The following is a 52026-nucleotide window of genomic DNA, read 5'->3' on the forward strand; positions in this document are numbered from 1 at the left end:
GCACCCCGCTACGACGTCGGCAAAACCGTCAAACGCCCCGAGACCCTCAAGGCCATCGGCAAGCCCGGAAGATCTTGGTAGATAAAGAACAAGCTAGGGGGGCGGGGCCGACGCCCCGCCCCTCCGCCTCACGCCCCCTTGGGCGCCGCCTGCTGCACGACCTCGAACGACCACAGGGTCGACCCGGCGGCCGCCGGCTTCGGACGCTCGCCGCCCTCCTGGCCGCCCCCCTGGTGGGCGGCCTTCATCGGGCCCTCCATCCACGTCTGGAACGACTCCTCGTCCCGCCAGCGCGTGTACACGAGGTAGGTGTCGGTGCCCTCGACCGGCCGCAGCAGCTCGAACCACTCGAACCCGTCGGAGTTCTCCACGGTGTGCGCCCGCGAGGCGAACCGCTTCTCCAGCGTCTCGCGCTGCTCCGGCGGGACGGTCAACACGTTGATCTTGACGATACTGGGCACAGCACACCTTCCGTCGAACGGGGACCCGGACGAGTCCCTCCCCGGACCATGGGGCGCAGTGTCCTACATCCGGCTGTGAAAGGCCGCCTTCGCCCCGTTCCGGCGCGCTGCGCGGCGCGGCCTCAGCGGGCGGGCGCGACGAACTCCGGCTGGTCGAGCACCCGCAGCCAGCTCCCGTCGGCCTGACGCCTGACCACCTGCGCCCGCGCGCCGGCGCCGTCCTTGGGCGGGGTCGAGGTGAGGGCGACGTCCCCGCAGACCAGGGTCGGCAGCGGCGCCTCCGGCTCGAAGCGGGGCCGGTTCGCCAGCACCTTCTCCCACAGGGCGCGGATCGCCTCACGCCCCACCGTCCGCTCGCCCGGCGGATAGGCCAGTACCGCATCCTCCTCGTAGAGCGCGGCGACCCCGGCCGCGTCCCCGGCGTTGGACCGCTCGACGAACAGACGGGTGATGTCCTCCGGCCGCATGGCCTTCTCGTACTCCGGCACGTTTTCCTCCCTGAGGGCCGAGGTGAAGCTCCTGCGCCTTCCAGCCTGACCGCCCGGCGAGCAGAAATCCAACAGATGGATCTTCTGGGTTCTAGAATCCACAGTCATGGAGCTGAGGCAGCTGGAGTACTTCGTGGCGGTGGCCGACGAGCGGAGCTTCACCCGTGCGGCCGAGCGGGTGCACATCAGCCAGTCCGGGGTCAGCGCCCAGATCCGCCAGCTCGAACGCGAGCTGGGTGCCGAGCTGTTCGACCGCTCGGCCCGCACCGTCACCCTCACCGTCGCCGGGAAGGCCGCCCTGGAACACGCCCGGGCGGCGCTCGCCGCGGCCGGTGCGGTCGGCCAGGCCGTCGGCGAGGTGACCGACCTGATCCGGGGCCGGCTCACCGTCGGCATGGTCATCGGCTGCACGCTGCCACCGCTCTTCGACGCCCTGGCCGCCTTCCACCAGGCGCACCCCGGAGTGGAGCTGTCCCTGCTGGAGGACAGCTCGGAGCGGCTCACGGAAGGGGTGCGGAACGGCACCCTGGACGCGGCGCTGATCGGCGCCGCCGCCGGGACACCCGAAGGGCTGGACGCCCTCACGGTCGTCAGTGAACGGCTCGTCGCGGCGGTGCCGCCCGGGCACCCGCTGGCGCGGCGGCGCCGGGTCGTCCTGAGCGATCTGATGGACCACCCGATCGTGTGCATGCCTCCCGGCACCGGCCTGCGCGCGGTGTTCGACCAGGCGTGCGCGGCGCTGGGTCTGCGGCCCACGATCGCGCTGCAGGCCAGTGCCGCGGACGCCTTGGCCGACCTCGCCGCCCGGGGGCTCGGTGTCGCCGTCCTCAGCGCCTCGATGGCCGCGAGCCACGACGACGTCCTCACCGCCCGCACCCTCGCCGACGTCGAGACCCCGGCGCTGCTCGCCCTGATCTGGCGGCCCGCCCGGAGTCCGGCGGTGCGGGCCTTCCTCGCGCACGCCGGGCGGACGTTCAGCGCGTCCTGACCGTGGTCACCGGGCTCCGGCCCGGCCGGCGCCGGGGGTGGGAGCCTCGGCCCCTGTCGCCCGCCCGGCGAGCCCCGGGATCAGCACCGCCGCCACGGCCGCGTGCATCAGGGCGAGGGACGCGCGGGTGCCGCCGTCCATGCCGTCCCCGGTCAACGGCAGGAAGGACACGGCCAGGACGGCGGTGGCGGCCCCGGTCCAGACGGCACGGGCGCGCCGTACGCCGAACCGTTCCAGCGCGGCCAGCAGCGCCCAGCCGGCGAGCGAGGCGAGCAGCGCGGCGAACGCAACGGGCCCGGCACCGAGGTCGAGGGTCCGGTCCCCGTCGGTGATCCTCAGCCGATGGCCCAGCAGCGGGTCGCAGACCAGCCACACCAGGACGGGAGCGGCGACGGCCGCCCCGCACACCACGGCGCGGCTTCCCCGCGTCCTCACCGGCCCTCACCCGCGAGGGCCCCGTGCAGGAAGACCTCCACCAGCTCACCCGGCGTGAGATCCGGCTCGTCGTCCGTGCGCGGCTGGGTGAACAGCAGGCCGAAGAACAGGGCCGCGATCTGCTCCGGCGGCCGGCGCAGGGTGGCGCGGTCGGGCTCCAGGAGATCCGCGAGGGCCGCGCGGAGGCGGGACGTCGACTCCTGGCGGCCGGCGCCCCGCACGGTACCGGGGTGCTTGCCGCCGCGGTGTCCCAGCGAGCCCATCACGGCGCCCATCCTGGCCAGGTGCGCCTGCAGTGCCTCGGCCGCCTCGGCGAGCCGGTCGGCGAGCGGCTGGGCCATGTCGATCGCGTCGAGTTCGCGGATCGCGTGGTCGGGGGAGAGTGCCTCGGCGACGCAGGACTGGATCAGTTCCTCCTTGTCGGCGAAGACACGGAAGATCGTGCCCTCTCCGATGCCCGCCGCGCGGGCGATCTTCGCGGTCGTCACCGCGGAGCCGTACTCGGCGATCAGCGGGATCGCGGTCCGGACGATCATCTCGCGGCGCTGCTCCGGCGACATGGCGGGCGCGCGGCGACGGGTGGTCGGGCTCTCTTGGGGAGTCATGCGGACAGACTACGGAGTGAGTGCTCACTCCGTCAATGAGTGAGCACTCACTCCGGTCGGGTGGTGTCGGGGAGCAGGTCCCGTGCCCGGCCGGAGCCGGGGCCGGGCACGGGACCCGGATCAGGCGGTGTGCAGGGTCAGGCCGTAGCGGCCCAGGATCTCGTTGACCGGCTGGAACCAGGTCTCGCCGCCGCCGGAGCAGTTGCCCCAGCCGCCCGAGGTGACGCCCTGGGCCTGGTCGCCGCTGATGAAGGAGCCGCCGGAGTCGCCGGGTTCGGCGCAGACGCTGGTCTTCGTCATCTGGCGCACCGCGCCCTGGCTGTAGTTGACCGTCTCGTTCTTCGCCAGCACCGTGCCGCAGTGCCAGTGCGTCGTGGAGCCGGAGCGGCAGACGGAGGCGCCGACGGGTGCTTCGCCCGATCCCCGCACCAGCTGGTCCGGGACGGTGCCCCATCCGAGCACGACCGGCACGGTCCACCAGCCGCTGCCGACGCTGACCCAGGCGTAGTCGTTCTCCGGGAACGAGGAGCCCTGGAAGGTGCCGATGTAGCTGCCGTCCCAGCCCCGGACGCCGGCGCCCGGCTGTCCGCAGTGCCCCGCGGTGATGAAGCCGCCGTGCACCGAGAAGCCTATGGAGCAGCGGACGTTGCCCGTGTAGTACGGGTCGCCGCCGACGGTGCCGGCCGCGAAGGTGGCGGGCGCGGACGCGACCGTACGGACGGTGACCGGACCGGCCGCCCGGGCGCGGGACACGAAGCGGCGGACATCGTTGTCAGCGCGCTCGCCCCGGACGACGTTCACGACCACGGTGCCGGCCGCCGGGTCGACGTGCCAGCTGCTCACCCCGTGGGGGGCGCGCAGGCGGTCGACGCGGGCCTTGGCCGCGTCGAGTTCCCGTGCGGTGTGCTCGACGGTGCGGACGGCGGCGCCGGTCGCCTCGACGCGGCGCACGGTCGCGGGGGAGGCGTCCTCGGTGACGCCGACCGTGAGCCGTTCGCTGCGCGCGTCGAACCACGAGCCGCCGTAGGCGGATCCGGCCGCCTTGCGTGCCTTCGGCGCGACGGCCGTCGCCGTGCGCTCGGCCGCGGGCCGCGCCGCGGCCCGCTCCTTCGACAGGCCGAGGTCGCGCTGCATGGCCCGGAGCAGTCCGTCGGAGGCGGGCGCCGGGCGCGCCGTGGTGGGGGAGTCGTCCGCCGTGGCCTGTCCGGTGCCGGCCGCGGTCCAGCCGCCGAGCACCAGGAGCGCGGAGAGACAGGCATAGGTGAGTCTGCTGCGTCTCAAGGGAGTTGCCCTTCGTCGTTCCAGCAAGGTGGGGGTGGAACAACCGCAATCTGAGAGCGCTCTCATCGGGTCGGGCAGAGCATAGCCAGGGCGGCCTGTCAGGTCCATACCATGTGCAGAAAGCCGTTCCGGCGCGCAGACGGCACCGCGCGCACCCGGAGGTCCGGGGTGCGCGCGGTGCCGTCTGTCCGGTGGGTCAGCCGAGTTGGCCGGTCCTGGCCTCCCGCCACAGGTCGACGCCGCCGTCGGTGGCGTACTTGTCGATCTCGGCCAGCTCCTCGTCCGTGAAGTCGAGGTTCTCCAGCGCGGCCACGTTCTGCTCCAGCTGCTCGGTGCGCGAGGCGCCGATCACCAGCGAGGTCACCCTCGGGTCCCGCAGCGCCCAGGCGAGCGCCATCTGGGCGAGGGTCTGCCCGCGCCTGGCCGCGATGTCGTTGAGCGCGCGCAGCCGGCCCCGCATCTCGTCCGACAGCCAGCCCTGGTCGAACGACTTGCCCTGGGTGGCCCGCGACCCGGCGGGCACGCCCTCCAGATACCGCCCCGTCAGCAGCCCCTGGGCCAGCGCCGTGAACCCGATGACGCCGAAGCCCTCCTGCTCGGCGACGTCCAGCAGCCCCTCCTTCTCGATCCAGCGGTTGAGCATGCTGTACGACGGCTGGTGGATGAGGAGCGGCGTGCCCAGGTCCCGCAGGATGGCGGCCGCCTGCCGGGAGCGCTCGGCGTCGTAGGAGGAGATGCCGACGTACAGGGCCTTGCCCTGGCGGACGGCGGTGTCGAGCGCGCCCATCGTCTCCTCCAGCGGGGTGCTGGGGTCGAGCCGATGGGAGTAGAAGATGTCGACGTAGTCCAGCCCCATCCGCTTCAGGGACTGGTCGAGCGAGGCCAGCATGTACTTCCGGGAGCCGCCGCCCTGGCCGTAAGGGCCGGGCCACATGTCCCAGCCGGCCTTGGTGGAGATCACCAGCTCGTCCCGGTACGGCGCCAGGTCCTGCCGCATCAGCCGGCCGAAGTTGATCTCGGCGGAGCCGTACGGCGGGCCGTAGTTGTTGGCGAGGTCGTGGTGGGTGATGCCCAGGTCGAAGGCGCGCAGCGCGATCTCGCGCTGGGTCTCGAAGGGCTTGTCGTCGCCGAAGTTGTGCCAGTAGCCCAGCGACAGCACGGGCAGGTCGAGTCCTGAGCGCCCGGAGCGCCGGTACAGCATGGTTCCGTCGTAGCGCTCGGGGTCGGCGACGTGGTTCATCGAGTGGTCTCCGCAAGGTGCAGTCGGGGTCGTCCGGTCCTGGTGAGGGACCTGTTCACTGTGCTCCTGCCCGATTCTCGCGTCCAACGCATCCTTTTCATCGCATTCAGCGACGCTGTTTCTGAATGGCCGCTGCCGTCCGCGCTCATCGTCCGCGCGTGGTCGCCGCCGGGACGTCGGACCCCTCCACCCGGACCGCCGGCCGGCCGGGGCCCAGGGCGGACGCGGGCCGGGCGGGCCTGACCGTCCGGGACGCGCCGGGCGGCAGCCACAGGCGGTTGTCGCCGTACGGCGTGGGCAGTATCCGGTCCCCCTTCCCGTCCCCCTTCCCGTCCGGCTTCCCGTCCGGCGGGGACACGTGCTCCGTGGCCGCCAGGTCGTGCCCCGGTTGCGCAGCCTTGCCGTGAGCCCGTACCGCTCACGCTTGCGGTCCGTGCCGGTGGCCTCCACCGAGACCCGAGTCCTGCCGACCTCGTTCAGGGCGCGCCGATGGTCGGGCTCGCGGGAGCGCCCGTACGTCCCCGGGGACACCTTCGCGGCGGGGTTCCTGGCGGGACTCGTGCGGGGCCGGACCATGACGGCCGCCCTGCGTCCGGGGCGTCCGACCGCCGGGTCCGCGCTGCGGGTGACCGGAGACCACGGTCCCCTGCCGGACCGGGAGCGGATGGAGGCGCTGCTCGCTCTCCCGGAGGCGGAGGGCGCCGCACTGCCGGCGCCTCAGGTCTGAGCCGTCGCGCGGGCTCGCCGCGCATCATGGCATTCACCCGCCTATGCTCCATTTGTGTGACGACGATTTTCGAAGAGCTCGTGGCGAAGCAGCGTGCGGCGGAGCAGGCTCACAGCCGCGTGGAGGAACTGCGGGGCATGTACGGTCCACCGACGCAGGTCGGCGGTTGGAGCGCCCGCCAGACCGAGACGTACAACACCGCCCTGCGGGCCTGGCGGGACCTCGCCAGGGACCTGCAGACGGCGGTGGCCGAGTACGCCAGGGCCCAGGGCGCGTCACGGAGCGGCGTCGAGGAGGAGATCCGTAAAGCCGCTCACGCGGAGGCCGGCGGCTCCGGGGCCTAGAGTCGCCCCCGTCAGCCGTCCCGCTGCACCGCCGCGTCGAGCAGCGGCCCGAGTTCCGCGCTCACCGTGGTCAGCGGCCGGACGTCGTGCCGGGCCCGGGCCATGAGGATGGCCCCCTCCAGCGAGCTGATCATGAGCGTGGCGAGCGAGTCGGCTCGCCCGCGCGGGACCCCCATGTCCGTCAGCGCGTCCGCGACCGCTCCCGTCCACCCTTCGAACGCGGCGGTGACCGCCTCCCGCGTGGAGGCGGTGCTCTGGGCGCAGTCCACGGTGGCGGCGGCGACCGGGCAGCCGCCCTCGAAGCCGGCGGCTTCGTATTCCTGCGTCCACTGGCGCACCATCGCCGCGAACAGCGCGCCGGGCGTCGGCTCCGGGAGCGCGGCCAGGAAGCGCGAGACCCGGCGTGCGGCGTAACGCCCGGCCCAGCCCACCGCCTCGTTGACCAGTTGCTCCTTGCCACCCGGGAAGTAGTGCTGGAGCGAGCCGCGCGGCGCCCCGGCGTGGGCGGCGACCTCCCGCATGCCGGCGGCGGCGACCCCGCCGCGCCGTATGAGCTGGGCGGCGCTGAAGACCATCCGTTCGCGTGGCCCTCGTACGGGCGGCACCGTCATCGCCGACCTCCGTCCGTCCCGATCCGGTTCACGGCGCCCATCCTATGACCGGCGTCATACGGTCCCGTTACTATGACGGCTGTCATAGTGGCGGGGTGCGGGCTGGTCCCGGACGCGGCGGAACGGCGGTGCGGTATGGACGTCGGGTTCACCGGCATGGACATTGGATTCATCGGACTGGGGGTCATGGGGCGGCCCATGGCGCTCAACCTGGCCCGGGCGGGGACGCCCCTCGTCGTCTGGAACCGCACCCCCAACCGCTGCGCCCCCCTGCGGGAAGCGGGCGCGCACGTCGCCGAGGGCCCCGCCGAGGTCTTCGCGCGGGCCGGGACGGTGATCCTCATGCTGGCGGACGACACCGCCGTGGACGCCGTCCTCGGGCGCGGCACCCCCGACTTCGCGGCCCGCGTCGGGGAACACACCGTGGTCCACATGGGCACGACCTCGGCCGAGTACTCGGCCGGGCTGCGGGACGCCGTCCGGGCCGCGGGCGGACGCTATGTCGAGGCCCCCGTCTCCGGCTCCCGGATCCCCGCGGAACAGGGTCGGTTGGTGGCGATGCTGGCCGGTGAGAGCGACGCCGTGGCGGCTGTACGGCCCCTGCTCGCGCCGGTGTGCGGCGAGACCTTCGACTGCGGCGACGTCCCCGGCGCCCTGCTGGTGAAGTTCTCGGTCAACCTGTTTCTGATCACCCTGGTCACCGGTCTGACCGAGGCGTTCCACTTCGCCGGCCGGTACGGACTCGACCAGGGCCTGCTGCGCGACGTCCTGGACGCCGGCCCGATGGCCAGCGCCGTCTCCCGCGGCAAGGGCGCCCAACTGGTCGCTCGGGACTTCGGCGTCCAGGCGGCCGCCACCGACGTCCTGAAGAACAACCGCCTCATCGCCGAAGCCGCCCGCAAGGCCGAGGTGGCCACGCCTCTTCTCGACGTCTGCCACGCCCTGTTCGGCGAGACCGTCGCCCAAGGGCACGGCACCGAGGACATGGTGGCCGTCCTGCACGCCCTCGAAGCCCGCACCGGCCTCGCCCCGCACGAGAGCCCCGGCGCCTGACAGCCCCGCCCCGCCGGGCAATGAAGCTCCCGCCCATGAGCCAGGACGGCAGAGACCCCGCGCGACGCGTGGTCGACGGGCGCTTCGAGCTGGGGCCCGCCTCGGCGGGGGCGGAATGGGCACGGGGTGGCGCGCCGGGGACCTGGTACCGCACCGGCTGGTGGCCGTCAGGGAGGTGCGCCCGCCCGACCGGGACCTCGCCGAGTACGACCCCGAGGGCGCGTCGAGGCACGGCCTTCGGCACCCTGGCCGGCGTGGCCGTGTACGTCGCGGACGACCACGGCTTCGGCCACCTCGTGGCCGATCCCCACGGCAAGGTGACCGGCGTCCACCCGGCCCAGGACTGACCCGGACCCATCGGTGACGGAACACCGCGCTTCGGCTTGATAGGCAAGTACTTGCTTGCCTATGGTGGCGGGGTGGCCGACGACCTCTTCAAAGCTCTGGCCGACCCGACCCGCCGGATCATCCTCGACGAGCTGACGGAGCGGTCCGGACAGACACTGTTCGAGATCTGCGGCCGCCTCGCCATGAAACACGGACTCGGCATCACCCGGCAGGGCGTCTCCCAGCACCTCGCCGTGCTGGAGGCCGCGGGTCTCGTCGCGACCAGGCGGGAGGGGCGTTACAAGTTCCACGACCTCGACACGGCCCCGCTGCGGCAGATCACCGAGCGCTGGCCCCTGCCCGACACCTCCGCACCCGAGGAGAACACCTCATGAAGATCCGTCTGACCAGTGTCTTCGTCGACGACCAGGCCGCGGCCCAGCACTTCTACACCGAGATCCTCGGCTTCCGGACGAAGCACGACGTCCCCATGGGCGAGACGGACCGCTGGCTGACCGTCGTCTCGCCCGAGGAGCCCGACGGCACCGAACTCCTGCTGGAGCCCCTCGGCCACCCGGCCGCCCGCACCTACCGCGACGCCCTCGTGCAGGACGGCATCCCGCTCGCCCAGTTCGCCGTGGACGACGTCCGGGCCGAGTACGAGCGGCTGCGTGCCCTCGGCGTCCGCTTCACCCAGGAACCCCTGGAGATGGGGCCCGTCACCACCGCCGTCCTCGACGACACCTGCGGGAACCTCATCCAGATCGCGACACAGCCCCAGTGACCGCCCGGCCCCGGGCGCGGGTCAGGCACCCGGCTCCCGGCACACGGCGAGCCAGTCGACGAGGAGCCGGTTCGTCTCCTCGGGGCGTTCCTGCTGCACCCAGTGGCCGCAGCCGTCGAGCACATGGGAGGAGACGAGCCCCGGCAGCGTGACCGGGAACGCCTCGATGGCGTCGGCCAGCCATGTCGTGGAGGCGTCCAGGGACCCGCCCACGAACAGCGACGGCTGAGTCAGGGGCGCCCCGTCGTACGCGGCCAGGTCCTCCCAGTCGCGGTCCATGTTCCGGTACCGGTTGAGCGCGCCGGTGAAGCCCGTCCGCTCGAACTCCCCGGCGTACACGTCGAGGTCCGCCTCGCCGAGCCAGCCGGGCAGCCGGCCCTCGGGGAACCGGTCCCGCAACGTGCCGCCCGCGCCGACGAAGTGCGGATCGGGGGCACCGGGCCCGGCCATGGTGTCGGCCGACAGCGCCGCGTAGAAGCCGGCGAGCCAGCCCCGTACGGCGGGCTCGATCTCGGCCTCGGCGCGGCCCGGCTCCTGGAAGTACGAGACGTAGAACTCCTCGTCCCCGCCGACACGGGAGAAGACGTCACTGGGACGCGGACCGCCGCGCGGTGTGTACGGCACGGAGAGCAGCCCCACGGCCCGGAAGACGTCCGGCCGCAGCAGCGCGGAGCCGGCGGCGACGGCCGCGCCCCAGTCATGGCCGACGACCACGGCGGACTCCTCCCCGAGCACGCGCACCACCGAGCACGCGCACCACCGCGACGTTGTCGTCGACCAGGTCCAGCATCCGGTACGCCTCCGTCGCGGCCGGCTGGGCGGACCTGCCGTAGCCGCGGACGTCGAGCGCGACGGCCCGGTACCCCGCCGCCGCGAGGGCGGGCAGCTGGTGGCGCCAGGAGTACCAGGACTCCGGGAAGCCGTGCACGAGCAGCACGAGCGGGCCGGTGCCCTGCTCCACCAGGTGGATACGGCCGGCCGGGCCGAGGACCGTGCGATGGATGAGCCGTTCCGAGCCGCCCTGCCGTGCCATGCGCCCTCCTGCGAACGTCGCTTCTTCGCCCGTACGGCCCCCGTGCGGGCCGCCGGATCCCGCCCCTGCGGTCCTGCCGATCCTGCGGAGCACCCCGGCGGCGCGGCCAGCGCGTTTGCCGGTCCGGCAAACTCCCCCCGAGGGCGCACGGCGCCGGAGTTCGCGCTGTCGGACAGCGGGTGACGTGGGAAAATCTCCGCGTGAGCAGTCGGTTCGCCGAGAGGGAGCCCGTGGACCTGGACGCCGTGGCCGACGAGCTGTACGGACTGCGGCCCGAGCAGTTCACCGCCGCCCGCAACGAGCGTGTCGCGGCGGCGCGCTCGGCCGGGAACCGGGCGCTCGCCGACGAGATCGGCCGGCTGCGCCGCCCCAGCCTGTCCGCCTGGGCCAGCAACACCCTGGTCCGCGCCCGACGTGACGAGGTCGAACCCCTCGTCGGGCTCGGCGAGGCCCTGCGGCGGGCCCACCGCGACCTGGACGCGGCGCAGTTGCGCGCCCTCGTCCACCAGCAGCGCCTGCTGATCGGCGCGCTGGCACGGCAGGCCGCCCAACTCGCCGCCGACGCCGGGCACCCGCTCGGCCAGGACGCCCGGCGCGAGGTGCAGGACACCCTTCAGGCGGTCCTCGCCGACGCCGAGGCCGCCCGGCAGTGGGCCTCGGGCCGCCTCGCCAAGCCCTTGACCCCCACGGCAGGGTTCCCCGCCACCAGCGGAGAGGCGCCGCCCCGCCGCCCGGCGAAGCCGGACCGCGCGAAGCGGCCCGCCCCGGCCGAGGCCGGGAAGTCCGCGGCGGAGCAGCGCCGCCGCCGGGAGCTCGCCGAGGCGCGCGAGGCGGCCGAGGAGGCCGACCGGGAACGGGCGGCACGCGCCGCGCAGGCCGGCGAGGCCGCCCAGCGGGCGGAGGAGGCCAAGGAGAAGGCCGCCGAGCTGCGGGACCGGGTGGAGACCCTGTCGAAGGAGCTGAAGGGTGCCGAGGCGGATCTCGCCCGGGCGCGCTCGGACGACCGTACGGCCCGCGAGGAGACGCGGGCGGCCGAGCGCCGCGTCCGCGACGCCGACCGCGCGGCGCAGAAGGCGACCCGGCGGGTGGAGGAGCTGTCGGGCGACGGCTGACGCCCGCACAGGCCCCGCCACCCGTCGTCCGGCCTCGCTCACGAACCCGCCCACTGGCCCGGCTGCTTCGCGCCCGGCGACGCCGACGTCGACTCCTCCTGCTCCTCCTGCTCCTCCTGCTCCTGCGGCGTCACGGCCCGGCCGCCCGGATGGCGCAGGGCGCACAGGAAGGCGGCGTACGGCGACTGGTCGTGCGTCGACAGATCCGTCAACTCGCCCGTCCACAGCGCGAACCCGAGCACACCGTCCATCTTCAGGGCCGGCGCGGGCCCCTGCTTGTCGAGGAACCGGCCGCCCCGCTGCGAGGCGATGGCGAAACCGCGTCACGCGGTTCAGACGACGGCCAGCAGCTCCTCCAGCGGGGCCGGGACACGGTCGGTGTCGAGGGCCTCCACGAGCACCCGGCCGTAGTGGATCTTGCGCCCGCTCGTCGTCCCGAAGAAGCGCCGCAGACGCTGCTGCGCGGTACGGTCCCGCTGGGCCGGCTGCCGCAGGAAGGTCGTCAGGGGACGCAGGTCCCCTTCCGCGCGGACGAGTTCCTCCACGCGCCCGACCCCCAGCGCACGGATCAGCTCGTCCTCCAGGTCCGCCGCGCAGACGAAGAAGCCGGGCGGCGCCGCACCCGCCCGCTGCCAACCGCGGGCGTAGAAGGGGCTTTCGCGCTCGTCGCACAGCCCGGCCAGGCGGAGCCCCAGACCGGACGGCCCGAGCAGTTCGGCGAAGCGGCCGACGCTCATGGCGCCGCCCATCGGCAGGACGCAGACGCCCTCCGCCGCCAGATCCCGCCCTCGGCGCTCGGCCAGCGCGTTGACCGCCGCCGCGTCACTGGGCCCCTCCAGCAGCACCGCCACCCGTACGGGCAGCCGCGTGGCCAGCTCCCGCGCCGGCTCGCCGTCCCCGCCGGCCGCCCACGCGGTCACCGCCTCCCGGAACGCCCCCATGTCACCCATGCCAGGAGTCTGCGCCGCTACCCCGCGCCACGCCAGTGCTTTTCCCCGCCCTCGCACCCCGCTCTCACGCGGCGTTGACAGGTCCGTCTTCTAACCTCGTGCCTGAGGACGCCGAAAGAGGCGTCCGATCGCTGCGAGGAGGCGCGGGTGCGGGGACGGGGCACGCGGTTGTTCGTGGCCGCCATGATCATGGCCTGCGTGGTGCTCGTCGGCCCCAGCGCGCCCAGCGGGGCCGTCTTCGCCAGGACGCTGCCCGTGGACGCGGCCGAGGCCGTCGTCCCGAACCGGGTCATGACGTGGAACCTCTGCAATCCCTGCGGGGTGAGCGACGTCGACCGGGCGGCGGAGATCGCCACGTACGCGCCCCAGGTCATCGCCGTGCAGGAGGCGTGCGACCGGGACGTCGCACGGATCCGGGACTTCCTCGAGGGCTACTACGGCCTCAAGTACCACGTGGCGTACGGGACGGTGCTCGACAGCCTGAGCCGCTGCGGCGGAGTGCCGTGGAGCCCCGGCGGATTCGGGCAGGCGATCCTCTCCGCCGCGCCGATGACGGACGTGGTGCGGCGGGAGTATCCCGACGGCGGCTCGGAGGACCGCGGCTATCTGGCGGTCACCACCCTCGTGGACGGCCACGCGATCCGGGTCTTCAACACCCACCTCGCGCAACGGCGTCAGGAGTCCGTCCGGGCGGAACAGGTCCCCGTGCTCGCCCGCGAGGTCGCCCGCCAGGACCGCGCCATCGTGCTGGGCGACTTCAACGCCGTGCCGGAGGCCCCCGAACTCGGGGCGATGTGGAAGGTGGCCACCGACGTCGACCCCGAGTGCCGTCCCATACCCACCGGGCCGTGCGAGCCGACCACGGACTGGCAGAGCAAGTTCGACTACGTGTTCCTGCGCGGCGTCGACCCGGTCGAGCACGGGGTGCGGCCCACCGTGTACTCCGACCACCATCCGCTGCTCGCCGAGGTGGACGTGCCCTGACGTGGAAATCGTTCGCGTCCGGGCGGGGCGGGCCACTAGCCTCCGTCCGTCCCTGAAGTGGCGTGCCCACAGGGGGACATGGACCGCGGGGCGGCGTACCGGCGAAGGGGCGAGGTATGGAGATCGGCGGCATGAGGACGGACCGGCTCGGACTGCTGCTCGACCAGTTCGACCGCGCCCGGGAGATGGCGGAGGTCCGGCTGACCGGGCTCACCGACGAGGAGTACCTGTGGGAGCCGGTCCCCGGCTGCTGGTCGATCCGCCGCCGGGGCCAGGCGACGACCCCCAGGGCGTTCGGGCCGGGGGAGTGGCTGCTCGACCTGGGTGCCGCCGACATCCCGGCCAGCGAGTACGCCGAGGTCGCCCGGCAGGTCGCCGACGGCATGAGCGTCGAGAAGATCGCCGAGGACTGGAGCGTCTCCGTCGAGCGGGTCGAGGAGGTCCTGGCCCACACCGGCCCCGTGGAGCCCGACCGGACGCCGGTCACCACCATCGCCTGGCGGCTGGGCCATCTGCACTACGGCTTCGCCGGGCACTGGGAGTGGGCCTTCGGCGAACGGCGCCAGGACCCCAAGCGGATGGTCGACTTCACCCCGTCCGCAGCGACGGCGCTGGAGCGGTTCTGGGAGTCGGTCGACCGCTGGCGCCGTGACGTCGGCACGGTGACCCAGGAGCAGCTCGACACGATCGGCTTCTCCCAGTACCCGTACGGCTCCGACCCGGACGAGCCGTACGCGGCCGTGCTCTGGGGAGCCAACCTGGAGTTCATCCACCACATGGCGGAGATAGCCCTGCTCCGCGACCTGTGGCAGGCGGGAACCGCGTGAGCGGGCCGTCCCAGGAGGAGATGGCCAGGAACGCACCCGGTCTCGTGCCGGGCGGCTACGGCGGCCGCGGCCACCGGGCCCGCCCCTACGCGACCGGTTCCCGTTCGTCCGCCGCCACCAGCGACTGGTTGAGCGCCGTCCGGGACAGGGCGACGATCCCCGCCGCGATCAGTGCCACGCCGAGCAGCTGCGGTACGAGCCACCAGCCGGAGCGGACGGTCTCCTCGTACAGGGAGATGCCGAGCGCGAGGCTGACCGCCGCGTCGCCCAGGGTGAGGGCGGGCTGGGAGGCGACCAGAGGGCCGGCCTGCATCGCGTTCTCCAGCAGGAACAGCGCGCACACCCCGGTCACGGCGAAGGCGTACGTCTGCCAGGCGGTCAGGAACGCGACGATCCCCTCCTCGTCGAGGAGGTGCGTGGACGCCTTGAGCAGCGCCGCCGTCATCGCGTAGCTGATCGCGGTGGCGGCCCCCAGACAGGCCGCCCGGGCGGGCCCCCGCGGGCGTCTCAGGGCCATCGCCGTGAGGGCGCCGACCAGGCCCGCACACACGGCGAGCGCGGGGATCCACCGCTCCAGGGGCACCCGGGTGCGGCCGCCGGAGGGCGCGGCGGCGGCGAGCGCGACCGCCAGGCCCGCGACCACCACCGCCACGGCCACCCAGCCCGAGCCCGGCAGCCGCCGCTGCATCAGCAGGGACGCCACGATCAGCGTCAGCGGAAGCTCCAGCACGAACAGCGGCTGCACGATCGTCAACGGCCCGGTCGCCAGCGCGACCGCCTGGCAGACGGCGGCCCCGATCACGGCGAGCATGCCGAACAGCCAGACCGGCCGGCGCAGCAGATCGAGGATCAGCCCGGCCCGCAGCCCCTGCGAGCTGGGCACGGTGAGCGCCGCCTTGCGCTGGAGCACCGTGGCCACGGCGTTGCTCAGGGCGGCACAGACGGCGAAGACGACGGGGAGCACCGTGCCCAGCGTGGCCACCTCCCGAACCGGCCGGGCCGCCCGGCCCCTGACGGCAGGCGGACGGCCCACGGCGGACGGACGGCGTACGACGACCGGCGCGCGCGGACGGCGCGCCGGCTTTCTCCTCCCGCCATCCTCACCCGCCGCGCGGCAGGGGCGCGATCGGAGCGCGCGGCGCCGGGCACCGCGCGCGGCCGTCAGTGCCCGGCGGTCAACTCGCCGCCGAGGCGGTCGTGCGGAGGTGCTCCGGGGCCGTTCAGGCCGGTGATCACCACCGTCCTGCCGCGGCTCGCGTACCTCGTCGTGACGGCGTCCGGGCCACGACCGCGGTGACGTCGGCCGGACGGGCGACGCGCCGGGCGCAGACGACCGTGGCGGAGACGGACCCGGCGACGCCACCGAGGGCGAGGTTGTGCGACGCGACGACGGCTCCCGCGTCCTGGAGCAGCGGGTGCCGGTGAGGTCGCCGACCGGCTTGGCCGTCATCGGCGACTCCGTCAACCCGGGCGCCCCGCATGCGCGCACCCGGCACAGGCCGCACCCTGGTCCCATGGTCAGCGCACAGCCCATCGTCATCTACCCGGCCGCCGAGGACGGCGGCCGGCGCGTCCGTGTGAACGATCAGTTCGTGGGGATGGCCTACGGCCTGCTGGACATCGTCGAGTTCCTGCGCCTCGCGGGCCTGGACGACGTGGACGACGACTGGGTACGGCAGTCCGCGCTGATCGAGTGGCGGGGCGGCGGCCCCGAAGGGTGGCATCCCGCCCGCGACTGACCCGGGTGGCCCCGGCGGTGCGCACCGCCGCGGTGGGTGAGCTCACGGCCGACAGCAGATCCGTGTCGCAGCGCGGGTGAGAGTGGTCGGATGCCGGAGCGCAACCTCGAGTTCGGCAAGTACGGGGCCCAGGGCCTCAAAGGGCACGAGGCGGTGGCCCGCCGGCTCGACGCGCTCGCCGGATTCGTCGCCACGCCGATCACCCAGCGCCGCGGTCTGCTCGCCCGGCCGCACTACCTCACCCGCACCGAGCACGCCCGCCGGGCGCGCGCGGCCGGACCGACCGTCACCGACCGGACGCTGAAGGCGTGGCTGGCGGGCCGGCGCGGTCCGTCGCGCGGGAACCTGGAGAACATCGTGGCGGCGTACCGGTCCGTCCGCCGCCACAACGTCGCCCGCTGCCTGCTCGCCCGCCTGAACCGTGAGGGCCGCGGCACCCGCGTCGAGTTCCACCCGGTGAACCAGTCCCAGGTGGACCGGCCCCGGCAGCGGGTGGTGGAGTACCGGACGCTGAACGTCCGCCACCGGGACCGGATCGTCGAGGCGTGGGCGCGCGACGACGCCGCCGCCCTGGACGAGGCGTGGGTCAACGACGCGACCGTGGACCTCGGTTCCGAATGGGGCCAGTACGAGTACGTGACCGACATCGGCTTCGCCGCCTGACGTCCCGCCCGCCCGGAGCCCCGGAGGAGCGCGCCGCTCAGGCGGCCTCGTGCCGGTCAGCCGGGCACCTTGTCCTCGAAGGTCGTGCCCGCCGCCCGGTAGGCGCTGACCTTGGCGGTGACCTGTGCCGGGGTGAGGACCTGGTCCTTGACGTGCAGGACGTAGTCGACCTGCTCGTCGTAGGAGCGGGGCGTGGTGCTGGTCTGGCCGGCGAGGTCGATGAGCCACTGGTTGAAGTTGATCGACATGGGCCGCTCGGGCAGGTAGGCGGCGTCGTGGGTGCCGAACAGCTGCCCGTCGACGTAGTACTTGATGGAGCTGTCGTCGATGGTCAGCACCAGGTCGTGCCAGCCGGCGAAGCTCGTGCGCGCCTCGCTGTGCTGGTTGACGGCCTGCCAGGGGTCGGGGGCGTACGTCTCCCAGGACGTCGTGTACAGGATGTTGGCGGGCTCGCCCCAGCCGCCGTTGGGCAGATACTCGAAGTCGTACTCCGCGTAGTCGTCGGCCATGGGGGCCTTGAGGTCGTTGATGGTGAAGAACGTCTGCACCAGGCGGTCCCCGTCCGGCCCGGACACGGGAGTGTCGGAGAAACGGACGCGTGCCGCGTAGGTGCCGTTGCGGAACTTCGTCGCCTTGGTGAGGACTTCGGTCTGCTTGGTGCTCTCCGGTGTGCCCGCGGTCGAGGTCCGCAGGTTCATCACGGAGTTGCCGCCCGAGGCGGCGAACGTGACGTTCTCCGGCGCCCAGGTCGCGCCGGGCACGCCGGGGCCGCCCGCGTTGGAGCGCACGTTCCAGCCGTTCGCCGAGATCCGCGGGTCGCCGGACGTGCTGTAGTTGAAGTCGTCGAACAGGCTCTGCCCGCCCGCCGGGGGGTCGGTGGGCGGGTCGGTCGGGGGATCGGTCGGGTCGTCGCCGCCGGGAGAGGTGCCCCATACGGTGCTGCCCGACACCGAGGCGGTGACCTTCGTCCAGTCCGCGTACGAGGTCTGGGAGGCGCCGAAGGAGTAGTCGTCGCTCTGCCGCAGCGTCTGCCAGTCCGCCCGGTGGAAGCGCAGCTGCATGTCCCCGGTGTCGGCGCCCGGGGCGAGCGTGCCCGCCCCGGCGGTGAAGCCGATCTCCAGATAACGGTCGGCGGTGGCCGTCGGGTTGGCCGGTGTCCCGAACGTCCCGGTGATGTGGGCGCACCCCTTCACCGCCCAGGAACAGGCGAAGCGGTAGGCGGTTCCGGCCGCGTCGGCCTTGAAGTAGTAGCGCACCTTGACGGAGCTCAGCGGCAGGCCACCGCTGCCGGTGTTCCTGACCTTCAGCCAGGGCTCCGACTGGTCCGCCGTGGCGCCCGTGGCGCTGGTCCGGTACTGGACGGTCACGCCCGCGGCGGCGGCGCTCGCGGAGCCGGACAGGGCGGTGAGACCGGCGGTGCCGAGGGCGGTGGCCACGGCAGCGGCCAGGGCCACCCGCAGTCTGCTCGGAATGGTTCGGGACGTCATGCTGATTCCTTCCGGACGGGATGTGGGGTTCGTCGTGCTCGGGAAATCAGGGCCGTGCCGTGGGGGTGCGGCTTCAGGGGTGGCGGGGCACGCCGAGCGCGTCCAGGCGCGGGAGGTGCCGGTCGAGACGTGAGCGGAAGTCCCGCCAGGGGGTGGGTCCGCTCCAGGCGCGGTCCGCCAGGGCGCACAACCGGGGGTAGGTGAGGTACTCCAGGCGCGCGGGAGTCGTCGCGTACTCCGTCCACACCTGGGCCTGTGCGCCGAGGACATGGGCGGCGGCCTCCGGGGACGCCCCCTCGGGGACCGGGTCGTGGGCGTGGACGTCCCGGAGCGTGACGACGGCTCCGGGCTGGGCCGGCAGTTCCCGCGCGCCGCCGCGCTGGGGGTGGTCGAGATAGGTGCGGCGGTGGTCGGCGTTGATCACGTCGAGACCGCGCCGCGCGGCGGCGAGGGCGTGCGCGGGGTCGCGCCAGGCCATCACCGTGAAGTGGTCCGGCAGTTCGGCGCCGGTCTCGGCCCAGGTGACCGGGCGGCGCCCGTTGCGGATCAGGAACGCGCCGACGCGGGCGAGGAACCAGCCGTGCAGCGCCTCGGGCCCTTCCAGGCCCGCCTCGCGCACGCGGGCGGCGGCCTCGGGGCTCTCCGTCCACTCGGTGACGGGCACCTCGTCGCCGCCGATGTGGATGCTGGGGGAGGGGAAGACGTCCATGACCTCGTCCAGCACGGTGTGGCAGAAGTCGAACACCTCGTCGTGCACGCCGAGGACGGTGTCGCAGACCCCCCACCTGGTCCACACGTCCAGGGTCCGGCCGGGCCGGTTGCCCAGGTGCGGGTAGGCGGCGAGGGCGGCGCGGGCGTGGCCCGGCATCTCGATCTCGGGCACCACGGTGACGCCACGGGCCGCCGCGAACGCCACGAGGCCCGTGAGTTCGGCCCGGGTGTAGGCGCCGCCGTGCGGCACGTCGTCGTAGGTGTCGCCCTCGACGCCGACCGGGGAGCGGGAACGGTGGCCGCCGATCTCGGTGAGCTTGGGGTACGCGGGCACCGGCATCCGCCAGCCCTGGTCGTCGGTGAGATGCAGATGGAAGACGTTGATCTTGTGCAGGGCGAGCAGGTCGACGGAGCGGCGGAGGTACTCCACCGGCTGGAAGTGCCGGGCCACGTCGAGCATCGCGCCGCGCCAGCGGTGGCAAGGCACGTCGGTGATCTCGGCGCACGGCAGCGACCACCGCACCCCGGCCCGAGGTGCCCCCGACAGGACCTCGCTGGGCAGGAGTTGACGAATCGTCTGGATGCCACGCAGCAGTCCGGTGGGCCGTGCCGCGCGCAGCAGCACCGAGCGGGGCCCCACCGTCAGCCCGTAGCCCTCGTCGCCGAGCCCGGTGAGCGCGGGGTCGAGCGTCAGCACGACGGCCCCGTCCCCGGCGGGAGGCAGCGGGAGTCCTGTGGCGGGGGCGAGCAGTTCGCGCAGCATGCGGGCGGCGGGTTCGGCGCCGTCGCCGGCGCGTACGCCGGTACCGGCGTCCAGGGTGAAGCGGCCGGCGCGGGCGTGGGCCCGGGTGGGGCGGGGGATCAGCGGCAGCGCCGGAGGCGTGGGTGCGGGCACGGATGTCTCCCGTCTCGGTGGACCTGTGCCGAGCGACTTGACCAGTTGGGCCACTGGTTAGGTGACCTCTCACTGGTCGATGAAGGTGGCATAGACCAATTGAGGCGTCAACCCTCCCCGCGCACCCCTTTGTTGACGGGACCGAATCTCGTACGGCCCTGCTTCGGCGGTGACTTGATGGCTACACTACGTCTGACCAGTGGGTGAACTGGTCAGGTGTGCGGGGCGAGCGCGGGTGGGGGCGGCGGCATGAAGGCGGGTGATCCGGGGGCGGTGCTCAAGCGGGAGCGCGTCCGCGACCACATCCTCGGGCTCATGGAGTCGCTGCGTCCGGGCGACGCCGTCCCCTCGGAGCGGACGCTGTGCGCCGCGCTCCAGGTGTCCCGGCCGACCCTGCGCGCCGCCGTGGACGAACTCGTCGCCGCCGGTCTGCTGGTGCGTGAGCACGGGCGCGGCATGTTCGTGGCACCGGAGAAGATCACCCAGGAGCTGGTGCCCGACCGGCGCACCATGGCCGTCCCCCGCGCCTCCGGTGTCTGGACCAGCCGCCTGCTGGAGTTCACCACGATCGCCGCCGGCGCCCGCGTCGGCCGCAAGCTGCGGTTGTCACCCGCCGCCGAGGTCGTCTACGTGGCTCGGCTGCGCCTGGTCGACGGCGCCCCCATGGCCATCGAGCACCTGCACATCCCGGCCGGCCTGGTGCCCGCGCTCACCGAGCGCGAACTGGAGGCGGGCGACCTGTACGAGCATCTGCAGGACCGCCACGGGGTCCGGGTGAGCGAGGCCGTGCAGACCATGGAGCCGACCGTGGTCAGCCAGGCGGAGGCGAAGATCCTCGGCGTCCCCCACCTGTCTCCCGCGCTCCTCTTCGAGCGCCTCACCTACGACACGGACGGCCGGGCCGTCGAGTACGTCCACTCCCTCTACCGGGGCGACCGCTACCGCATCGTCACCCGGCTCACCCTGGGCGTGCCCGCACCCGACGAGCACGCGGCCCCCACGGGACCCATTCCCGGCATCCCGCCCGGCGCCTTCCCGCCGCGCGAGGCCGTCGTCGTCACCGCGCGGGGGGACGTGTACGACGAACGGTGAGGCCGGACCCCGCACGGGCGACAGGACCCCCTCACCCGCACTCTGGACGCGCCCGTCAAGGCCGTCTGGCAGGCCTGGACCATCGCCGACCAGTACGGGCGGTGGGCGGGCGCCGAGCCCGGCTCGGTCGAGATGGACGTCCGGCCGGGCGGGGCGTGGAAGGCCACGATGGTCACCCCCGACGGCAACACGTTCCCCCTCACCGGCTCCTACCTCGACGTCGTCGCCGACCGGCGGCTGGTCGTCGGCATGGACGTGCCCGGACGACCCGACCCGGCCGTGATGACGGTCGAGTTCGAGGCCCGGGACGGCGACCGCACCGACATCGTCGTCCGCCAGACCAGCCCCACCGCCGAGGAGCGCGACATGTCCGAACAGGGCAGCACGATGCTCCTCGACAGCCTCGGTGCCTTCCTGGCCGACGCGGCGAGGAGCTGACAGAACCGCGTGCGCGTGTGAGCCCTGGACGCGCCCCCCTTTCCGGAGATTGTCTTACCGGCGGGGCGGGTGGCCGGAAGCAGCCGTCCGCGGTCCCGATCCGGATCTCGAGAGAGGCAGGGTGGTCACGGTGCTGTTGCGTCTGCCCACGTCTGTGGCCGAAGCGCGGGAGTGTCTGGCGGAGGGGGCGGTGCCGATCGGCGGGGCCACGCTGCTGTGGGCGACCTGGCAACGGGACGGGTTCCCCGAGACGGCCATGTCGCTGCGGCAGGTGCCCGAGGCCAACGTCCTCGAGCGCGACGCCGTCGGAGGCGCCGTGATCCTCGCGAGGATGGACGACCGCGTCCCGGACGTCCTGCGGCTGGCCGCCGTCGGCGTGGGCACCGGGGCGGTCCGCCGCAGCGCGACCGTCGGCGGCAACGTCGTCGGCAGCACCCTGCGCTGTCTGCTCCCCGCGGCCCTCGTCCTGGACGCCCGCGCGACGGTGCTGGAGAGCGACGGGGTCCGTGAGACGGACCTGTCCGAGCTGGTGGCCAAGCGCCCGCTGCTGCTCAGCCTCAGCTGGCGCCCCCCGCTCGCCAGCACGTTCCGGAAACTGGACGGCGCGCCGGGCGGGCGGCCGCCGCTGGTCGTGGCCTCGGCGGTGCACACGGGGGACGACGGCCCGGCCGGCGTGCGGGTGGCCGTCCGCGACGGCTACGAGGTGGTCGGCGCGGAGGCCACCGCGTCGGACGACCCCGGGCAGACCCTGGACGAGCTGCGGGCCACCGCCCTGGACGACCTCCCGGCCCCCGCCTGGGACGTGATCCGCTCGCAGGTCACCGCCCTGACGGCCGGACCGCGTCCCTGAGGTCGGGCCCCCTCAGGGCGCGTCCGCGAACGGCGTGAAGTGGGCAGGGGCGTGGTCGATGGGCAGCCCGGGCCGCCAGGCGGTGAGGATCTGGGCGCTGCACTCGAACAGGCCGGGCGGCAGCGCGTCCAGGGGCCACCAGCGCCAGTCGCCGACGGACTCGTCGGGCTGGTCGGCCGGCGTCCCCCGCCACGCGGTGACGACGGCGCCGACGGTCATCCGGACGACGCCCCCGACCTGGTCCACGAGCGTGCCGAGCAGCCGTACGTCGGCCGGGTCGGCGAGCAGCCCGGTCTCCTCGGCGAGTTCCCTGACGACGGTCTCCCGCAGCGACTCGCCCGGCTCCACGGTGCCGCCGGGCAGCTCCCGGGTGCCGCGCCGGTGCCGGCCCAGGAGCAGCCCCCGCGGACCCACCAGCACGGCTCCGACGCCGATGGCGGCGTGCGGCACGGGCGGGCGCGCGGTCCGGGGCCGGGAGGTGACGCGTGCCGGACGGCGGACCTGGAAGAGCCGGTAGGAGGCGTGGTTGTCCTCCTCCGGAGCGTCCAGTGCCGTGACGGACTCCACCTCCAGCCCGTACGTCCGCAGCAGCTCCGTCCACACCTCGGTGGTCAGCACCCACATCCGGACGGTCAGCTCCCCGCCGCCGGCCAGGCGCAGGATCTCCGGCCGCGCGGTCACCTCGGTGCCGGGGCCGTGCCCGGCGGAATTGGTGTGCAGGACGGTGAAGCAGAGCCGGCCGCCGGGCTTGAGGACGCCGGCCAGCTCGGGCAGCAGCCGGTGCGGGTCGATGTACGGGAAGGCGTGGACGGCGTAGACGGCGTCGTAGGGGTCGGCCGTCCGCAGATGTTCCACGGCGTCGGCGCACACCAGGGTGAGCCCGGGCAGGTCGCCGTGGCGTGCCCGGGCGCGCTCGATCTGTGAGGACGAGGAGTCCACGGCGTCCACGCGCGCGCCCCGGTCGCGCACGAGGTGGGCGGCGTGGCGGGCCGGTCCGCAGCCGAGGTCCAGCACCCGCAGGCCCCGCAGGTCGCCGAGCGGCGCGTCACCGGGCCCGGACCCGGCGGGCCCCCAGTCGATCCGCTCGGCCCCGGGCAGGGGAGTGGCGCGCTGCAGATGGTGGCGGCCGTACGCCGTCCACGCCTCGGTGTTCGTCTCTTCGGGCGTCACCGTCCCATGTCTCCCCGCGCCGCCGCCGTCCAGTCGTCCGGCCGCTCACCGGCGCGAGGTCCGGGCCGTGGCTCGGGCACGGACCCGCGTCGGATGCGCGCGGAGCGGACTGAGAGACTGGCGGGCATGGACACGGTCCGCAGGAACAACGTCACCGTCACCGGCACCCCTCGTGGGCGCACGGTGGTGCTGGCCCACGGGTTCGGCTGCGACCAGAACATGTGGCGGCTGACCGTGCCCGCGCTCGCCGACGACCACCGGGTGGTGCTCTTCGACTACGTGGGGTCGGGACGCTCGGACGCTTCGGCGTTCTCCGCCGACCGCTACGCGTCCCTGAACGGCTACGCCCAGGACGTGGTGGAGGTCTGTGAGGCGCTGGACCTGCGCGACGCGGTGTTCGTCGGGCACTCCGTCAGCGCGATGGTCGGCGTCCTCGCCGCCGACCGCGCCCCGGAGCGCATCGGTGCCCTGGTGATGGTCGCGCCCTCCCCGCGCTACATCGACGACGACGGCTACCGCGGCGGCTTCAGCGAGGACGACATCGACGAGCTGCTGGGCTCCCTGGAGTCCAACTACCTCGGCTGGTCTGCGGCGATGGCCCCCGTGATCATGGGCAACGCCGACCGTCCCGAGCTCGGCGAGGAACTGCGCAACAGCTTCTGCGCCACCGACCCCGACATGGCCCGTGTCTTCGCCCGCACCACGTTCCTCTCCGACTCGCGCGACGACCTGAAGCGGCTGCGGGTGCCCACCCTCGTACTGGAGTGCACCCAGGACATGATCGCTCCCCGAGAGGTCGGCGCGTTCGTGCACCGGTCGGTCCCCGGCTCCACGCTGGTGACCCTGGACGCCACCGGGCACTGCCCCCATCTGTCGGCCCCGGACGCCACCAACGAGGCGATCGCCGCGTTCCTGGCCGGACTGCGCTGATGGCCCGGGCCGGGCAGCACTCGGACCCGCACGACGCCGACGACGACAAGGCGGCCCACGTCGCCTTCGCCGCCCTGCTGGAGGACAGCGCCGAGGACTTGTACGAGTTCGCGCCGTGCGGCTACCTGTCCACGCTCATGGACGGGACGATCGCCAAGATCAACGCCACGCTGCTGGACTGGCTCGGGCTGTCCCGGCAGGACGTGGTCGGGCGACTGCGCCTCACCGACCTGCTGACCGTCGGCGGCAAGCTCTACCACGAGACGCACTTCGCGCCGCTGCTGCGCATGCAGGGAGAGATCAGCGGCATCGCACTGGAGATCAAGCAGGCCTGCGGCGGCCGTATGCCGGTCCTGGTGTCCTCCGTCGTCAAGCGCGGCACCACCGGTGAGCCCCTGCTGATCCGCACCACCGTCTTCGACGCCGGGGACCGTCGCGCCTACGAGGAGGAGCTGCTGCGCCGGCAGCGGGCCGCCGAGGAGGCGCGCCGGCAGGCGGAGGCCGACCGGGCCAGGCTGCAGGACGCCATCGCCGTGCTCCAGCAGTCCCTGCTCCCGGACACGCTGCCGGAACTGCCCGGAGCGCAGACCGCAGCGCACTACCACACCGCCTCCCCGGACCGGCTGGGCGGCGACTTCTACGACGTCTTCCCCCTGGACGGCAAGCGGTTCGGGTTCTTCCTCGGCGACGTGTGCGGCAAGGGCCCCCAGGCCGCCGCCCTCACCTCGCTGACCCGGTACACCCTGCGTGCCGCCGCCCTGCACGACCCGGACCCCGTCTCGGCACTGACGACTCTCAACCAGGTGCTGCACGAGCGCTACGCCGCGGGCGGCGACCCGCGCTACTGCACCGCCGTCTTCGGGACGCTCGACTCCGACCCGGCCACCGGGCGCCTCACCGTCCACCTCGCCTCGGGCGGTCACCCGCCCGCGCTGGTGCTGCGCGCCGACGGCTCCGCGGCCTACCTGCCGACCCCCGGCGGGCTGCTCGTCGGAGTCCTGCCCACCGCGCCCTTCACGGCCGCCGCCACCACCCTCGACGCCGGCGACACGCTGCTGCTCTACACTGACGGGCTCACCGAGGCCCGTACCGGCAAGGACCGCACCAGCCTCTACGGCGGCGAAGCCCTTCTGGACTTCGCCGCCACCCAGGCCGGCCGGCCCCCGCACGCCGTCATCGAGGCCCTCGGCGACCTGTTGTCCGGGTTCGGCGACGGCCTGGACGACGACACCGCCCTTCTCGCGATCGGCGTCCCGACGACCCGACGACCCGATGAGCAGAACACGATGAGCAGAACACGATGAACGCACTGAAGATCAGCATTCGAGACGCCGTGAACGGGCCGGTCCTGGAGATCGCCGGGGACCTGGACTACGTCAGCGCCGGTGAGCTCCGCGAGCTGCTCCCCACGATCACCGTCCGCCCGGGCCAGCGCCTCGTCGTCGACCTGGGCGCCCTGGAGTTCTGCGACTCCAGCGGCATCACCGCCCTGATCGCCGCGCACCACCACGCGCAGTCCTCCGGAGGGGAGCTGGTGCTGACCGCGGTACCGGCCAACACGCTGCGCATCCTGAGCATCGTCGGGCTGGACCAGATCCTCACCATCCACCCCGACAGCGAGACCGCCATCGGCACCTGACCGGGCCCCGCGAACCGGCCATCTGCAGAAGTCAGGCGACCCTCACACCGGCTAGCGTGGCGCGTGCCGTCATCACGCGAACCGCACACCGGGAGCCGGGTTTGCCGTACACCTCCGAAAGCGCCGACAGCCGTCCGGACCGCATCGGCCCCGAGGGATGGGCGGAACTCGGCTCCCGTGAAGAGCTGCGCGAACTGCTCGGCGAGCCCTGGCCCGTGGTCATCGACAAGGTCCACGACCGGCTCACCGAGGAGGACCGGGACATCGTCGCCCGCTCGCCCTTCTGCCTCCTCGCGACCGCCGACGCCGACGGCGACTGCGATGTGTCGCCGCGGGGCGAGGAACCCGGCTTCACCCACGTCCTCGACCCGGGGAGGATCGCCCTGCCCGACCGGCCGGGCAACCGGCGCGCCGACAGCTTCCACAACATCCTCGCCAACCCGCACGCCGGACTGCTCTACCTCGTCCCGGGCAGCGGACAGGTGCTGCGCGTCAACGGGCGCGCCCGCATCCTCACCGACGCGCCCTTCTTCGACGCCATGACCCGGCAGGGGCGCCGGCCGCGGCTCGCCCTCGTGCTCGACATAGACGAGATCTACCTCCACTGTGCGCAGTCGCTGAACCGGTCCGGGCTGTGGAAGCCGGAGTCGTGGACGCGCCACTGATCCAGGAAGGCCGCGTTCCGGACGTCCGAGGCGGTATGACCGGTCATCAAAGATGACCAGAAACCGGCGCGTGTCCCTTCGCCGAACCGGTTCAGACCAGTGGCGGTCGCACCGACCCGCCCCACCGGCGGAACGGCCCACCCGCTCCGCGCCGACCTGCGGCGGAGAGATCGCCGGGCCCCCGGCGGGCATCCGGGGGAACGGCCGAGCACACGGCCCGCCCGGATCAGCGGCGCCAGGCGGACCTGCGTTTTTCCGTCAGCTTCCGCGGCAAGAGCACGAAAGCTCCACAGATACCTCACTATGTGACGCGACGGATGCGTCGACGACCGGTCTCTGAGGGGGAAGCCGGCGTCGCGCGCGGGGGTGCGTCCGCTCTGCGGAGCCATGCTCACCCCTGCACGGGGAGGGGACAGCACCGCATGAAGCGGACCTTGAGCACCACCGTGCTGACGACGGGCGCACTGATAGCCGCCCTCGGCGTACCGGCCGCCCAGGCGGCCGAGCCGGCGCCCCGCATCGACCTGCGGGTGCTCGTCGTCAGCGACGGAGGCCCGGCCACCGACGCCATCGCAGCCGAACTGGCGACCGCCGGAACGCCGTACACGGAGATCGACCTGACCCGGTCCGACCGCCCCGTGATCGACGCCGGCTACCTCGCGGACACCGTGGACGGCCGCCCCCGTGCCAGGTTCCAGGCGGTCGTCCTGCCCAACGACAACCCGTTCCCGGCCGGCTCGGCGGAGATGGCCGCCCTCGCGGCGTACGAGCAGGAGTACGCCGTCCCGCAGGTCGACGCCTACACCTACGCCCGGCCCGAGGTCGGACTGCGGTACCCCGTGAACGGCGGCTACTCAGGCAGCGTCGACGGCGTGCGGGCCGAGGTCACGGACGCCGGGCGGTCCGGGCCGTTCGGCTACCTCGACGGACCGGTGCCCTTCGAGGACAACGCGCCCGACGTCGGCGAGAGCTACGCCTTCCTCTCCAGCCCCGCCGAGGGCGCCGACTTCACGCCGTACGTCCAGGCGCCCATCCCCGGCACCACCCGGCAGGGCTCGCTGGTGGGGGAGTACCGGCACGACGGGCGACGCGAACTCGTCGTCACCTTCGTCTACAACCGCCACCAACAGCAGTTCCGGCTGCTCGCCCGCGGCATCGTCGCCTGGATGACCGGCGGCGTGCACCTCGGCGCCTCCCGCAACTACTTCGCCGTCCACGTCGACGACGTCCTCGCGGGCGACGACCGCTGGAACTCCCGCCTCAACTGCACGCCCGGCGACGTCGACTGCACCGACCCGGACGCCACACCCGACCCGATCAGGATGACCCCCGCCGACGTCGACCACGCCGTCACCTGGCAGCGGGAACGCGACTTCACGCTCGACCTCGCCTACAACGCGGCCGGCAGCGCCGACCACCGCGAGGACCACGCCGGCGCCGACCCGCTCGCCGACCGCCTCCTGGAGCGGCGCGACGCCTTCCGCTGGATCAACCACACCTACACGCACGCCTTCCTCGGCTGCGAGCAGGACACCGCGGTGGTGCCCTGGCGCTGCGCCACGAACGCCGACGGCAGCACCAGGTGGGTCGGCCGCGACGCCATCGCCGACGAGATCGCCCACAACCGCGCCTGGGGACGGTCCGCGGGACTCCCGCTGGACGACGACGAGTTGGTGACCGGCGAGCACTCCGGGCTCAAGGTGCTGCCGCAGCAGCCCGACGACAACCCCAACCTGGCGCTCGCCCTCGCCGACACCGGCGTCACCTGGCTCGCCTCGGACCACTCCCGCGAACCGGGCCGGCGCCGCGTCGGCCCCGCCACCACGGTCCCGCGCCACCCGATGAACGTCTTCTACAACGCGGGCCGCGCCGCCGAGCAGGTCGACGAGTACAACTGGATCTACACCAGCCGCGCCCAGGGCGGCAGCGGCATCTGCGAGGACGACCCGGCCACCACCTGCCTGCCCGCACCGCTCGACCCCGACACCGGCTACACCGAGCACATCGTGCCCCTGGAACGGCAGATCGCCCTCGGCCACGTCCTCGCCAACGACCCCACGCCGCACTTCATCCACCAGTCCAACCTGGCCGAGGAGCGCATCGCCTACCCGGTCCTCGACGGCGTCCTCGACGGCTACGAGGCGCTGTTCGCGGCGGACACCCCGCTGGTCGACCTGCGGATGAAGGCCATCGGCGAGGAACAGGGCCGCCGGGCCGCCTGGCGGACCGCCGTGGACGACGGACAGGTCACCGCCTACCGGATCGGCGACACCGTCACCATCGACGGCCCCGCCGGCGTCGACATCCCCGCCACCCTGCCCGAGGGCACCACCCGGTCCGGCACCCCCTTCGGCCAGGCGTACGCCGGACACCGCTCCGGCTGGACGGCCCCGGCCGCCGGACCACTCACCCTCACCCTGCCCGCCTCCACGGCACCCGCCACGCCCGGCGGCCCGGACGGCTCCGCACCCGCCACCGCCCCGGCCCCCGACGCCCGCGTCCCCGCGGGCGTGGCCGAGCACGTCCCGCCCACGGGGAGCTGACCGGCACCCGCAGACACGTCCCGGGCGCCCGCGCCGGGACCGGCACCCCCTCACCCCACCTCGGCCGTGGAGCCCAGCCATGCACGTTCACCACGCCGCGCGGCGGGCCGCCGCCGCGCGCGTCACCCTGCTCACCGAAGGCACCTACCCGCACAGCCACGGCGGCGTCAGCGTCTGGTGCGACCAGCTCGTCACCGGCATGCCCGACATCGAGTTCGACGTCATCGCCGTCACCGGCACCGGACGGGAACCCCTCGTCTGGGACCTGCCCGGCCATGTCCGCGACGTCCTGTCCGTGCCCATGTGGGGCGCCACCCCCGACGGCCGGCCCCCGCGCGGCCGGTCCCGCCGCCGACTCGCCACCGCCTACGAGCGGTTCCTGACCGCGCTCGTCGACCCCGGCGCCGAGGACGGCTTCGCACCCGCCCTCCACGCTCTGGCCCGCGCGGCCGCCGCCGCCGAACTCAGCCCGTTCCTGCGGGGCGACACCGCCCTGCGCATCCTCACCGCCGTATGGACCCGCCCCGGCCTGGCCGTACGCGAGGCGCGGCCGACGCTGCACGACGCGCTCACCGCCACCGCCCTGCTGGAACACGCGCTGCGGCCGCTCGCCGCGCCGCCCCCGCGGGACGGCGTCGCGCACGCCGTCAGCGGCGGCGTCGCCGTCCTGCCGGGCCTCGCGGCCCGCGAACGGTACGGCGTCCCGCTGCTGCTCACCGAGCACGGCGTCTACCTGCGCGAGCGCTACCTGGGCTACCGCACCGCGGCCTACCGCTGGCCCGTCAAGGCGGTCGTCCTCGGCTTCTTCAGGCTGCTCGCGCGGGAGAGCTACCGCCAGGCGGCACTCATCACCCCGGGCAACCGCTACAACCGGCTCTGGGAGGAACAGGGCGGCGCCGACCCCTCCGCGATCCGCACCGTCTACAACGGCGTCGACCCGGCCGCCTTCCCCCCGGCCGGCCCGGAACCCGGGACCCCCACCCTGAGCTGGGCCGGACGAGTCGACCCCATCAAGGACCTGGAGACCCTCATCCGCGCCTTCGCCCTCGTCCGGGGACAACGCCCCGACGTCCGGCTGCGGTTGTTCGGCGGCACCCCGCGCGGCGGTGAGGCGTACCGCGAACGCTGCGAGGCCCTCGCCGCCGAACTCGGGCACGCCGACGCGGTGACCTTCGAAGGCCGCGTCGACGACATCCAGGACGCCTACGCCGCCGGCACCGTGGTCATGCTGTCCAGCATCAGCGAAGGCTTCCCCTTCACCCTGATCGAGGCCATGTCGTGCGGCCGGGCCACCGTGTCCACCGACGTCGGCGGCGTCCGCGAGGCCGTCGGCGACACCGGACTCGTCGTGCCGCCGCGCGACCCGGCCGCCATGGCCGCCGCCGCGCTCGAACTCCTCGGCGACCCCGGACGCCGCCGGGCGATGGGGGAGGCCGCACGGCTGCGGGTCATCGAGCAGTTCACGCTGCGGCAGACCATCGACACGTTCCGCGGCATCTACCACGAACTGGCCACCGGGACGGCACCCCCGCCCACCCGGGTCGTCCTGCCCGCCCCGGCGGTCACCGGCACCGGGAGCCTCACCGGATGAGCGGCCCCCTGTCCCTCGAACCCGGCGGCGACGGACGCGACGCGCTCGCCCTGCGGCTCGCCACACCCCGCCCGCCGCGCCGCCGCCCGCGCTGGGCCCTGGACGACGCCACGCTCGCCGTCCGGCTGCCCGGCCGGGGCCCCGACGAGGAGGCCGTCAGCACCCTGGCCGCCGAACTCGCCGACGCCATAGGGCCCGCCGTCCACCCCTACGAAGTGGCCGCCCTGCTGGAGGCCGAGGGCCTGTCCGCGTCCGTCATCAGGGAGCGGTACGGGCACCCGGACCTGTTCTCCCTGGCGACCGCCCTCTACGCGCGGGTGCCTAGGACGTTCCCGGAACCACCGCCCGCACCCGACCCGTGGCGGCCCGACACCCTGCGCTGCCTGCTGCGCGGCGCGCTGTTCGCCCTGCCCGCCCTCGCCCATCTGCTGACCGCCCCGCTGTGGCCGCTCAGTCGGTACGCCCCCGTGCTGATCGTGGCGTGCATCGCCTCCTGGGCCTGGGGGCAGGCCCTCGGCCACCGCGCCCACCTGCGGCTCGTGACGGGACGCCGGGAGGCGTCCGGCACCCTGCTCACCGGGTCACTGCTGGGCGCCGCCACGGCGACGGCCCTCGCGCTGGTCCCCGGCCCGGACGCCCTGGCCCTCGCGGTCGCCGCCGGCCAGTCGCTGTACCTGGCCGCCGCGGGCGTCCTGCTCGTGCTCGCCCGGGAGAGGCTGCTGCTCGCGGCGCTCAGCCCGCTCGTCGCCGGCGCCGCCGTCCTGCCGTGGTGGGAACCCGGACCACTCGCGCGGGCCGGGCTGCCCCTGCTCGCGCTGGTCGCCACCCTTGCCGCCGCCGGCCGGGTCCTGGGGAAGGGCCGCACCTGCCCACCCGCACCGCACCCACCGCGCACCCCCCTGCGCGCCTCCCTGCCGTACGGCCTGTTCGGCCTCGCCGCCGCCGTGCTCGTCGTCCTCACCGGCCGCCGGCAGCCCTACGCCGTCCTCGCGTTGACCCTCAGCATGGGGCCCGCCGAATGGCTGCTGTACCGCTACCGCGGCTGGTCCGTCGCCGCGCTGCGCACCAGCGCGACCCCCGGCGGGTTCCTGCTGCGCTCGGCCGGCGTCCTCGCCGGCTGCCTGAGCGCCTACCTTCTGCTGTTGCTGCCCGCCGCACTGCTCACCGCCGCGGACCCGGCCACCCTCCTGCTGCTCGCGGCCACCCTGTGGACCGCCCTGCTGCTGCAGGCGTTCGGTACGGCCTGGCCACCCGCCCTGCTCTGCCTCACCGCCGCCGGAACGGCCGGCACGGTCACCGCCCTGGACCCGCCGGGCACGCCGGCCGTCCTGCCGGCGGTGTGCGCCGCGGCCGCGCTCTGTCTCGCGGTGTGCGCGCTGCGCCTGCTCGGCCGGCCCTCCCCACACGCCTGACCCTCCGCATCACCCCAACGGACCTCCGGAGCCCCGCGTCCCGACCGCACCGGGCCCGCGTCCGGCCACCACGACGAAAGGACCGAGAGTTGACCTCCGCCCCGCTCGCCGCCGTCACCGGCGCCGAAGGCTTCATCGGCTCGCACCTCACCGAGGCCCTCGTCGCCTCCGGCCACCGCGTGCGCGCCATGGCCCAGTACAACTCGTTCTCCTCCTACGGCTGGCTGGAGACCCTACCCGCCGACGTGCTCGACCAGGTCGAGGTCGTCCTCGGCGACGTACGCGACCCCGGCTCGGTGCGCGGCCTGCTGGACGGCGCCGACTGCGCCTACCATCTCGCCGCGCTCATCGCGATCCCGTACTCCTACCAGGCCCCGCACAGCTACGTGGACACCAATGTCACCGGCACCCTCAACGTGCTGGAGGCCGTCCGCGCCCTCGGCGTCCCGCGCCTGGTGCACACGTCCACGAGCGAGACGTACGGCACCGCGCGGACCGTGCCGATCACCGAGGACCATCCCATCAACACCCAGTCGCCGTACGCCGCTTCGAAGGCGGGCGGCGACCGGCTCGCCGACAGCTACCACGCCAGCTTCGGCACCCCGGTGGTGACGCTGCGCCCGTTCAACACCTTCGGCCCCCGCCAGTCGATGCGCGCCGTGATCCCCACCGTCATCGGGCAGGTGGCCGCCGGGGAACGCACGATCACCCTCGGCGACCTGCGCCCCACCCGCGACTTCACCTTCGTCGAGGACACCGCGCGGGCCTTCCTCGCCGTCGGCACCGCACCGGCCGAGCAGGTCGTCGGGCGCACCTTCAACGCCGGGACCGGCGGCGAGATCTCCGTCGGCGACCTGGTCGCGCTGGTCGGCAAGGTCATGGACGCTCCCCTCGACGTCCAGGAGGACCCCGCGCGGCTGCGGCCCGCCGCCTCCGAGGTGATGCGGCTCGTCGCCGACGCGAGCCGGCTCACCGCGGCCACCGGGTGGCGGCCGGAGAACACGCTCGAGGAGGGACTGGCGCGCACCGCGCGGTGGCTCACCGACCCCGCCAACCTGGCCCGCTACAAGACCGGCATCTACAACATCTGACCCGCCCGGCTCGTACCGCAGGAGGTATGCCATGCACGCAGTGATCCTCGCCGGTGGAAAGGGCGTCCGGTTGCGGCCGTACACCACCGCGCTGCCCAAGCCGCTCGTCCCCATCGGCGACCAGCACGCCATCCTGGAGATCGTGCTGCGCCAGCTGTCCACGGCCGGCTTCACCCGCTGCACCCTCGCCATCGGCCACCTCGGCGAGATCATCCGCGCCTACGTCGGCGACGGCTCCCAGTGGGGCATGAGCGTCGACTACGCCACCGAGGAGAGCCCGCTCGGCACCATGGGGCCGCTGCTCGCGCTGCGCGACCGCCTCCCCGAGCACTTCCTGGTCATGAACGGCGACGTCCTCACCGACCTCGACTACGCCGACGTCCTGCGCTCCCACGAGGCGTCCGGCACCCCCCTGACGATCGCCACGTACGCGCGCAAGGTGCACATCGACTTCGGGGTGCTGACCACCGACGCCAGCCGGGTGGTCGCCTTCACCGAGAAGCCCAGCATCGACTACCGGGTGTCCATGGGCGTCTACGGTGTCTCCCGGGCCACCCTCGACGGTTACACCCCCGGACTGCCCCTCGGCTTCGACGAACTCGTCACGGACCTGCTCGCCGCCGGACGCCCGCCGCACGCCTACGAGTTCGACGGCTACTGGCTCGACATCGGCCGCCCCGACGACTACGACCGCGCCAACGCGGAGTTCACCAGCCGCAAGTCGCTCCTGCTCAAGGGGGCCTGAACCACCATGCACCTCCTCGTACTCGGTGCCACCGGCTACCTCGGCACGCATGTCGTCGAGCGGCTGCGCGCGCTGCCCGGCGCACGGGTCCTCGTGGCCGGCCGCTCCCTCGCCGCCGACGTCACCGTCGACCTCGCCGCCGCCCGCCCACGGGACCTCGCGGCGGCGCTGGCCGAGGCCGCGCCCGACGCCGTCGTCAACTGCGCGGGCGCGACCGGCGGCGACGCCGTCACCCTGGCCGAGGTGAACACCCGCGGCCCGGCCGTGCTGTGCGCGGCGCTGCGGGAGGCGGCACCGGGGGCACGCCTGGTCCATCTGGGCTCGGCCGCCGAGTACGGTCCCACCGAACCGGGGGTGCGTGTCCCGGAGTCGGCGGCCACCCGGCCCGCCGGCCCGTACGGCGCGACCAAGCTGGCGGGCACGGTGGCGGTGACCGCATCCGGCCTGGACTCGGTGGTCCTGCGGGTGGGCAACCCGGTGGGCGCGGGAGCCCCGCCCACCGGGCTGCCCGGCCGGGTCGCGGCCCTCCTCGCGGAGGCGGGCGACGACCCGGAGGCGGCGCTGCGGCTCGGGGACCTGTCCGCACACCGCGACTTCGTGGACGTCCGCGACGTGGCCCGGGCGGCCGCCCTGGCCGCCACCGCCGAGGGACCGCTGCCACCCGTGCTGAACATCGGCGGCGGCGACGCCCGGCCGGTCCGCGACCTCGTGCGCGCCCTCGCCGACGCCGCCGGGTTCCGGGGCCGGATCGCCGAGGCCGGGACCGTCGGCTCCGCCCGGTCCGCGCAGGTCTCCTGGCAGTGCTCGGACATCACCGCCGCCCGCGACGCCCTGGGCTGGACCCCGGACCACCCCCTCCCCTCGTCCGTGGCGGCGCTGTGGGAGGCCGCCACCCGCCGCCCCGAGGAGGTACGAACGCGGTGAGCCTGCTGATCCCGCTGTACGTGCATCCGGCCGAGGACCCCGGCGCCTGGCACCGGCTCATCACCTGCGCCTCCCGCACCTACGCGGTCGTGCTGAATCCGGCGAACGGCCCCGGCAGCACCCCCGACCCGGCGTTCGCCAAGGCGGCCGAGGCGCTGCGCGCGGCGGGCGCCCGCCTCCTCGGCTACCTGGACACGGACTACGGGGCCCGCCGACCCGCCGAGGTCACCGCCGACCTGCGCCGGCACCGGGAGTGGTACGGCGTCGACGGCTGCTTCCTCGACCAGACACCGGCGGCCCCCGAGGCTCTTCCGGAGTGCCGCCGCCTCGTCCGCGCGGTCCGCCGCCTCGGCGCCTCGACGGTCGTCCTCAACCCGGGCGTCCACCCGGCCCCCGGCTACGCCCGCCTCGCCGACCTCACGGTCACCTTCGAGGGCCCCTGGTCCCGGTACGTCGCGGACTTCACCCGCCCCGCCTGGACGGAACGCGTCCCCGCCGACCGCCTGTGCCACCTGGTCTACGGCGTACCGCACCCCCTGGTCCCGCTCGCCCTGCGTACGGCGGGCGAGCGGGGCGCCGGTGTCTGCGGCCCGGTGACGGGTGATCTGCCCAACCCGTGGGCGGGGTTGACGCCGGCGTTGGTGGAGGGGTGAGCACACCGCCGCCGGGTCGGACGGTGAAGACGCCGTCGACGGGCAGGGACGCCCCGGTGAGGTACGCGCCGTCCGCACCGGCCACGTGGGCGACGGTGGCCGCGATCGGGAGCCCGCGTCCACGGCTCTCCGGTGGACGCCCGGTCATGAGCTGCCGTCACCCCCGTGCGAGGCGTCAGCCCTGCACGAGACCCTCCACGAGCATGCCCAGCGCCGACCTCGGGGCGCCGGCGCCGGTCCCGCCGGACGAGGGCGGCCAGATCGGGCCCGCGTCGGTGGTCGCGGAGCCCTTCGTGTCGTTGACCCCCTGGAAGAGACCGAAGTCGACGGGGCCGTCGTCGGCCGAGGCGGGAAGGGCGGCGGTGAGCAGGGCGGCGGCGACGAGCGCGGCGCAGGCGATGATCCTCATGCCGGGTCCAACGACGGCCGCGCCGTCTGGGTGTCCGGGTCCACGCCGACGGAGCATTCCTCGCGGGTCCGCAGATACGCCTCCAGCGCGGCGGCCCCGCTCAGCAGGGCCCGCCCGCGCGCTGAGAGCCGGCCGTGCCAGTCGCGCAGGGTCCCCTCCAGCGGCTCCAGTCCACCGGCCGCCCGGACCTGGCTGATCAGCGGCGCGATCTGCTCCAGCAGGTAGCCGCCGCGCCGGAGTTGGCGGATCAGACGGGCGTCGCGTACGTCCGCCTCGTCGTAGACCCGGTACCCGGTCAGCGGGTCGCGGTGCGGGCGCACCAGCCCGGCGCGCTCCCAGGCGCGCAGCGTCGCGGGCCGCACCCCGAGCTGCCGCGCGAGCGGGCCGACGAACAGGCCGCCCCCGCCCCGGCCGGCCGGGTGCGCGGGCTCCAGGTCACCGAGCGCCCGCTCCACCGCCCGCAGCGTCGCCCGGTCCTCCAGGAGCTGGGCGTGAGTGCCGGCGATGAGCCGGAACGCCTCCTCCAGCGCGTCCTGGCCGACGGTCCGCATGATCGCCGTCGCCGTGGCGTGCCCGTGGCCGGGGACCAGGGCGAGGAAGGCGCGCAGCGCCGCCGCGTGCACCGCGGTGTAGACCCGGTAGCCGGAGGCGGTGCGGGCCGCGGGCGGCAGGATGCCGGCCTCCTCGTAGTTCCGGACCGCCTGCGTGGACAGACCGGCCCCGCGCGCCAGGTCGATCGGCCGCAGACGCGCACCGGTTTGAAGGTGGGGACCCATGACACCCACGATATCGGGCCGCATCGCGGCCAAAGTCTCCACCGAACCTTCAACGATAGCGTTGAGGGCATGGCTTGTGACCTCAAGGACTTCACCCGCCCCCTCGACGCCGCGGCCCTCCTGCCGCTGCTCCCCGCCCGGCCCCGCGTCCTCGCCCTGGGCGAGCCCACGCACGGGGAGGACGCCCTGCTCGCCGTCCGCAACCACCTCTTCCGGCAACTCGTCGAGCAGGAGGGCTTCCGCACCATCGCGCTCGAGAGCGACTGCCTGCGGGCCCTGGCCGTGGACGCGTACGTCACCACGGGGGAGGGCACGCTCGACGAGGCCATGGAGCACGGGTTCGGGCACGGCTGGGGCGCCCACGACGGCAACCGTGACCTCGTGCGGTGGATGCGCGCCCACAACGAGGGCCGGCCCTCCGGCGAGCACGTCCGCTTCGCCGGCTGCGACGGCCCGCTGGAGATCACCGCCGCCGGCTCCCCGCGCCGGGCCCTGCTGGAACTGCACGGCCTGCTCGCCGCCCAGGTGGACCCAGGACTGCTGCCGTGCACCGCCGAGACCCTGGACCGGCTGCTCGGGGACGACGACCGGTGGACCGACCCCGACGCCATGCTCGACCCGGCCCGTTCCGTGGGCCGGTCCGCCGAGGCCCGTGAACTGCGGGTGCTCACCGACGACCTGGTGGCCCTGCTCGACGCACAGGCACCGCACCTGACCGCCGCCGTGCCGCCCGACGCCTGGGACCACGCCCGCCTGTACGCGCGGACGGCCACCGGCCTGCTGCGCTACCACCACGCCATGGCGGATCCCTCACCGGCCCGGATGACCCGGCTGTGCGCGCTGCGGGACCTGATGATGGCGCAGAACCTCCTGGCCCTCGCGGAACGGGCACCCGTGCTCGTCGCCGCCCACAACTCCCACCTCCAGCGCCCGAAGAGCAGCATGACGATGTGGCAGGGCCGGGTGGAATGGTGGAGCGCCGGCGCGCTCGTGGACGCCCGGCTCGGTGCCGGGTACGCCGTCCTGGCCACGGCGGTCGGGACCCTGCGGCACCGGGGCGTGGACACCCCGCCTCCGGAGTCCGTCGAGGGGCTGCTGTACGGACTCGCCGAGGACTCCGGCCTCGTCGACGTCGAACGGCTGACCGCCGCCCTCGGCGATCCGCCGCCCGCGCCCCGTGTGTCCCCCTGGTTCGGCTACGCCCCCCTGGACCCCGCGCACTTGGCGGCCCTCGACGGCCTCGTGTACGTCAAGGACGTCGTCCCGCGGACCTAGGTGGAAGGGCGCGCCCACCGGATCGTGGACGCGCCCCCTGTTCACCGCCGGTTCAGCTCAGCGGCTGGATCCAGATGTTCCGGTAGCGCACCTTGTTGCCGTGGTCCTGGAGGCGGACGGCGCCGGCCGAGGCGCCCTCCGGCCGGCCGCCTCCGGTCGGGCCGTCGATCGCGACGTCGTCGTGGACCTTCTTGCCGTTCCAGACGACGGTGACGCGGGCGTCGGCGGTCTTGGTGCCGTCGGCGTCGTAGCGGGCCGCCCGGAAGGTGATGTCGTACGACTGCCAGGTCTCCGGTGCGGTGGCCGCGTTGACGTCCGGGGCCTTCTTCAGGTAGATCGCCCCGGCCTCGTTCGTGTCGAGTGTCGTGTCGCCGTACGAGTCGAGGATCTGCACCTCGTAGCGGTCCTGGAGGTAGACGCCGCTGTTGCCGCGGTCCTGGCCCGTCACGTCGTCGGGCAGGAGCGGTACGCGGAACTCCACGTGCAGCCTGAAGTCCTGGTAGGCGTCCTTGGTGCGCAGGTCGCCGCAGCACACCTCCATCGACTTCCCGTCTGTCAGCGGCCATTCGGTGACGCGTCCGTCGGTGTGCTGCCACTGGCTCTGCGACGCGGCCGTGCCGTCGAAGAGGGTGACGCGGGCCCCGTGCGGCCGGACCGTGATCAGGTCCAGGTTGACGTGCCCGTCGTCACCGGCGTCGAAGCGGTACGCGACGGTGTTGTGCCCCTTGCGCAGGGTGACCCGTTCCGTCCGGGTCGACCAGGTCTCCCAGTCGCCGGTCGAGGGAAGCCGCGTCTGGCGCAGCTTCTTCCCGTTGGCGTACAGGGAGAGGGACTTGGTGCCCTGGAAGGGGTTGGGGCCGTTGGAGTAGCGCAGGCTGACGTCGTAGTCGCCGGCCTTCGGGACCGTGACGTCGAACGTGGTGGCCGCCTTGCCCTCGGTGCCGAACCGGTCGACGAAGCCGCTGCCCGAGTAGCCGCCGTGGTCCCGGTTCACCCCGGCCGTCCCGGTCAGGCGAGCCTCCTCCGCCTCGTACAGCGCGGCGGGTGGCGGCTGCTTGCCCGGCAGGGCGTTGAGCGTGTACCAGGCCTCGGTGCTCCACAGCTTCTCGCCGGACGCGGACGCGAACGGCCGCGGGGAGCGCACGTGCACGACACGGCCGGGCTTCAGTCCGTCGAGGCGCAGCAGGACGGTACGGCCGTCCTTGGCGAGGGTCGCCGAGCGGACGCCGAGCCGTTCCTCGGCGATCTTCGGTCCGCCGTAGTCCGATGTCGGGGTGTACCGCCACTGCTCGGCCTGGTACCGGGAGGCGAGCTTGTCCACGGTCTCCTGTGACAGCGGCTGCGTGTACTCCAGGTCGAAGCCGCCGGGGACGGCCCGCATCTCCTTGATGTCGAAGGTGTTGCCGCCGTTGGGGGTGAGCTTCTGCAGCCCGAACTTCAGCTTGCCCTCCTGGCCCCAGTTGCCGTCGGCACCGAGCCCGCCCGCGTAGACGGCGCCGTCGGGGCCCATCGTGATCCGGTTGACGCCGGCTTCGAGTCCCTGCGTGTAGCGGAAGACGGCGCCCTGGTACTGGCCCTTCACCTTCTCCAGATAGGCGCGCTGGAGCCCGCCGTAGGTGACGTCGCCGATGAGCAGCTGCCCGGCGAACCGGCCCTTGGTCAGATACAGCGGCGTACTGGGGGAGTTGGCGATCTCGTTCTGAGGCAGCCACAGCACCGGTTCGGTGACGGGACGGTCGTCGAACGGGCCGGACGGCTCGGTGTAGTGGTTGAAGAAGCGGTCCTGCTTGATGTGGACCAGCTTGGACGCGGGCAGCCAGCCGCCCTGGTTGTCGGTGGTGAAGATGTCGCCGCCCGGGCCCCAGCCGATGCCGTTGGGGGTGCGCAGACCACCCGCGATCGGCTGGATCTTCCCGGTCTTCCGGTTGATCCGGTACGTCGTGCCCCGGCCGGGCGCCGGCTGCGGAGTGGTCGTCGCGCCGCCGTAGTTGATGGCGACGGACAGGTTCACGTAGAAGTAGCCGTCGCGGTAGAGCAGACCGAACGCGAACTCGTGGAAGTTCCCGCCGTACGGCCAGGTCGCCACCGTGCGGTACTCGTCCGTGACGAAGTCGCGGTTCATGTCGACCAGTTGGGTCAGTTCGTGCTTCTGCGAGACGTACAGGGAGCCGTCGACGTACTTGATGCCCATGGGCTCGCGCAGCCCGCTCGCGACCTTCTTGACGGTCACCTTGTCGCGGCTTGTCCTCCCGGTGACGTTGTCCAGCAGGTACACCTCGCCCGTGGTGGTCTCCGAGCCGCCCCAGGTGCTGATGGCCAGGCGTCCGTCGGGCAGCCAGTCCATGCCGGTGACCTGCGGTTCGAAGCCGTCGGGGCGCAGATCGGTGAGGGTGAGGTCGGGCCGTACGTCCGTCAGGGGCAGCCCGTCGCCGGGGCTGTCCGCCCCCGACTCGCACTCCTTGCGGCCGGGCGCGGTCACCCGGACCACACCGGCGTCCGTGCTCAGCGCCTCCGTCGGCACGATGCTGAAGTCGCTCGCGGCCGGCGGCTTCCACGCCAGCGCGAGGCGCTGGTCGCCGCCCCGTTCGAAGTAGTCGATGCGGAACGGGTGCGAACCGGCGGTGAGCTGGACCGATCCGTCCTTCGGCTCGGCTCCGTGCAGACCGTCGTGGTCGACGACGGTCCGGTCGTCGATGGTGAGCCGTGACCCGTCGTCGCTGGTGAGGCGGAAGGTGTAGGAGCCGTCGTCCGGGATGACGAGGTAACCGGACACCACGGCCGAGAAGTTGTCGGCGAAGCCGCCGAAGTCACCGGTCGTGGACCAGTCCACGGTCGGCATGAGTCTGTCGTGGTTCGGTGTCTGGCCGGGCTTGAGGGTGCACAACTTGCTGAGCGGGACCTGGGTGTCGAACACGCGCAGGGTCACGCCCGGTTCCTGCGGGGGGATGTCAGCGGGGGCGGCGGCGGACGGGGGCGCCGCCAGGACGCCCCCGACCAGCAAGGCGCCGAGGAGAAGGGGAGTGAGTCTTCGGGCACGGCGGAACAACCGTGGATGCATCGGTCCTCCAGAACGGACCGGAGGCCGCCGGATCGCTCTCCGGTCGAGTTGCCCCCTGCGCGGGAGACGCGCAGAGGCGGTACTCGTTGCGGTTGCGCCGATACCGTAGGGGACTTTCGTTGTGCGCGTCCATACTTTGTCATCAGTGAGTTCAAAGTCCGGTGGGGTGGACGACCGGTCATGTCTGTGACACGGAGTGGAGGGTCGGTGCACGGCCCGCAGCGGGTGCGGCGCCGCCGCCCAGGGCGCACGCTGTTCTATGGGGCGTACCCCCCGAGCGCGGGCGGCGACCGGACCTCGGAGGTGGATGGGACCCTTGGGCAACGATCCCCTCGGCCACGTCGACCAGGCGGCGGCCTCGATGCTGGAGGCACTGTTCACACAGTCCCCGATCGGGCTCCACCTCGTCGACCCCGACCTGCGCGTGGTCCGCGTCAACACCGCCACACCATGGATGCGTGACATCAGCCTGGACGACATCCGGGGACAACGGGCCAGGGACGTCTACCACCTCGTCGACGCCGACGCGGAGGCGCTCCTGCGGGACGTCCTCGACACCGGCACGCCCCTGCTGCGCCGTGTCGTGCGGGCCCTGGTCGACGAGGCACCCGTGGAGCGCACGTTCGAGGTCAACGCACTGCGCCTGCAGGGACCCGGCGGGAAGGTGCTCGGGGTCGGCGTCATCGCCGTAGACGTCACCGAGCGGGAACGGGCCCACGCCAGGACCCGCATGCTCGACCGGGTACGGGAACGCGTCGGCCGGACCCTGGATCCGGTCGTCATCGGCGAGGAGCTCGCCGCGATCCTGGTTCCCGACTTCGCCGACCTGGTGACCGTCGAGGTGGAGGACGCCGTCATCCGCGGCGACGACCCGCCCCTGGCCCGCGCCCTCACCGGCACCCTGATGATGCGCACCGCCTTCCGCAGCGCGACCGACCAGGCGGCGCGGCAGATCCACGCGGTGGGCGATGTCCGCCGCCTCGCGGACCCGACGCCGTTCACCCAGGCCCTGGCCGACCTGAGCCCCAGGATGGTCCGGTTCGGCCCGGACACCCCCTGGCTCGCCGCGGACCCCGCCCTCGCGCGGGCCGTCGACGCGGCGCGGGGCCACTCGCTCCTGGTCGTCCCGTTGGCCCTGCGGGACGCGGCCCTCGGACTCGTCAGCCTCTACCGCGCCGACCGCTCGCCCGTCTTCGACGAGGAGGACCGGGCGTTGGCCGTGGAGGTGGGCACGCACACCGCGCTGTGCCTCGACAACGCGCGACGCTACACGCGCGAGCACACGATCGCCGCCACGGTCCAGCGGCAGCTGCTGCCCCGCCGCCCCGAGGCCCAGGCATGGCTGGAGACCGCCTACCTCTCCCTCACCGGAGCCGACCCGGGCGCCTGGTACGACACCACCGCCCTGTCGAGCGCCCGCACGGCCATCGTCGTGGGCAAGGTGTCGGGGCGCGGTCTGGAGGCGGCCGCGACCATGGGCCAGCTGCGCACCGCCATCCGCTCCCTGTCGGCGTTCGACCTGACCCCCGACGAACTGCTCGCCCGTCTCCACGACACGGCGACCCGGCTCGCCGCCGAACGGGCCCGGCTGCCGCTCGGCGACCCCCTGCGCGAGGAGGAGCTGACCGCCGACTGCGTGTACGCGGTGCACGACCCGCTGACCGGCAGCTGTGTGGCGGCGGCCGCCGGTCATCTGGCACCGCTGGTCGTACGGCCGGAGGGCACCGTCTCGGTGCTCGGCACCCCGGCCGGGCCACGGTTGGGGAGCGCGGAGGGCGCCCCCTTCGCGGCCGTCGACGCCGACGTCCCGGCCGGCAGTGTCCTGGTGTTCACCAGCGACCCGCTGCTCACGGCCTACCTCGCCGAGCGCCCCGGCCCGCTGGCCTCGGTGTCCCGCTACGGCGACCGGCCGCTGCAGGACCTGTGCGACGCCCTCGTCTACGCGCTCCCGGCCGGCATGGGCGTCCGGGACGCCGCGGTGATCGTCGCGCGGACGCGGGCCTTCCCGCCCGACCAGTGCGCCGTCTGGCCGCTCGACCCCGACCCGACGGCCGTGTCCGCCGTCCGGCGACGCACGCGCGCGCAACTCACCGCGTGGGGCGTCGAGGAGGAGACCGCCTACAACACGCAGCTCATCGCGAGTGAACTCGTCACCAACGCCCTGCGGTACGGACGCCCGCCCATCGAACTGCGTCTGATCCGCGGCCGCACCCTCACCTGCGAGGTGCGGGACGCCGACACGGCCGCCCCGCACCTGCGCCACGCGGGCACGGTCGACGAGGGCGGGCGCGGCCTGTTCATCGTCGCCCAGCTCGCGCAGGCGTGGGGGACCCGGCCGGCCGTGCGCGGCAAGACGATCTGGGCCGAGCAGACCCTGTGACCGGGCCCGCCGGGGTCAGCGCCGGCGGCCGCGCGCCGCCCAGCCGCTGCCTATCCCCGCCACGTGCAGGGCGAGCAGCATGAGGCCGATCAGCATGAAGTTGACCGACGTGAAGACGTCGTTGGTGGCGATGTCCGCCGCGTTGATGAGGAAGGAGATGAAGAACAGGACCGCCGCGATGATGCCCAGCACGTGGTGCCTCCTTGAAGTAGGGATGAGCCGGTTGGGGTGGCTCCACGCGTATGCCCCGGCCCGGCGTCCTCACGCACGGCGACTGTGCGCCACAAGACCCGGCCGGTACATGGCCCGTACAGTGGTAGCGGCGGCACGGACCGTTCGGTGCGCGGTACGAGGGCACGCACACCGGTGGGACGGCCGCGTCCGGCCGGCCCCGCCACGGCGAGCGAACGGAAGCACACATGCACGACGCCTCCGGCCTCCCGGACGACGACTCCGGCACCCTGTTCGGGCTCGACGCGCTCGGACCCGCCCCCGCCGAACGGCACTCCGCCTTCCGGACCTCCGCCGGGGCCCGCCGCCTGCTGCCGGTCCGGCGGATCTACGCCGAGCCGGCCGCCGCGGCCTCCCCGCGGGGGCGGCAGGTCATCGCCCGGTACCCCGACGCCGAGGTGATCCCCGTCGCCTCGCACTGGCGCATCCCGGGCCTGCACGGCAACGAGGGCAACATCGACCGCTGGGTGCGGGTCAAGGGCGAGACGCTCGTGCTCGGCGAGAAGAAGACTCTCACCACCCGGCCCAACGGCCGGTCGGCGGACTGGATCGCCCCCGGCCCCTCCAACGGCTGCGCGATGGCCTGCGCCTACTGCTACGTGCCCCGCCGCAAGGGCTACGCCAACCCCGTCACCGTCTTCACCAACATCGACCGGATCATCGCCCACCTGGGCCGGCACGTCGCCCGGCAGGGACCCAAGCCCGAGCCGAACCAGTGCGACGCCGAGGCCTGGGTGTACGACATCGGCGAGAACGGCGACTGCTCCGTGGACGCCCTGATCTGCGACAACACCGCCGACCTGGTGCACGCCTTCCGGCAGTGGCCCACCGCCAAGGCGTCGTTCGCCACGAAGTTCGTCAACCCCGACCTGCTGGCCCTCGACCCTCGCGGCCGTACCCGCGTCCGCTTCTCGCTGATGCCGCCGGACGACTCCCGGCTCCTCGACGTGCGCACCTCGCCGGTCGCCGACCGCATCGCCGCCGCGGCGGACTTCCTCGACGCCGGGTACGAGGTGCACTTCAACCTCTCACCCGTGGTCGTACGTCCCGGCTGGGAGGACGCCTGGGCCGGCCTGCTGCGCCACTTGGACGACGTGCTGCCCGCACGGGTGAAGGAGCAGGCGGCCGCCGAGGTGATCATGCTGACCCACCAACAGGAGCTCCACGAGGTCAACCTCGGCTGGCACCCCCGCGCCGAGGACGTCCTGTGGCGGCCGGAGATCCAGCAGGCCAAGCGGTCGCAGAACGGCGCCCGCAACGTCCGCTACCGCAACGGGATCAAGGGGGAGTCCGTGGCGACGCTGCGCGCCCTGATCGACCGGCACGCCTCGTGGCTGCGGGTGCGTTACGCGTTCTAGTTAGGCGCGCCGTGTGCGGGGTAGTCGGGTGCCCGGTGCGGAACGGCTCATCCGGCGCCCCCTCAGCCGGTGGGCCGTACCCGTGTGGCAGAACACGGCGAGGCGCCTGACGATGGGTAGGCCATGCACAGTATCGAGCAGTCAATCGAGATCGCGGTGCCCGTGCGCACCGCGTACAACCAGTGGACGCAGTTCGAGCACTTCCCGCGCTTCATGACCACGGTGCGTGAAGTGGACCAGATCAAGCCCTCCCTCACGTCCTGGACCCTCGCCGCCGGTCCCCTGCGCGGAACCTTCGAGGCCGAGATCGTGGAGCAGGAACCCGACTCCCATCTCGTCTGGCGCAGCCTCGACGAGCGCCCCGGCCACCGGGGACGTGTGTCGTTCGCACCGACCCCGGACGGCGGCACGGCCCTCACCTTGCGCATGGAGATCCGGCCGAACGGCCCCGCCGGGCTGGTGCCCGGTGTCTCCGAGGTCGCCGGCCGCCTCGTGGCCCGCGAGCTGGGGCTCTTCAAGGAGTTCATCGAGGGGGTGGGGCAGGAGAGCGGGGCCTGGCGCGGCACCATCCGCAACGGCCGGGTGCGGCGCGACGAGGCCGATCGGCGCGTCAGCGGAGTGCCCTCCTGGCCCCACGGCTGATCCCCGGTAACCGCACGACTGAGAGGCGACTCGCGATGAAGAAGGCGCCCGGCGACGAGCCGGACGAGGCCCTGACCGTTACTCCGCCAAAGAAGTGGGCCGCGGGCGTCCCCGCGGTGGCCCACGCCCTGGAGTACTCCCTGGAGGAGACGTCGGCCCGGCGCACCGGCACGACCCTGCTGACCATGAACCAGGTCGGTGGCATCGACTGCCCCGGCTGCGCCTGGGCGGATCCGGCCCCGGGCCACCGGCATCGCAACGAGTACTGCGAGAACGGCGCCAAGCACATCAACGACGAGGCGACCACCCGGCGGGTGGGCGCGGACTTCTTCCGCGAGCACTCCGTCGCGGACCTCGCCCGCCGCTCCGACGCCTGGCTGAACCAGCAGGGCCGGCTGACCGAGCCGCTGGTCAAACGGCCGGGATCGGAGCACTACGAGCCGGTCAGCTGGAACGACGCCATCGGGCTGATGGCCGAGGAACTGACCTCGCTCGACACCCCGGACGAGGCCGTGTTCTACACCTCGGGCCGGGCGTCCAACGAGGCGGCGTTCGTCCTGCAGCTGTTCGCCCGCGCCCTGGGCACCAACAACCTGCCCGACTGCAGCAACCTCTGCCACGAGTCCAGCGGGTACGCCCTGCACGAGACTCTGGGCAGCGGCAAGGGCACGGTCAGCCTCCACGACCTCCACCACGCCGACCTGATCTTCCTGGTGGGCCAGAACCCCGGGTCCAACCATCCGCGCCAGCTCTCCGCGCTCGAACAGGCCAAGCGCAACGGCGCCCGCATCATCGCCGTCAACCCGCTGCCCGAGGCCGGGCTGCTGAGGTTCAAGAACCCGCAGAAGCCCCGTGGCGTGATCGGCCCGGGCACGCAGATCGCCGACCGCTTCCTGCGCATCCGCAACGGCGGTGACCTCGCCCTGTTCCAGGCCGTCAACCGGCTGCTGCTGGAGGCCGAGGACGCCCGGCCGGGCGAGGTCCTGGACCACGACTTCATCGACGCCGACACCACCGGCTTCGAGGAGTTCGCCCGGCACGTCCGCGGCGTCGAGTGGGACGACGTCCTCGCCGCCACCGGCCTGACCCGCGAGGAGATCGAGCAGGTCCGCGACGAGGTGCTGCGCAGCGAACGCGTCGTCGTCTGCTGGGCCATGGGGCTCACCCAGCACAAGCACGCCGTGCCCACGATCCGCGAGATCGTCAACTTCCTGCTGCTGCGCGGCAACGTGGGCCGGGCCGGCACCGGCCCCTGCCCGGTGCGCGGGCACAGCAACGTGCAGGGCGACCGCACCATGGGCATCTGGGAGCAGATGCCGGACTCCTTCCTCGACTCCCTCAAGGAGGAGTTCGGTTTCGACCCGCCGCGCGCCCACGGCTACGACTCGGTCAAGGCGATCAGGGCGATGCGCGAAGGCCGGGTGAAGTTCTTCCTCGGCCTGGCCGGCAACTTCGTGCGCGCCACCCCCGACAGCACGGTCACCGAGGAGGCCGTCCGCCGCTGCCGGCTGACCGCGCACATCTCCACCAAGCTCAACCGGTCCCACACGGTCTGCGGCGACACCGCGCTCATCCTGCCCGCCCTGGGCCGGACCGAGCGGGACGTGCAGTCGACCGGAGAGCAGTTCGTGACCGTGGAGAACTCGATGAGCGAGGTGCACACCTCACAGGGACGGCTGCGGCCCGCGTCCTCGCTGCTGCTCAGCGACATCGCCATCCTGTGCCGGCTGGCCCGCCGCACCCTGGGCGACAAGCCCGACATCGCCTGGGAGCGGTTCGAGGCGGACTACGGCGTGATCCGCGACCACATCTCCCACATCGTGCCCGGCCTGCAGGACTACAACAGGCGGGTGACCCGCCCCGGCGGCATCCAGCTGCTGAACCCGGTCAACGACGGCGTCTACGCCACCGGCACCGGCCGGGCGCTGTTCACCCGCAACAGCGCCGAGGCGCCGCGCGTGCCCGAGGGGCATCTGCTGCTGCAGACCCTGCGCTCGCACGACCAGTGGAACACCGTGCCCTACACGTCCAACGACCGGTACCGGGGTATCCACGGCAGCCGGCGGGTCGTGCTCGTCAACCCGGACGACGTGCGCGGCCTGGGGCTCAGCGACGGCCAGCGCGTCGACGTCGTGAGCGTGTGGTCCGACGACGTCGAGCGGCGTGCCGAGGACTTCCGCGTCGTCCCGTACCCGACGGCCCGGGGCTGCGCCGCCGCGTACTACCCGGAGACCAATGTGCTGGTGCCGCTGGACAGTGTGGCCGACCACAGCAACCAGCCGACGTTCAAGTCGATCGTGGTCCGGCTGGAGCCTGCGCGGGTGGGCGCCCCCCAGGAGTGACAGAGGACGGCCCCGGACGCGATCACCGCGTGCGGGGCCGTCCTGTGTCCCGGCTCAGCGGCGGGCCGGCCGTCCGCCGAGGTTGCGCCGGAAGGAGCCCGGGGCGCGCAGGGCCCGTTCGATCTCCTCCAGCGACCGGTTGCGGGTCTCGGGGACCTTGAGGGCCACGAAGATCACGCAGAGCACGTTCATGGCGGCGTACACGAAGAACGTGCCGGAGCGGCCGATCGTGTTGATCGCGGTGAGCGCGGTGACGGCGATGAGGAGGTCGAAGCCCCACACGGACACCGTGGCCAGGCTCGTCGCCGGGCCCCGCACGCCCAGCGGCAGGATCTCCGGGGCGATCACCCACACCACCGACTGCATGCCGATGCCGTTGAAGAGGATGTAGGCGAACAGCGAGAGGATGACCACCCACCGCTGCGCGGGGGAGTCGCCCGCCAGGAACGCCAGTCCCAGCACGGCCATGGACAGGCCCGACAGCGGCAGGAACCACAGCATGGTGCGCCGTCGGCCCACGGCGTCCAGCGCGACCGCGCCGACGATCCCGGCCACCACCAGCATGGCGCCGATGCCGATGCCGGTGAGCAGCGCCACCGAGGTGCCGAAGCCCGCGTCGGAGAGGATCGCCGGGGCGTAGTAGACCACCGCGTTGATGCCGGTGAGCTGGGAGAAGGCGGCGACGCCCACGGCGATCAGCAGCGCGGGGCGCACCCAGGGCCGGCGCACGGCCCGCCAGCCGTCACGGGTCGGCGCCGACGACACCTCGCCGATCGCGGTGATCTCCGCCTCGACGTCCGTGCCGGGCGACCGCAGACCGCGCAGCACCCGGCGCGCCTCGTCCCGGCGCCCGTGCTCCACGAGCCAGCGCGGGCTCTCGGGCAGCCGCACGATCCCGAACGCCAGGACGGCCGCCGGGACGGTCGCCAGCCCGAACATCAGCCGCCAGCCCCCGGTGTCGGCCAGCAGCCAGCCGCAGAAGAAGGAGACCAGCTGCCCGATGGCCACCATGAGCTGGAACAGCACCATCAGCCGGCCGCGGATGGCGGGCGGCGCCACCTCCGCGATGTAGACCGGCACCATGTTGGAGGCTCCGCCGACGGCGAGCCCGAGGACGAAGCGTGCCGCGATCAGCGTGCCGGTGCCGGGGGCGACGGCGGCCGCCGCGGCCCCGGCCGCGAACACGACGGCCACCCACAGCACCACCCGGCGCCGCCCGTGCCGGGCGGCGAGCCGCCCCGAGCACAGCGCGCCGACCATGGCGCCGACCAGGATGACGCTGACGACGATCTCCTGCCCCCGGGAGGACAGCCCGAGGTCCTCCCGCAGGTGCAGCAGCGCGCCGGAGATGATGCCGGTGTCGTAACCGAACAGCAGGCCGCCGAGCGCGGCGACGGCCGCCACCGCGTACACCTGACGCGGCGGACGGGCCGGCGCCGCCGGCTCGGTGCGCGTGGCGGTGGCCGCCTCAGGCATCGCCCATGACCAGACCCTCGATGGTGTGCTTCTGCGTGATGGGCGTCAGCTCGTCCACGACGGCGACGTCCAGGTGCCGGCGCACCCGCTCGGGCAGCGCCTCCCAGTAACCGCGCGTGACGGCGGCGTCGTGCCGCTCGCCGTTGGTGGCCTCCGGTCCGTCGACGCCGAGGACCAGGACCGGGCGCGACCTGCTGGACTGGTTGGCCGTGCCGCGGTGGATGGTCAGGGCGCTCCGGGCGGAGATGTCACCGCGCTGGGGGTACTTGCGCACGGCGCGCTCCGCGTAGCGCGGGTAGTGCGAGCGGGGCGGGAACATGCCGTGCCCGAACTCGGGGCTGTCGTCCCACTGCGTGCCCGGGGCTATCTCGAAGGGCCCCATGTCCTCGGCGGTGTCCACGGTCGTGACGTTGAAGGCGAGCGAGGTCAGCCGGCGTCCGTGCCGCGTCTCCTCCGGCATCGGGAAGTCGCGGTGCCAGGGCTGGTTGACGGCGCCTTCCAGGGGGACGTCGAAGCCGAGCTCGACGATGCGGTAGTCGGGGCCGAGGACGGCGGCGCACACCGAGCGGACCCACGGGTGGTCGACCAGCTCGACGAAGCCCCGGATCTGCTCGGGGTGGATCTCGACGTAGTAGCGGTGGGGGCCGCGCCCCACGGCGCCGTCGGGGCGGGACAGCGCCTCCTCGAAGGCCGCGTCGACGTCCTCGCGCAGCCGGTCCGCCCACTCGACGGAGAAGGCTCCCTTGCGGGCGGTGATCCCGTCGCCGTGGAGCGCCTCGACGTCGGGACGGACGTCGACGTCCAGGGTGGCCGGGTCGACTCCGGGGTACAGGTGCGCGGTCATTCGGTGCCTCCTTGCGCGGCGATGGATCCCCCTCATCGTGCAACGTTGAATGCAACGTTGCAATACCCTGCGGCAACCTTGTCGGATCGCCCTGGACGCGTGGGAGGATGGCCACCGTGAGTAGTCGCCTGAAAGATGTCGCCGCCCTCGCGGGCGTCTCGGTCCGGACCGTGTCGAACGTCGTCAGCGGATCGGGCAACGTCGCCGAGGCCACCCGGCAGCGCGTCCAGCAAGCCCTCGACGAACTCGGCTACCGGCCCAACCTCGCCGCGCGCAATCTGCGCGCGGGCCGTACCGGACTCATAGGTCTCGTCGTCCCGGAGCTGTACTCGCCCTACTTCGGCGAACTGGCCAGCCTCATCGTGGAGGCCGCGCAGCAACGCTCCTGGACCGTCATCATCGACCAGACCTTCGGCGACGCCGAGGCCGAACGGCGCCTCCTCGACGGCACCCAGGGCCGGCTCGTGGACGGCCTGATCATCAGCCCCTGGGCCCTCGGCCCCGAGGAGGTCACCACCCACGCCCGCAGCGCGCCCGTCGTGCTCCTCGGTGAGCGCCCGCCCCGCGGACTCGCCGACCGGGTCGCCGTCGACAGCGTCGCCGCCGCCGACGAGGCCACCACCCACCTCCTCGAAGCCGGCCGTCGCCGTATCGCCGCCATCGGCCTCCAGCCCCACCTGCGCAACGGCACCGCCGACCAGCGTCTGACGGGCTACCGCAACGCCCTGCGCCGGGCCGGCGCGGTCGTGGACGACGCGCTGGAACGCCCGGTCCGCGAACTGCACCGCAAGGACGGCGCCGAGGCCATGGCATCCCTGCTGGACGACGCCTCGGCGGCACCCGACGCCGTCTTCGCGTTCACCGACGAACTCGCGCTCGGCGCACTCCACGTGGCCCACGAACGCGGACTGCGCGTGCCGGAGGACCTGGCCGTCGTCGGCTTCGACGACATCGAGGACGGGCGCTACGCCCAGCCACCCCTCACCACCGTCGCCCCCGACAAACGGCAGCTCGCCGAACGGGCCCTGCAGTGCCTCGCCGACCGCATCTACAGCCCGGACAACGGCGTGCCCCCGCTCGACGTCGTCGTGCCGCACCGCCTCGAAGTACGGGGGAGCAGCGCCCAGAAGGCGTGAGTTCCCGGCCACCCGTCCCCGGGCGGCCGGACGTCGCCCGTGCCGTGGCCACCCAGCGCACCTACCCCGGCCGGGGGCACTGGCAGGAGAACGGCGCGGACACATGGGGGAGATGTGGCCGGGGGACTCCCGCTCCCGCGACCACCACTTCCAGGGCACCGTGGCGGCGTGGCTGTACGAGAACGTGGCCGGTCTGCGGCCGGGCGACGCCGGCTACGCCCACCTTCTCCGTACGGCCGGACACCTGCGCGGGTGTCGACTGGGCCCGCACGTCGAGCCGTACCGTCCGGGGCACCGCGGGCGTCTCCTGGGAGCGGAGCGCGACCGGTTTCCGGGTGGGTGGAGGTGCCGGTGGGCGAGGTCGCCGAGGTCCACGTCCCGGCGGCCGGCCCGCACGACGTGACGGCTCCGCAGGCAGGGGGCCCGGTACCTGCGGATGGACCGGGGGTTCGCGATTAGCCGAGCCGTGCACGGCACCCGGGGCTTCGGGCCCGTCGCTGAGCACCGGTGAAGGAAGGCCGGGCGGCCGGGGGGCCGGGCCCCCCGCCCCCCCGCCCCCGGCGCACCCCCCCGCCCCCCCCCCCCACCCCCCCCCCGGCCCCCCGCCCCCG

The 52026-nt window shown here is 73.6% G+C and carries 50 protein-coding genes and 2 pseudogenes; 32 read left to right on the top strand and 20 right to left on the bottom strand.

The window, feature by feature from the left end; all coding sequences use genetic code 11:
- Nucleotides 1-128: 128 nt before the first annotated feature.
- Nucleotides 129-461, bottom strand: coding sequence for an antibiotic biosynthesis monooxygenase family protein (locus ACFRAC_RS28510; protein WP_382933286.1), 333 nt, complete (start codon nucleotides 459-461; stop codon nucleotides 129-131).
- A gap of 122 nt (nucleotides 462-583) precedes the next feature.
- The gene (locus ACFRAC_RS28515) at nucleotides 584-949 is read right to left on the bottom strand and encodes a YybH family protein (RefSeq protein WP_382933293.1); all 366 of its coding nucleotides are present in this window, start codon (nucleotides 947-949) and stop codon (nucleotides 584-586) included.
- A gap of 106 nt (nucleotides 950-1055) precedes the next feature.
- Here ACFRAC_RS28515 and ACFRAC_RS28520 point away from each other — a divergent pair, with 106 nt between their 5' ends.
- Entirely contained in the window at nucleotides 1056-1937 is an 882-nt protein-coding gene (locus ACFRAC_RS28520) for a LysR family transcriptional regulator (RefSeq protein ID WP_382933303.1), read from the top strand.
- Between the two features lie 6 nt (nucleotides 1938-1943).
- On the opposite strand, the gene ACFRAC_RS28525 is transcribed toward ACFRAC_RS28520, so the two are convergent.
- The 4 genes from ACFRAC_RS28525 to mgrA form a co-directional block, all read right to left on the bottom strand.
- Nucleotides 1944-2372, bottom strand: coding sequence for a DUF6069 family protein (locus tag ACFRAC_RS28525; RefSeq protein ID WP_382933311.1), 429 nt, complete (start codon nucleotides 2370-2372; stop codon nucleotides 1944-1946).
- On the bottom strand, nucleotides 2369-2908 hold the full coding sequence (locus tag ACFRAC_RS28530; protein WP_382933749.1) for a TetR/AcrR family transcriptional regulator: 540 nt from the start codon (nucleotides 2906-2908) through the stop codon (nucleotides 2369-2371). Before ACFRAC_RS28530 ends, ACFRAC_RS28525 begins: the two co-directional genes overlap by 4 nt.
- Nucleotides 2909-3097: 189 nt before the next feature.
- A complete protein-coding gene (locus ACFRAC_RS28535; RefSeq protein ID WP_382933316.1) occupies nucleotides 3098-4258 on the bottom strand; it encodes a S1 family peptidase in 1161 nt (386 codons plus the stop codon).
- Between the two features lie 196 nt (nucleotides 4259-4454).
- Nucleotides 4455-5498, bottom strand: a complete 1044-nt coding sequence (gene mgrA / locus ACFRAC_RS28540) for an L-glyceraldehyde 3-phosphate reductase (protein WP_382933319.1) — start codon at nucleotides 5496-5498, stop codon at nucleotides 4455-4457.
- 433 nt (nucleotides 5499-5931) lie between these two features.
- On the opposite strand from mgrA, the gene ACFRAC_RS28545 reads away from it, so the two are divergent.
- Both ACFRAC_RS28545 and ACFRAC_RS28550 read left to right on the top strand, forming a co-directional pair.
- On the top strand, nucleotides 5932-6225 hold the full coding sequence (locus ACFRAC_RS28545; protein ID WP_382933324.1) for a hypothetical protein: 294 nt from the start codon (nucleotides 5932-5934) through the stop codon (nucleotides 6223-6225).
- A 56-nt stretch (nucleotides 6226-6281) separates the two neighbouring features.
- Complete coding sequence (locus tag ACFRAC_RS28550; RefSeq protein WP_382933328.1) at nucleotides 6282-6569, top strand: hypothetical protein; 288 nt, start codon at nucleotides 6282-6284, stop codon at nucleotides 6567-6569.
- Between the two features lie 11 nt (nucleotides 6570-6580).
- Here the strand turns inward: ACFRAC_RS28550 and ACFRAC_RS28555 are convergent, their stop codons facing one another.
- Nucleotides 6581-7180 carry a TetR/AcrR family transcriptional regulator gene (locus ACFRAC_RS28555; RefSeq protein ID WP_382933332.1) on the bottom strand — a complete coding sequence of 200 codons (600 nt, stop codon included), beginning with the start codon at nucleotides 7178-7180 and terminating at the stop codon, nucleotides 6581-6583.
- 156 nt (nucleotides 7181-7336) lie between these two features.
- Between ACFRAC_RS28555 and ACFRAC_RS28560 the strand changes: the two genes are divergently transcribed.
- The 4 genes and pseudogenes from ACFRAC_RS28560 to ACFRAC_RS28575 all read left to right on the top strand — a co-directional run bounded on the left by ACFRAC_RS28560 (nucleotide 7337) and on the right by ACFRAC_RS28575 (nucleotide 9344).
- A complete protein-coding gene (locus ACFRAC_RS28560; protein WP_382933752.1) occupies nucleotides 7337-8233 on the top strand; it encodes an NAD(P)-dependent oxidoreductase in 897 nt (298 codons plus the stop codon).
- Between the two features lie 35 nt (nucleotides 8234-8268).
- Nucleotides 8269-8456: pseudogene (locus ACFRAC_RS28565) on the top strand (serine/threonine protein kinase); the annotation flags it as partial.
- Between the two features lie 196 nt (nucleotides 8457-8652).
- Nucleotides 8653-8955 (top strand): ArsR/SmtB family transcription factor, encoded by a 303-nt coding sequence (locus tag ACFRAC_RS28570; protein ID WP_382933337.1) that lies wholly within the window; start codon nucleotides 8653-8655, stop codon nucleotides 8953-8955.
- Nucleotides 8952-9344, top strand: a complete 393-nt coding sequence (locus ACFRAC_RS28575; RefSeq protein ID WP_382933342.1) for a VOC family protein — start codon at nucleotides 8952-8954, stop codon at nucleotides 9342-9344. Before ACFRAC_RS28570 ends, ACFRAC_RS28575 begins: the two co-directional genes overlap by 4 nt.
- A 21-nt stretch (nucleotides 9345-9365) precedes the next feature.
- Here the strand turns inward: ACFRAC_RS28575 and ACFRAC_RS28580 are convergent.
- Nucleotides 9366-10377 (bottom strand): annotated as a pseudogene (locus ACFRAC_RS28580) (alpha/beta fold hydrolase).
- 200 nt (nucleotides 10378-10577) lie between these two features.
- Between ACFRAC_RS28580 and ACFRAC_RS28585 the strand changes: the two are divergent.
- A complete protein-coding gene (locus ACFRAC_RS28585) occupies nucleotides 10578-11489 on the top strand; it encodes a hypothetical protein (protein WP_382933346.1) in 912 nt (303 codons plus the stop codon).
- A 38-nt stretch (nucleotides 11490-11527) separates the two neighbouring features.
- Here the strand turns inward: ACFRAC_RS28585 and ACFRAC_RS28590 are convergent, their stop codons facing one another.
- Together ACFRAC_RS28590 and ACFRAC_RS28595 are read right to left on the bottom strand one after the other, a co-directional pair.
- Nucleotides 11528-11731: a hypothetical protein gene (locus ACFRAC_RS28590; protein WP_382933349.1), complete on the bottom strand. Its 204-nt coding sequence runs from the start codon at nucleotides 11729-11731 to the stop codon at nucleotides 11528-11530.
- 90 nt (nucleotides 11732-11821) lie between these two features.
- The gene (locus ACFRAC_RS28595; protein WP_382933356.1) at nucleotides 11822-12439 is read right to left on the bottom strand and encodes a TOPRIM nucleotidyl transferase/hydrolase domain-containing protein; all 618 of its coding nucleotides are present in this window, start codon (nucleotides 12437-12439) and stop codon (nucleotides 11822-11824) included.
- Nucleotides 12440-12622: 183 nt separating this feature from the next.
- Here ACFRAC_RS28595 and ACFRAC_RS28600 point away from each other — a divergent pair, with 183 nt between their 5' ends.
- Together ACFRAC_RS28600 and ACFRAC_RS28605 are read left to right on the top strand one after the other, a co-directional pair.
- Entirely contained in the window at nucleotides 12623-13423 is an 801-nt protein-coding gene (locus tag ACFRAC_RS28600) for an endonuclease/exonuclease/phosphatase family protein (protein ID WP_382933756.1), read from the top strand.
- Between the two features lie 116 nt (nucleotides 13424-13539).
- On the top strand, nucleotides 13540-14250 hold the full coding sequence (locus ACFRAC_RS28605; RefSeq protein ID WP_382933360.1) for a DinB family protein: 711 nt from the start codon (nucleotides 13540-13542) through the stop codon (nucleotides 14248-14250).
- Nucleotides 14251-14335: 85 nt separating this feature from the next.
- On the opposite strand, the gene ACFRAC_RS28610 is transcribed toward ACFRAC_RS28605, so the two are convergent.
- Nucleotides 14336-15223: a DMT family transporter gene (locus ACFRAC_RS28610; RefSeq protein WP_382933762.1), complete on the bottom strand. Its 888-nt coding sequence runs from the start codon at nucleotides 15221-15223 to the stop codon at nucleotides 14336-14338.
- Between the two features lie 541 nt (nucleotides 15224-15764).
- On the opposite strand from ACFRAC_RS28610, the gene ACFRAC_RS28615 reads away from it, so the two are divergent.
- Together ACFRAC_RS28615 and ACFRAC_RS28620 are read left to right on the top strand one after the other, a co-directional pair.
- Nucleotides 15765-15989 carry a hypothetical protein gene (locus ACFRAC_RS28615; RefSeq protein WP_382933365.1) on the top strand — a complete coding sequence of 75 codons (225 nt, stop codon included), beginning with the start codon at nucleotides 15765-15767 and terminating at the stop codon, nucleotides 15987-15989.
- Nucleotides 15990-16079: 90 nt separating this feature from the next.
- Complete coding sequence (locus tag ACFRAC_RS28620) at nucleotides 16080-16652, top strand: transcriptional regulator (RefSeq protein ID WP_382933369.1); 573 nt, start codon at nucleotides 16080-16082, stop codon at nucleotides 16650-16652.
- Nucleotides 16653-16708: 56 nt separating this feature from the next.
- Here ACFRAC_RS28620 and ACFRAC_RS28625 read toward each other — a convergent pair whose 3' ends face one another.
- Together ACFRAC_RS28625 and ACFRAC_RS28630 are read right to left on the bottom strand one after the other, a co-directional pair.
- Nucleotides 16709-18139 (bottom strand): cellulose binding domain-containing protein, encoded by a 1431-nt coding sequence (locus tag ACFRAC_RS28625; protein WP_382933377.1) that lies wholly within the window; start codon nucleotides 18137-18139, stop codon nucleotides 16709-16711.
- Nucleotides 18140-18212: 73 nt separating this feature from the next.
- Entirely contained in the window at nucleotides 18213-19745 is a 1533-nt protein-coding gene (locus ACFRAC_RS28630; protein WP_382933383.1) for a beta-N-acetylhexosaminidase, read from the bottom strand.
- A gap of 249 nt (nucleotides 19746-19994) precedes the next feature.
- Here ACFRAC_RS28630 and ACFRAC_RS28635 point away from each other — a divergent pair, with 249 nt between their 5' ends.
- From ACFRAC_RS28635 to ACFRAC_RS28645, 3 genes are all read left to right on the top strand, one after another.
- A complete protein-coding gene (locus tag ACFRAC_RS28635; protein WP_382933391.1) occupies nucleotides 19995-20837 on the top strand; it encodes a GntR family transcriptional regulator in 843 nt (280 codons plus the stop codon).
- A 42-nt stretch (nucleotides 20838-20879) separates the two neighbouring features.
- Nucleotides 20880-21275, top strand: a complete 396-nt coding sequence (locus ACFRAC_RS28640) for an SRPBCC domain-containing protein (protein ID WP_382933766.1) — start codon at nucleotides 20880-20882, stop codon at nucleotides 21273-21275.
- A gap of 130 nt (nucleotides 21276-21405) precedes the next feature.
- A complete protein-coding gene (locus ACFRAC_RS28645; protein WP_382933397.1) occupies nucleotides 21406-22125 on the top strand; it encodes an FAD binding domain-containing protein in 720 nt (239 codons plus the stop codon).
- Nucleotides 22126-22137: 12 nt separating this feature from the next.
- Here the strand turns inward: ACFRAC_RS28645 and ACFRAC_RS28650 are convergent, their stop codons facing one another.
- A complete protein-coding gene (locus ACFRAC_RS28650; protein WP_382933402.1) occupies nucleotides 22138-23295 on the bottom strand; it encodes an NUDIX domain-containing protein in 1158 nt (385 codons plus the stop codon).
- A gap of 126 nt (nucleotides 23296-23421) precedes the next feature.
- Between ACFRAC_RS28650 and ACFRAC_RS28655 the strand changes: the two genes are divergently transcribed.
- From ACFRAC_RS28655 to ACFRAC_RS28705, 11 genes are all read left to right on the top strand, one after another.
- Nucleotides 23422-24225, top strand: coding sequence for an alpha/beta fold hydrolase (locus tag ACFRAC_RS28655; protein ID WP_382933407.1), 804 nt, complete (start codon nucleotides 23422-23424; stop codon nucleotides 24223-24225).
- Nucleotides 24225-25529, top strand: coding sequence for a PP2C family protein-serine/threonine phosphatase (locus tag ACFRAC_RS28660; RefSeq protein ID WP_382933411.1), 1305 nt, complete (start codon nucleotides 24225-24227; stop codon nucleotides 25527-25529). Before ACFRAC_RS28655 ends, ACFRAC_RS28660 begins: the two co-directional genes overlap by 1 nt.
- Nucleotides 25526-25864 (top strand): STAS domain-containing protein, encoded by a 339-nt coding sequence (locus ACFRAC_RS28665; RefSeq protein ID WP_382933414.1) that lies wholly within the window; start codon nucleotides 25526-25528, stop codon nucleotides 25862-25864. The genes ACFRAC_RS28660 and ACFRAC_RS28665 overlap by 4 nt, the downstream gene beginning before the upstream one ends.
- Nucleotides 25865-25965: 101 nt before the next feature.
- Nucleotides 25966-26529, top strand: coding sequence for an MSMEG_1061 family FMN-dependent PPOX-type flavoprotein (locus ACFRAC_RS28670; RefSeq protein ID WP_382933418.1), 564 nt, complete (start codon nucleotides 25966-25968; stop codon nucleotides 26527-26529).
- Between the two features lie 422 nt (nucleotides 26530-26951).
- The gene (locus ACFRAC_RS28675) at nucleotides 26952-29072 is read left to right on the top strand and encodes a hypothetical protein (protein WP_382933420.1); all 2121 of its coding nucleotides are present in this window, start codon (nucleotides 26952-26954) and stop codon (nucleotides 29070-29072) included.
- A gap of 79 nt (nucleotides 29073-29151) precedes the next feature.
- A complete protein-coding gene (pelF, locus tag ACFRAC_RS28680; RefSeq protein ID WP_382933425.1) occupies nucleotides 29152-30663 on the top strand; it encodes a GT4 family glycosyltransferase PelF in 1512 nt (503 codons plus the stop codon).
- Nucleotides 30660-32075 carry a hypothetical protein gene (locus ACFRAC_RS28685; protein ID WP_382933428.1) on the top strand — a complete coding sequence of 472 codons (1416 nt, stop codon included), beginning with the start codon at nucleotides 30660-30662 and terminating at the stop codon, nucleotides 32073-32075. Before pelF ends, ACFRAC_RS28685 begins: the two co-directional genes overlap by 4 nt.
- 89 nt (nucleotides 32076-32164) lie before the next feature.
- Nucleotides 32165-33166 (top strand): GDP-mannose 4,6-dehydratase, encoded by a 1002-nt coding sequence (locus tag ACFRAC_RS28690; protein ID WP_382933432.1) that lies wholly within the window; start codon nucleotides 32165-32167, stop codon nucleotides 33164-33166.
- Nucleotides 33167-33197: 31 nt separating this feature from the next.
- Nucleotides 33198-33911: an NDP-sugar synthase gene (locus tag ACFRAC_RS28695; protein ID WP_382933438.1), complete on the top strand. Its 714-nt coding sequence runs from the start codon at nucleotides 33198-33200 to the stop codon at nucleotides 33909-33911.
- Nucleotides 33912-33917: 6 nt separating this feature from the next.
- Entirely contained in the window at nucleotides 33918-34835 is a 918-nt protein-coding gene (locus ACFRAC_RS28700) for an NAD-dependent epimerase/dehydratase family protein (protein WP_382933443.1), read from the top strand.
- Complete coding sequence (locus tag ACFRAC_RS28705) at nucleotides 34832-35488, top strand: spherulation-specific family 4 protein (RefSeq protein WP_382933448.1); 657 nt, start codon at nucleotides 34832-34834, stop codon at nucleotides 35486-35488. The genes ACFRAC_RS28700 and ACFRAC_RS28705 overlap by 4 nt, the downstream gene beginning before the upstream one ends.
- Before the next feature lie 175 nt (nucleotides 35489-35663).
- On the opposite strand, the gene ACFRAC_RS28710 is transcribed toward ACFRAC_RS28705, so the two are convergent.
- Together ACFRAC_RS28710 and ACFRAC_RS28715 are read right to left on the bottom strand one after the other, a co-directional pair.
- A complete protein-coding gene (locus ACFRAC_RS28710) occupies nucleotides 35664-35897 on the bottom strand; it encodes a hypothetical protein (protein WP_382933451.1) in 234 nt (77 codons plus the stop codon).
- Nucleotides 35894-36673 (bottom strand): TioE family transcriptional regulator, encoded by a 780-nt coding sequence (locus tag ACFRAC_RS28715; protein ID WP_382933459.1) that lies wholly within the window; start codon nucleotides 36671-36673, stop codon nucleotides 35894-35896. Before ACFRAC_RS28715 ends, ACFRAC_RS28710 begins: the two co-directional genes overlap by 4 nt.
- Nucleotides 36674-36742: 69 nt before the next feature.
- Here ACFRAC_RS28715 and ACFRAC_RS28720 point away from each other — a divergent pair, with 69 nt between their 5' ends.
- Nucleotides 36743-37948 carry an erythromycin esterase family protein gene (locus ACFRAC_RS28720; RefSeq protein ID WP_382933469.1) on the top strand — a complete coding sequence of 402 codons (1206 nt, stop codon included), beginning with the start codon at nucleotides 36743-36745 and terminating at the stop codon, nucleotides 37946-37948.
- A gap of 52 nt (nucleotides 37949-38000) precedes the next feature.
- Here the strand turns inward: ACFRAC_RS28720 and ACFRAC_RS28725 are convergent, their stop codons facing one another.
- A complete protein-coding gene (locus ACFRAC_RS28725) occupies nucleotides 38001-41006 on the bottom strand; it encodes a family 16 glycoside hydrolase (protein ID WP_382933476.1) in 3006 nt (1001 codons plus the stop codon).
- Nucleotides 41007-41313: 307 nt separating this feature from the next.
- On the opposite strand from ACFRAC_RS28725, the gene ACFRAC_RS28730 reads away from it, so the two are divergent.
- On the top strand, nucleotides 41314-43386 hold the full coding sequence (locus ACFRAC_RS28730) for a SpoIIE family protein phosphatase (protein ID WP_382933482.1): 2073 nt from the start codon (nucleotides 41314-41316) through the stop codon (nucleotides 43384-43386).
- A gap of 15 nt (nucleotides 43387-43401) precedes the next feature.
- On the opposite strand, the gene ACFRAC_RS28735 is transcribed toward ACFRAC_RS28730, so the two are convergent.
- Nucleotides 43402-43578, bottom strand: coding sequence for a hypothetical protein (locus ACFRAC_RS28735; RefSeq protein ID WP_151782464.1), 177 nt, complete (start codon nucleotides 43576-43578; stop codon nucleotides 43402-43404).
- Between the two features lie 227 nt (nucleotides 43579-43805).
- On the opposite strand from ACFRAC_RS28735, the gene ACFRAC_RS28740 reads away from it, so the two are divergent.
- The 3 genes from ACFRAC_RS28740 (at nucleotide 43806) to ACFRAC_RS28750 (ending at nucleotide 47959) form a co-directional block, all read left to right on the top strand.
- Nucleotides 43806-44975, top strand: coding sequence for a spore photoproduct lyase family protein (locus ACFRAC_RS28740; RefSeq protein WP_382933488.1), 1170 nt, complete (start codon nucleotides 43806-43808; stop codon nucleotides 44973-44975).
- Between the two features lie 123 nt (nucleotides 44976-45098).
- The gene (locus tag ACFRAC_RS28745) at nucleotides 45099-45617 is read left to right on the top strand and encodes an SRPBCC family protein (protein ID WP_382933495.1); all 519 of its coding nucleotides are present in this window, start codon (nucleotides 45099-45101) and stop codon (nucleotides 45615-45617) included.
- 35 nt (nucleotides 45618-45652) lie between these two features.
- Nucleotides 45653-47959 (top strand): FdhF/YdeP family oxidoreductase, encoded by a 2307-nt coding sequence (locus ACFRAC_RS28750; RefSeq protein ID WP_382933508.1) that lies wholly within the window; start codon nucleotides 45653-45655, stop codon nucleotides 47957-47959.
- Between the two features lie 54 nt (nucleotides 47960-48013).
- Here the strand turns inward: ACFRAC_RS28750 and ACFRAC_RS28755 are convergent, their stop codons facing one another.
- Nucleotides 48014-49435, bottom strand: a complete 1422-nt coding sequence (locus ACFRAC_RS28755; RefSeq protein ID WP_382933515.1) for a sugar porter family MFS transporter — start codon at nucleotides 49433-49435, stop codon at nucleotides 48014-48016.
- Nucleotides 49428-50279, bottom strand: a complete 852-nt coding sequence (locus ACFRAC_RS28760) for a phytanoyl-CoA dioxygenase family protein (protein WP_382933518.1) — start codon at nucleotides 50277-50279, stop codon at nucleotides 49428-49430. The genes ACFRAC_RS28755 and ACFRAC_RS28760 overlap by 8 nt, the downstream gene beginning before the upstream one ends.
- A 116-nt stretch (nucleotides 50280-50395) precedes the next feature.
- Between ACFRAC_RS28760 and ACFRAC_RS28765 the strand changes: the two genes are divergently transcribed.
- Nucleotides 50396-51415 carry a LacI family DNA-binding transcriptional regulator gene (locus tag ACFRAC_RS28765; RefSeq protein WP_382933530.1) on the top strand — a complete coding sequence of 340 codons (1020 nt, stop codon included), beginning with the start codon at nucleotides 50396-50398 and terminating at the stop codon, nucleotides 51413-51415.
- Nucleotides 51416-52026: the final 611 nt, after the last annotated feature.

Source organism: Streptomyces sp. NPDC056628 (assembly GCF_042792555.1).
In the GTDB taxonomy this organism is placed as follows: domain Bacteria; phylum Actinomycetota; class Actinomycetes; order Streptomycetales; family Streptomycetaceae; genus Streptomyces.

Excerpts from the sequence above, each read along its gene's own strand:
- ACFRAC_RS28520 (WP_382933303.1), top strand. The coding sequence starts at position 1,056 with ATGGAGCTGAGGCAGCTGGAGTACTTCGTGGCGGTGGCCGACGAGCGG.
- ACFRAC_RS28530 (WP_382933749.1), bottom strand. The coding sequence starts at position 2,908 with ATGATCGTCCGGACCGCGATCCCGCTGATCGCCGAGTACGGCTCCGCG.
- mgrA (WP_382933319.1), bottom strand. The coding sequence starts at position 5,498 with ATGAACCACGTCGCCGACCCCGAGCGCTACGACGGAACCATGCTGTAC.
- ACFRAC_RS28555 (WP_382933332.1), bottom strand. The coding sequence starts at position 7,180 with ATGACGGTGCCGCCCGTACGAGGGCCACGCGAACGGATGGTCTTCAGC.
- ACFRAC_RS28560 (WP_382933752.1), top strand. The coding sequence starts at position 7,337 with ATGGACATTGGATTCATCGGACTGGGGGTCATGGGGCGGCCCATGGCG.
- ACFRAC_RS28575 (WP_382933342.1), top strand. The coding sequence starts at position 8,952 with ATGAAGATCCGTCTGACCAGTGTCTTCGTCGACGACCAGGCCGCGGCC.
- ACFRAC_RS28595 (WP_382933356.1), bottom strand. The coding sequence starts at position 12,439 with ATGGGTGACATGGGGGCGTTCCGGGAGGCGGTGACCGCGTGGGCGGCC.
- ACFRAC_RS28600 (WP_382933756.1), top strand. The coding sequence starts at position 12,623 with ATGATCATGGCCTGCGTGGTGCTCGTCGGCCCCAGCGCGCCCAGCGGG.
- ACFRAC_RS28605 (WP_382933360.1), top strand. The coding sequence starts at position 13,540 with ATGGAGATCGGCGGCATGAGGACGGACCGGCTCGGACTGCTGCTCGAC.
- ACFRAC_RS28615 (WP_382933365.1), top strand. The coding sequence starts at position 15,765 with ATGGTCAGCGCACAGCCCATCGTCATCTACCCGGCCGCCGAGGACGGC.
- ACFRAC_RS28620 (WP_382933369.1), top strand. The coding sequence starts at position 16,080 with ATGCCGGAGCGCAACCTCGAGTTCGGCAAGTACGGGGCCCAGGGCCTC.
- ACFRAC_RS28625 (WP_382933377.1), bottom strand. The coding sequence starts at position 18,139 with ATGACGTCCCGAACCATTCCGAGCAGACTGCGGGTGGCCCTGGCCGCT.
- ACFRAC_RS28635 (WP_382933391.1), top strand. The coding sequence starts at position 19,995 with ATGAAGGCGGGTGATCCGGGGGCGGTGCTCAAGCGGGAGCGCGTCCGC.
- ACFRAC_RS28655 (WP_382933407.1), top strand. The coding sequence starts at position 23,422 with ATGGACACGGTCCGCAGGAACAACGTCACCGTCACCGGCACCCCTCGT.
- ACFRAC_RS28660 (WP_382933411.1), top strand. The coding sequence starts at position 24,225 with ATGGCCCGGGCCGGGCAGCACTCGGACCCGCACGACGCCGACGACGAC.
- ACFRAC_RS28665 (WP_382933414.1), top strand. The coding sequence starts at position 25,526 with ATGAACGCACTGAAGATCAGCATTCGAGACGCCGTGAACGGGCCGGTC.
- ACFRAC_RS28675 (WP_382933420.1), top strand. The coding sequence starts at position 26,952 with ATGAAGCGGACCTTGAGCACCACCGTGCTGACGACGGGCGCACTGATA.
- pelF (WP_382933425.1), top strand. The coding sequence starts at position 29,152 with ATGCACGTTCACCACGCCGCGCGGCGGGCCGCCGCCGCGCGCGTCACC.
- ACFRAC_RS28685 (WP_382933428.1), top strand. The coding sequence starts at position 30,660 with ATGAGCGGCCCCCTGTCCCTCGAACCCGGCGGCGACGGACGCGACGCG.
- ACFRAC_RS28695 (WP_382933438.1), top strand. The coding sequence starts at position 33,198 with ATGCACGCAGTGATCCTCGCCGGTGGAAAGGGCGTCCGGTTGCGGCCG.
- ACFRAC_RS28700 (WP_382933443.1), top strand. The coding sequence starts at position 33,918 with ATGCACCTCCTCGTACTCGGTGCCACCGGCTACCTCGGCACGCATGTC.
- ACFRAC_RS28710 (WP_382933451.1), bottom strand. The coding sequence starts at position 35,897 with ATGAGGATCATCGCCTGCGCCGCGCTCGTCGCCGCCGCCCTGCTCACC.
- ACFRAC_RS28715 (WP_382933459.1), bottom strand. The coding sequence starts at position 36,673 with ATGGGTCCCCACCTTCAAACCGGTGCGCGTCTGCGGCCGATCGACCTG.
- ACFRAC_RS28720 (WP_382933469.1), top strand. The coding sequence starts at position 36,743 with ATGGCTTGTGACCTCAAGGACTTCACCCGCCCCCTCGACGCCGCGGCC.
- ACFRAC_RS28725 (WP_382933476.1), bottom strand. The coding sequence starts at position 41,006 with ATGCATCCACGGTTGTTCCGCCGTGCCCGAAGACTCACTCCCCTTCTC.
- ACFRAC_RS28730 (WP_382933482.1), top strand. The coding sequence starts at position 41,314 with ATGGGACCCTTGGGCAACGATCCCCTCGGCCACGTCGACCAGGCGGCG.
- ACFRAC_RS28740 (WP_382933488.1), top strand. The coding sequence starts at position 43,806 with ATGCACGACGCCTCCGGCCTCCCGGACGACGACTCCGGCACCCTGTTC.
- ACFRAC_RS28745 (WP_382933495.1), top strand. The coding sequence starts at position 45,099 with ATGCACAGTATCGAGCAGTCAATCGAGATCGCGGTGCCCGTGCGCACC.
- ACFRAC_RS28750 (WP_382933508.1), top strand. The coding sequence starts at position 45,653 with ATGAAGAAGGCGCCCGGCGACGAGCCGGACGAGGCCCTGACCGTTACT.
- ACFRAC_RS28755 (WP_382933515.1), bottom strand. The coding sequence starts at position 49,435 with ATGCCTGAGGCGGCCACCGCCACGCGCACCGAGCCGGCGGCGCCGGCC.
- ACFRAC_RS28760 (WP_382933518.1), bottom strand. The coding sequence starts at position 50,279 with ATGACCGCGCACCTGTACCCCGGAGTCGACCCGGCCACCCTGGACGTC.